Raw genomic sequence first — 57,671 nt, 5'->3', positions numbered from 1 at the left:
TCGAAGGCAACTCGCTGTGCTACCTGTAGGGCATGGGCGTAGTATGGAGTGCCGCGTGAGGCCTCTAGTAGTGCCGGTAGCCGCTGCGAAACTTGATCGTACTGCCGCTCCTCCAGTAGTACTCCTAGGGCAAGGAGCTGATTGCGGCTATCGGAGGGCGATAGTTGTATGTGCCTATCCAGCATGCGGAGCAGCTCGTCGGTCTCTCCTTTGCTAGCGAGGGTATAGCCGTATTGGAAGGTGTATTCATCGTGACTTGGGTCTGCTTCGAATGCTTTGCGGTACCATTCGGCCGCTTGTTCTACCGAGATGGGGCGCAATAAGTTCCCCAACGCAAAAGCCGAGGCTCCCGAGGGATCCAACTGATACGACGCAAGGATTTGATAGTAGGCAAGGAGTGGTTTTTCGGATAATAGAGAGGAAGCCCCCTCTGCAAAGAGCCTATCGGATAATGCCTTTTGCGCGCTGATCTCTTGGGCTGAGACTGCTCCCAAGGAGCAAAGGAGCAAAAGAAGGGTGTAGAGATGCTTCATAAACGGGGCGTCTGTAGGGCTTTACTTTGTTATTTGCATGCCGGTATGACCAAAACCGCCTTCGCCTCGTTCGCTCTCCGATAGGGTCTCTACTTCGTGCCAATCGGCTGTTTCGTAGCGAGCAATTACCATCTGGGCAATGCGGTCTCCCGAGGAGATTTGTACCGGCTCCTGTCCCAAATTGATCAAGATAACCCCGATTTCGCCGCGGTAATCGGCATCGATTGTACCGGGGCTATTGAGTGTCGTTACTCCCGATTTGAGGGCCCAACCGCTGCGAGGACGGATTTGCGCTTCGTAGCCTGCAGGCAGCTCTATGTGTAATCCCGTGGGGACAAGGCAACGTGCTCCCGGCTCCAATTGGATCGGTTGGGGCAGGTATGCACAGAGATCCATACCTGCAGATTGGGGAGTCGCGTAGCGAGGTAGGGGGTTATCGGATCGGTTGATTATGGCTATCTTCATACTCATATAGACATCTCAAAAAAGGGCGTGGCAAAACTCGCGTTCTGCTCCGCACTCGGCACGAAGTTACTTATTTTCTGCCATTTGCCGGTCCTTTCCCTGTTCGGGCTCCACCCAGTCTCCATTCTCTCGGATGAGGGCAATAAGGGCATCTACGGCGTCTTCCTCTGCAATTCCCCGCCGCATGCACTTTTGTCCTTTGTAGAGATCGATTTTGTGCGGCGCGCCTCCTACATAGCCATAATCAGCGTCGGCCATCTCTCCAGGGCCATTCACAATACATCCCATGATGCCTATTTTGAGGTTGGGAAGGTGGCTTGTCGCTTTTTTGATGCGGGCAATTGTTCCCTCCAAATTATAGAGCGTACGCCCACATCCCGGGCAGCTGATGTACTCGGTGTGGGAGAATCGAAGACGAGTCGCTTGTAGAATGCCTAGAGCCAGTGCCTGTAGAGAGGAAAGGGGAAGGTGTGGGGCTGTGAGCATAATGGCGGAGCCGGCTCCCTCTAGGAGGAGCGTTCCCAAGTCTGTTGCAGCTGCAATCTGCACTTTTTCTAGGGATTCGTGCGGCGCAAATTGGGCTTCTAGGGCGATGGGCGCAGTTACCCCCATTTCGGCAAGGAGGGCAATCGTTCTACGCCATAGCCCAACGCGATTGGTTCCGTTTGCCCTCAATATCAAGAGCCTATTGGGCTGGTGTGTGAGATTGAGAGCTTCTGCTTTCTCTCGAGAGAAACTATCTGTTTCGATCAAAATAGCAGGGAGAGAGGAGAGATCTAGTGCCTCTACCGAAGTGCCTAGCCTGTCGCCTCCTGCTAGGGGGAGCTGAGGAGTGCCATCATCTTTCCCTACAATAAGGACAGAGGGTAAGAGGTTGCCTCCGTAGAGTTCCCCGGCAATAGAAGAGGCATTGCGTGGGAGCATTTGTGCTCGGTAGGGCAGGGAGCATAGGGGGGATAGTTGGGGGGCAGCAGCTCGCTCGGCAATGTGCTCCACAAGGAGGCGTGCAACGGGGAGCTCTGCCTCGGGGGCTTCGCTGAGGGAGACACGCAGCGTATCTCCCAACCCATCGGTGAGAAGGGAGCCAATGCCTACGGCACTTTTGATTCGTCCATCTTCGCCCTCTCCGGCCTCGGTTACGCCAATATGCAAAGGATAATGCACCCCTATTTCGTCCATACGCTCTACCAAAAGGCGCACGGCCTGGGTCATTACCTGCACGTTGGAGCTCTTCATCGAGATAACAATATCCTCAAAGTCCAGACTACGAGCTACGCGGAGATACTCTAGACAACTCTCTACCATTCCCTCGGGAGTGTCGCCATAACGCCGGAGCATCCGCTCACTAAGGGAGCCATGATTCACTCCCAGTCGGATGGCTCTTTTCAGTCGTTTGGCTTCGCGTAAGAAGTCGCCAAAAAGTTGCTCTACACGCTCTTCGCCACGAGCAAAGTCTACCTCAGAGATACTCTCTCCACTCCATTCTCCTTTGCGATCGGCAAAGTTGCCGGGGTTGATACGCACTTTTTCTACATGCTTTAGAGCCTCATAAGCGGCCTGTGGATTGAAGTGAATATCGGCGATGAGTGGGATGGAGTATCCTTTCTTGTCGAGTGTTGCTCGGATGGTTTGTAGGCATTCGGCCTCGCGTACCCCCTGCGCCGTAAAACGCATATAGTCCGCTCCTGCCAGGGCTACTCGCTCTGTTTGGGCTATGCCGGCCTCGGTATCCGGAGTGGAGACGTTGGCCATGGTCTGAATGCGCAAAGGGTACTCAGAACCTAGGGGTACAGAGCCTATTGAGACGCTACACGTGCGACGCCTGCGATAATTGAGCGCATCAAGAGGGTCGTGAAGAGGGGGGGAACTGAGGGGGGGCATAGGGTTATAAATCTATCGTGTGTACCATATAGAGGTGCACTACGGACTGCTATTTATTTCGATTTCTCTCTAGGGCTTGTCTTGTATTATGTGCAGTATCAGGGGGCTTTTACCGCCATGGAGGCAATCCTTTAGTTGGTCTTGAAGCGGTACTTAACCTCCTTGAGGTCCGCATTGGCGCGCACTACCTTTTCCTTTAGCCCCTCTTTGAAGGCTTTGAGACGCTCCATAAGATCGGCGTCGCCCAGCGAGAGCATTTGTACTGCCAGAAGAGCCGCATTCTGAGCTCCATTGATTCCCACAGTGGCAACAGGTATCCCCGGAGGCATTTGTACGATAGCGAGGAGGGCATCCATACCATCGAGTGTCGCCTTGATGGGCACCCCGATAACAGGTAGGGGCGTCATGGAGGCAATTACGCCACAGAGATGAGCAGCCATCCCGGCTCCTGCGATAATAACGCGTACCCCTCTCGCCTCGGCTTCACGGGCAAATTGAGCCACCTCATCAGGGGTGCGGTGAGCCGATAGAGCCAAAATTTCAAAAGGAATCGCGAGTTCGTCTAATTGGCGTGCAGCCTTCTCCATTACGGGAAGATCGGAGGTGCTGCCCATGATGATACTTACAAGCGGAGTCATATGTGATACAATCGTATTGTGTGATAGATCCAAATATCGTTTTGTCTAGGACAATGCAAGCGAGGGCGAATCAAAAGAATCCTCTTGACGCGCCCTCTATGTTTTAGCCAAACATACAACCCGCCCCTCTTTTGTGTTGAGAGAGGTGGGGTGTATTAGCTTAGCTTTTGATTGTGCCTCTATTAGCCGAGGAATGAGCTGTAAGCAGCCGCATCCATAAGGGTTTCCACCTTAGCAGGGTCTGCCATCTTTACCTTAATAATCCAGCCTTCGCCGTAGGGATCGTTGTTTACAAGCTCGGGTTGATCTTCAAGGGCAGCGTTGAGTTCTACCACTTCTCCCTCTACGGGCATAAGTAGGTCAGCCACAGTCTTAACGGCTTCGATAGAACCGAAAACTTCGCCGGCAGCTACAGTTTCGCCTTCCGTAGGTACGTCTACATAAACGATTTCACCCAATTCGCCTTGAGCATAATCGGTAATACCGATAAACGCCATATCGCCTTCGATGCGTACCCACTCGTGGTCTGTCGTGTACTTAAGTTGTGCAGGAATATTCATACTTCCGTATCTCTATAATTAATGTATTACTATTGTCTTTTCTCTTTTGGGGCGGTGCCTTTAGCATTCTATGGCAATGGCTTTGCATTCTCCCCGAATACAAAGGTAATAGTTACCCCACAATATGCAGCATGTTTGTTGCTACAATCTCTATTCTTTCTTATTGTACGATAAAACAAAAAGAGCCCCGGCGCATTGCCGAGGCTCTCTCCGGAATTATTCATCTTAGGAAACAAAGTGCCCGGAGCCGGGATCGAACCGGCACGGGTGTTACCCCATTGGTGTTTGAGACCAACGCGTCTACCAATTCCGCCATCCGGGCTGTAGACATTTCGTTCCCCCGACAAACCGAGTACAAAGGTAATGAAAGACCTCGGAATGTACAATACTTAGATTACACATTTGTTCTAACTTGCTACTGGCTAGGATCCTATTTCTTTTTTTCGTTGCACTCCGATATGGAGAGCCCTCCGAGAGTTTTCTTTTCGGCTCAAAAGGGGAGGAGGAAAAAATGACTGACCAGTTTCTCACTTTTTCTCGGGCAGAAAGTACTCCCTCTTCTGCCCAGAACTTTTTTATTTTTCAGCCAAGAATAGAGACACATTCTAGGCAGGAACGAAATTTATTTCACCCTGTAAACTTCTGTCTTTTTTCTAGAGGAAACGGACTGATAGCCTCTCTCCAAAACAAAATCCCCCTATTCCTCTTCGAGGGTAGGGGGGTGATAAGGTGTGTACTCAGATTCTTGAGGGGGAGCTGTACACTAGTCCAGCATTAGGTCGATGTAGAAGGGGTTATCCGCAAATAGCTGCTCCAGCAGGAGCGAAGGGGTGAGAATATTTTTTTGTAGAGACCTCAGGGGAAGAAGCGTGAAGAGGCATTTCCCCTTCTCTAATCGGTACCGACCTGTATTGGGGCGGAGCATTGCATCGAAGAGATCGAACTGCCATTCTACATTCGGGTGCTTCTTGGCGTAGAGAGCGAGGAGCTGCGGAATTTTGACTAACCGCATCATACCGTGCGGTTCGAACCCTTCTCCGAGAGGGGGCATCACTACTTGATGGTAAGCTAATCCCTCCTTTATGGGGAGTTGTGTGGCTACGAATTGTGAGCATTCGCCCCCTTGTAGTAATCGGACTACCCCCTCTTGCGTGTAGCCGCCCCCACTGAGTAGGGCATCTTCTATTACACATTTCCACTGAGGGTAGGTGTGCTCTAGATGCCCCATAGGCCACCGCTGACGTTGCCGGATATAGTGTATATATCCTTCTGTGCTAGCTTGCCTGCAAAGTTGAGGTAGGGGAATGAGGTGAGGGGAGTTCGGTTGGGATACGCTACGATAACAGACTTTGGCGTAGCCGAATTTGCGTTGATAGTAGTCGTAGAGCCAGGGCTCGGCAGGGATAAGAAAGGCGAGCAGTTTGCCCGTTTGGTACATCCTAGTATGAGCAGAACGCAGCAGGGCTGGCATCAGTCCTCGCCCTCGCTCGGTGGAGAGGGTGGCGGCTCCGGATATATAGGCGGCCTCTATTCGCTCTCCCCACACTCTAAAGGCATAGGAGACTCGGCCTGTGTGTGCAATGGCTTTGGGGGTAGAGGCGTAGTCAACTAGGAGATCGGTCTCGCTGTCTTGGTACACGCGTCCAAAGTAAAGGTCGAGGAATCTGTCGTCATCTCCAAATACCTCTTGCCAAATCTCCCGAGAGAGCTGTCGCCTATTGAGGGGGTTCATACCTGTGCGTGCCGCCTTAGCAGGGCCGTTCCCTTGTAGAGCCGCAACTCCGGTTGATAGGATTCTTTGGCAAAACGTAGTCCGGCAATCCCCAAATCCTCTTCTCTATCGATATAGATATACTGCTCGGGGATTTGTTTGGCGAACTCGTTGTTGATCACTGTATAGGCACCCTCGATAGACGGATTAGCCTTCTCTACATGCACATCAAACGTGTTGTGGTTGATAGGCGAGCCCAGGGTCATGGCGACGATTTGCCCCTCAATCCAAAGGGCTCCTCCCTGCAACTCCAAGGATTCGCAAGCATCAAGGATGCGGTGTACCATCCTATTTTCCTCTTGGATGCCATCGCGCTGCGTGGTGTCATCAAGCCATTGATCGGCAAAATCTTTGTACAGCTCCTTCTGGTCGGGGGTAAAAGGTCGGTAGGTATAGTCCGGATAGAGCTTCTTGAATTTATTGATGTGGTTGCGTTTGGATTGTAGTTTCTTGCCCGACAGCGAGACGAGTCTCTCCCGCAGGTAGACGTAGTCGGCATAGTCTTCGTCCCAAAAGAACTGGAAGTCCTGCCCAAAGTCTTGCTCGAGACTCTTGGCACAACCCTCGGTTACGCCCATGCAAACGAGAGGGAATCCCTCCTTCTCCGCGTAATGGATAAGTTCGTTGATAGCCCCTTGCCAGAGAGCACGCTCTGTACAATAGGGGAGCAGAAAAACGGGATGAGAGCGCAGAGGGGAGCGAAATCGGATGATGAGCACCCGCTCTTGGTAGATAGTCCAGGAGGTTTCATAGCGTTCGCTCCATCCGTAAAGGTTGGTAAACGAGAGATCGCAGATCGCTTTGTCGTCTTTGTAAATAAGGGGAAAGATGGTGTCTCTATCCTCTAGCGAGATAGGGCGAAAGCGTAGTTGGCACATGTTTTATCGGGATAGATAGGTGCGTGCCGAACGATGGATTTGCTCAATCATGGCTACTAGTCCATTGCTACGTGTAGGAGATAAATGCTCACGAAGCCCCATTTGATCGATAAAGTATAGTTCATGCGACACAATATCTTCGGGTCGTTGCCCATCGTACACACGGAGCAGTAGAGCTGCAATCCCCTTGACAATGAGGGCGTCACTATCCCCTCGGAGGGCTAGAGTGCCGTCTTCGTTGGGGGTAATTACAATCCATACACGGCTTTGGCATCCCTCAATTATATGTTCAGGGGTCTTCTCAGAATCCTCGAGGGGAAGCAGTGTATTCCCCATGTCGATGAGGAGGGAGTATTTGTCCATCCAATCATCAAAGGGCTCGAATTCTTCTAGTATTTCGTCTTGTATCTCGTTGATTGACTTGCTGTTCATTGCCTTTTATTTACGTTCGTTTTCTCTCTCTTCGAGGTAAGCTATAAGGGTCTCGCCTACTGCTTTTAGAACCTCTTTGTCAATTACGTCCATATTATCTCCGTGTGTGTGCCAGTGCGCACCAAAGCCATTGCTCCGGGCAGGATCGTAGTTTACTATATCTATAGTGGGGATGGCAAGGTTGTCTATAATGGGTTTGTGGTCGTCTGTAAGAGCAGCCCCATCTGCCTGAATAAAATAGTGTCCATAACCAAGACTTGCAGCCTTATCCCATAGCGAGGAGACAATGCTTGGAGCGTGAACTTTGGAGAAATACTCCCATCGGAATTTGGCGTCGTGCGCCCCTACCATATCGAGGAGGATGCCAAACTCAGCACGATAGTGCTCTACATGGGGATGCTTACTCCAGTAGGTGGAGCCAAGGCACCAAGAGTCTTCCTGTTCGCTAACCCCCATGTCTTCTGCGTCGACAAAGAGGAAATCTACTCCCAACGTGCTGTTGTGGTCAGCTAGTTGGCGTGCCACCTCAAGCAATACTCCTACGCCACTTGCTGCGTCGTCAGCACCCAAGATCGGTTCGCTTTTGCGGCTAGGGTTGGGGTCGTTATCCGCTGTGGGGCGAGTATCCCAATGCGCTAAGAGCAGGATGCGATGCTCTGCCGAGGGGTTGAGGCGACCTATTATATTTGTAATAGGGAGGGAAGCGCCCTCGTGGGTTGATACGTTGGCTTGCTGCAATACGACCTCCAGACCAAACTCCTTAAGCTTGCCGGCAATCCACTCGCCACACTCTTGGTGAGTAGGAGTGTTGGGGACGCGCGTCCCGAAAGCTACCTGCTGAGCAATGTAACTATAGGCACTATCTGCATTGAATAGGTTGAGTGCCTCGTTGGGTTGTGCCGCTGTGGTATCATCAGTTGTGCTCTCTTTCTTACCTCCCTTACAGCCGGTGGCTGAGACGATGAGGAGGGAAATGGAGAGGGATACGAGTAGAGCCCTTACTAGGTTGGGGGTTGTCTTCATACTTTTATAGAGTAATGGATATAGTTATCTAGAGGAGGAGACTTGGGGGAAGGAGGGTAGTGGAGAACGCCCTAGAGGGGACGCGAAAAGGCCGCTGCGCACCCCAAAAAGGAACAACAGCGGCCCAACACACCAACACATGAAACATGAAAAGCCCTTTCACAAGGGGATAGGGCAAATTTCTCTATCCTAGGAGCAATTACGACTGTTGGAGGGCGGCAATTGCTCGATCGTAATCAGGTTCATGGGTAATGTCGTCTACAAGCTCTGTGTAAACTACCTTACCATCCTTGTCTATTACCACAACGGCGCGTGCGAGTAAGCCCTGAAGGGGACCATCCGTCATCAAAAGACCATAGCCTTTTTCGAAGGAATCTCCACGGAATGCCGAGAGTGTTTCTACATTTTCAAGCCCCTCTGCTCCACAGAAGCGAGCTTGAGCAAATGGAAGATCCTTGGATATACATAGAACGGCAGTGTCTGCCATCTCCGATGCAACCTTGTTGAAGCGACGCACACTTGCGGCACAAACCCCTGTGTCAATGCTTGGGAAGATATTGAGTACTACCTTTTTTCCTCTATACTCCTCGAGCTTTGCTTCTGCGAGAGAAGCCTTGACTGCTGTAAAATCGGGAGCTATAACTCCCACTTGAGGCATCTCTCCTAGGAGGTTAATCGTAAGATCGCCTTTGAGTTTAGTCGTTGCCATATTTACAAATCCTACGCGAATCTTCTAAATTCGCGGCTAAGTTACATATTAATTTTTATACTACAAACTCTCGTGGAGTTATTCTTTGCTTTTTGAGATTATTTCTTGTATGTACTCATTGATTGTACCCTCGGGGATATTGCCCAACGTTTGTATGGGCATCCCTTTTGTGGGGACAAAGAGTACCATTGGGATGCTTTTTACACCAAAGTGCGCAGCCAATACTTCGTCCTTATCTACATTGACTTTATAGAGGAGAACTTTGCCTTCGCTCTCTGCCACAATGCGCTCTAGCTTGGGAGCGAGCTGACGGCAGGGACCGCACCAATCGGCGTAAAAATCGATGATAGCAGGCTTATCGCCTTTATAAACGAACTCTGTGGGATTTTTTTCAAAGTCGTAGATATGTTCCTTCATGTACTTGGCATCAATCACCATTACATGGAGGTGGGAAGCCTCTTGAGTTATCTGTTTCTTGCTTTTTGATTGGCAGGAGGCCTGAGTGGCAACGCCTACAAACATGGTTGCTGATAGGAGTAGCACTCGGAATAAAGAGTGGCGGAGAAGTTTCATAGTCTTCGTCTATTTGTTTTCTTTCTTATAGGTGAGAGGAGTCTTGGCTATCCTCTACTCTCCAAGAATAGTGAGAATGGGCAAAGAGTTCACTCCGGATCAATTTTTTTCTGTGTTACGATAGGATGGCGCACCCCTCGCAACGATCCCGAATCTGCTGGAAGAAGTCGTTGCCTTTGTCATCTACGAGTATAAAGGCGGGGAAGTCTTCTACTTCGATTTTCCAAATGGCTTCCATGCCCAACTCCGGGTATTCGAGGCACTCCACTTTCTTGATACTGTTTTGTGCCAAGATGGCGGCCGGCCCTCCGATGCTGCCCAGATAGAAGCCCCCGTGTGCCTTGCACGAAGCCGTGACTTCTGCGCTTCGGTTGCCTTTGGCGATCATGATAAGGCTTGCTCCATGCTCCTGGAAGAGCTGTACATAACTATCCATACGCCCTGCCGTTGTGGGACCAAAACTGCCACTTGGTAGGCCTTCGGGAGTTTTGGCAGGGCCTGCATAGTATATGGGATGTTGCTTGATGTAGTCGGGGAGATTCTCGCCACGGTCGAGACGCTCTTTGAGCTTGGCATGGGCAATATCTCGCCCTACTACGATGGTTCCCGAGAGGGAAAGGCGCGTAGATACGGGGTATTTGGATAGCTCCGCACGGATCTCGTCCATGGGGCGATTGAGGTCGATTTTTACAGACTCTCCCTCTGTCTTCCCCCTCAAGGCCGGCGGAATGAGCCGTGCCGGATGGGTCTCGAGCTTCTCGAGCCAGATGCCTTCACGATTGATTTTTGCCTTTATGTTGCGGTCTGCAGAGCAGCTTACACCCATGCCAATGGGGCAGGAGGCTCCATGCCGTGGCAAGCGAATAACCCGAATGTCGTGGGCGTAGTATTTCCCCCCAAATTGCGCTCCAAAGCCTATCTTATAGGCCTCTTCGAGGAGTTGCGCTTCTAGCTCTGTATCACGGAAAGCATGCCCGAGTTCGTTCCCTTGGGTGGGGAGGTTGTCGTAGTACTTTGCGGAGGCTAGCTTTACGGTTTTGAGGTTCATCTCGGCAGAAGTTCCCCCAATTACAAAAGCAATATGGTAGGGAGGGCATGCCGCGGTGCCTAGAGTGCGCATCTTCTCTACCAGATAGGGGAGAAGTTTTTCGGGCGTAATGAGAGCCTTTGTCTCTTGGTAGAGGTAGGTCTTGTTGGCGGAACCTCCTCCCTTGGCAATGCAGAGGAATTTGTACTCATCGCCATCTACGGCCATCAAATCGATCTGAGCCGGCAGATTGCAACCCGTATTAACCTCCCGATACATGTCGAGGGGGGCATTTTGCGAGTAGCGCAGGTTTTCTTGTGTATAGGTGTCGTACACTCCGTGGGAGAGAGCCTCTTCGTCCCCTCCGCCTGTGTATACATTTTGTCCCTTCTTGCCTAGGATGATGGCCGTACCCGTATCTTGACAAAAGGGGAGCTGCCCCAAGGCTGCCACTTCTGCATTCCTCAAAAACGTGAGGGCGACGAAGCGGTCGTTGTCGCTTGCCTCCGGATCGGAGAGTATCTTAGCCACCTGCTCCTGATGCTCGGGGCGTAGGTAAAAGGCTATATCGTGGAAGGCTTGGCGTGCCAGTGTGCGTAGGGCTTCCGGCTCTACGACGAGCATTTTGCGCCCGCCAAAGTCTTCTTCGTGTACATATTCACTTGTTAGGTGGTAGTATTCTGTGGTATCTTCCCTTAGGGGGAACATCTCTTGGTATTTGAATTCTTTCGTTGCCATTATTCTCTCTTTCCTTTTCTAAACTGCCCTCTAAGATACAAAAAGCAGATGAGCTTACACTTATGCTACATCTATAATAGAGGGTAGGGGAGAGAGCCTAGCTGGAGTAGTCTTTGATTTTTCCTCTCTGTACTTCTTTGCCGGAGAGGGAGAGCTCTAAGAATGAGAAGGGCTGACTCCATCATGTGAAGCCAGCCCTTTACTCGAAAATCAGAGCGAAACGAAACGCTTTTAAAAGTGTTTGCGTTCCCTTTTTCCTAGGAGGATCGTATTACTACTGTACCCCACAGGATATAGATATGTAGTGAAAAAGCTATTTAGCGCATGTCTCGAAGAGCCTTTTGTAGCTCTTTGCGGGCAAAGAAAATTCGACTTTTAACCGTGCCCTCAGGGATTCCCATCTTTTCGGCAATCTCACTATACTTGTATCCACTCAAGAACATCTTGAAGGGGGTACGTGTATGCTCGCTGAGTTTTTCGATTTCGGAGTAGATCTCGCGAATATTCATGGCGCCATCGGGGGTGCTATACCCACCCTCTGTCACTAGGGGAATATTCAGTATATCCACGGTTGTATCGAATATTTTACGACGACGCTCTACCCGATCTTGATTGTTGAGGAAGATGTTGTACATGATGGTCATCATCCATCCTTTGAAGTTGATGTCGCTTACAAACTTGTCTCTGTGGGTTAGAGCGCGAAGCGAAGTATCTTGTACGAGATCGTCTGCATCGTTGGTATCTTGCGTTAGTTTGAGAGCATAACGACGGAGATTCTCCTGCACCTCTTGGAGGTTACTCTGGAATTGCGTTCTGGTCATACTGTCACTCCTATTATTTTGATCCTTACTATCTTTATTTTATACTAGGGGAGGTTGCTAAAGCGGTCTCTCCCTTTTTCTTGTAAGCAAAGATAGCCTATACTTGATTTCTTCTTGATAGATGAAATCATCTAGCATTATTGATATTTTCTATATAGACCTGTTTCGGATAGGATTCTGCCTAGAAACAAATAATTTGTAGGACAAGATTTTTTCAAAAACCAGCTGATTCCCAAGTGCATTTCTAGCTAGATTCTTTTTTTATTTCAGCTGCAGTTTCTGACGCATGGGACCACATAAAAAAACTTCGCCCACCAACACCCCAAAAGAGGAGAGCTGCGAGCGAAGTTGTAGGGCGAGGGGATAAGAGGGGAGACCTTAGCGGAAGCTCCACTTGAGAGCCAGCGTAGGAGTTACGATCCATTGAGGAGCATCTACATTGCGTGAGATGCGGATCTCGGAGCCGATGCTAAGGTTAATATCGTTGGGTATAGCCTCCAATTTATTGAGGTTGCACCAAAACTGGGGTTGCATCATTAGCTTAAAGCGAGTGTTCCATCCGGGTCTTTTGTCGGCTTGTTGCCAAAAGCTGATGAATCCAGTAGCCGAGAAAAGCCCATCCCCGGGAGCATACTTCCATACCGTACAAAGTTCGAAATTGTGGGGCTGAGGCGTGAGGCGGATATACTTATAGAGTAGGGCGGCACTGAGCATTAGGCGTCGGTCGCCTCTGAGGTAGGTGTACGAGCCTCCGGTCATAAAGGCGTCGTTCATGGAGATGGCTGCATTACTTTGGTTGGCATTGACGAAGCGGAGCCCCCCATCGTAGCGTACGTGCCAAGCAACAGGGGCCTGCCAAAAGCGAAGGTTGCGCATGAACTTCCAATTGGCACTTACAGCACCCTGCTGCAAAAAACTCATGTCGACAAAGTAAAAGGTATCGCCAAAGCGATCTATACTTTGTTGCTCAATAGTCGCCGTAATGGTGGGGCGAGCCATTTGCGTCTCGGGGTATAGATACCGCCCGAGGTCGTAGTGGAATTGTAGGTTTTGAGCATTTACAAGCCCGGTACTGCACCAAGCAAGTATTGCGAGAAGACTATATAGTAGATGTCTTTTCATCGGAATGATTGTAAGTTGTGCGTAATAGAAGTTTGTGATACGGATAAAAAAAAAGGTACATCCCTCCCTCTCGGGAGAGATGTATCTTTCTCTCTTAAAGGCCTTGTGAGGCTTATTGCATGAATTCGAAGCTACCCGTAATGTTGATTTTTACATTCACCATGGTGCCTTGTGCTGCCATAGTACCTGATAGAGGGAGGGTGAGAAGTCCATAGATGGGAGCTCCGGTAGCTTTGTGAATCTCGTAGTTGAAGAGACCGCTACCCGAGAGGGTTATGCCCTGCATAGACTGCTCAGCTTCGAGCTTCGAGTCAATTACGTAGGAGTTATCGCCTATAAGGGTAAGCGTAGATTTGGCTTTATTGTCACCGAATACCGTATCCTCCCAAGTGTCGCCTTGGGCTACGGCTTGTTTGGGATATAAGCCGGAGAGTGTGCTCGAAACAGCTTCGAATACTTTCTTTGCTGTCTCAGGAGATACGCTCTCGTCTAGAGCTTTAGGCTCCCCTACAAGCTCGAAGTAAGGGGTTACTTCTGCTCGTACTACCTTACCGGTAACGGCCTTCAGCTCTTTGTTATACTGGGTATCTGTGTCATCGGAAGAGCTTGCAGTAATATTGCCTTGATCGCCTTTTACCTCTAGATCTGAGCGGTTGACGATCGCATCAATGATAAGGTTTTCGCCATTGAGGGATACGACAGAGAAAGCAAATTCGGAGCGAATCGTTGTTTTCGATTTCATGGTTTGTCCACCAAATGCCACCTCTTGATCCATTACTTGTTGGTAGCGGAGGGGGATCTTTTGTCCGGGTTGAAGCTTCAGACGAATATCCTCCTTCTGAGCATGCAACATGGCAATTGCTGCTACCATTGTAGCGAGAGTGATAATTAGTTTGCGCATAACGTTGATATTTTAATCAGTATTTATAGAGTTGTCTTTGCTTACTTTATGTTGTGCAATTTATGCCCCATTCGCTCTTTTTTGGTGCGAAGATAGGTCGTATTGTAGGGGTTGGGTTCGATTTCGATAGGAACATTCTCTACCACCTCTAGCCCATAGCTTTCGATCCCCACACGCTTAACGGGGTTGTTGGTGATAAGCCGCATTTTACCCACCCCTAGCTCGCGCAAGATCTGTGCTCCCACGCCATAGTCGCGCTCGTCGGCAGCGTGCCCGAGGTGTAGATTGGCATCAACCGTATCCATCCCATTCTCTTGTAGTTTGTAGGCTTTCATCTTCTCCATGAGGCCAATGCCACGCCCCTCTTGGTTGAGGTATACGACCATACCTTTCCCCTCTTTCTCTATGAGTTGCATGGCACGATGGAGCTGCTCTCCACAGTCGCAACGCTTAGAACCAAATATATCGCCCGTAGCGCACGAGGAGTGCATACGTACAAGTATCGGTTCGTCTTTGCTCCACTCGCCTTTGAATAGGGCAACGTGTTCCATGCCATTAGACTTCTGACGGAATGGGATGAGACGGAAGTCCCCATACTCCGTAGGCATATGTACTTCCACTCCACGCTCCACGAGCGACTCCTTTTGTAGTCGGTAGGCAATGAGATCTTTGATGGTGATGATCTTCATATCCCATTGCTTGGCTACCTCCACGAGCTGAGGGAGACGAGCCATTGTACCATCTTCGTTGATGATTTCTATGAGGGCTGCTACAGGTTGCATGCCCGAGAGGCGAGCGAGGTCTATGGCAGCCTCGGTATGCCCGGCACGGCGAAGTACCCCACGAGAGCGCGCACGAAGAGGATTCACATGCCCGGGGCGAGCCAAATCTGTAGGTTGAGTCTTGGGGTCGGCTAGAGCTAGGATGGTTTGTGCTCTGTCGTACATCGAAACCCCCGTAGTGCAGCCATGCCCGATAAGATCTACTGTAACGGTAAAGGGTGTCTCGTGTAGGCTTGTATTGTCGTGTACCTGCATATCAAGCTCAAGGTGCGAAGCTACCTCTTCGCTGATGGGTGTGCAGAGTACTCCCCGTCCGTAACGCATCATAAAGTTTACCTTTTCGGGGGTTATGGTTTCGGCTGCAGTGATGAAGTCGCCTTCGTTTTCACGATCTTCGTCATCCACTACAATCACAAACTTTCCTTCCTTAAAGTCTGCGAGAGCCTCCTCAATTGTGTTCAATTTATAGCTATCCATAGATGTGGTTTATTATTCTTCTTTATTTGTGGTTTCGTATATATTGGCAAGTTCGTCTAGGGTACGCCTGCATAGCTCCCATTGCTCCAAAAGCACTTTGCGTCGCCTTAATAAATACCAAACGTAAGGCAAAGATAAGGGTAAGATGCCCAATAAAACAATATATATTGCTTTTTTCTTGGGGAGTAGAGGGGCGAAAAGGCGAGGCAATTGCGGTAGATCCATTAGTTTGGCCAAGACCAATCTATTGTCTGTGTCTACGAGACGATCTACCAAGCGATCGAGGCTTCGTGAGGTCTGACCATAGTCTCTATTGAGTTGAGACAAGGTCGAAAACCCAATACGGCGATGGGTAAAGAACGGATTCTTTGCCACCTCTTGCATTTTGTCTTGAGCCGTTGAGATCAGTTTTTTTGCCTCCTCGGTGGAGACGTAGTTGAGGATAAGTTCTTTGGGAATGATATTGCGGATACGCTCCGGACGCAGAAACTTTTTGAGTCGGAACATCAGCTCGTCAAGGTTGAGAGCCACGGAGTCTCGGGAGGCTTCGTAGGTGAGGAAGGCTCCGATGGGTAGGAGTATAAAGGTAGAAAACCACATCCCCAACCAAGTGGGCCAAGTGCCGTTGTAGCTCAGGTTGAAGCCCAGAGTGTCTATCATATAATAGACAACAAAGAGCAAGATGCTAGCTACCATAGGCATTCCAATGCCCCCTTTGCGAATGAGTGCTCCTAGGGGAACTCCAATGAAAAAGAACACAATACACGCCACAGGGAACGTGAACTTGCGGTGGCGCTCTTGGCTGTGTGAACGGAAGTTGTACGCCTCGGCTTGATAGGCACCATCCCAGAAGGTGGCAAGTTCTGTCATGTTGTGCAGCTTTTCGGAGGCGTTTTTGAGAGCCGTCTCTAGCTGCTCGGGGCTTGCCATGCGGTAGAGACTATCGAGCGTTATTTGCTGCCGCTTTGCTCCTTGCTCCAAGGCTTGCAAATGTTGCTTCGCCTCCGGAGAGGGATCTAAGGGGCGGATACTTGTTTGGGTGTACCTATCGGCCAACGAACCGGAGAGTGCCTCTCGGGCATTGCTGCGGCCTACACTATCGAGGTTGTATATGGCAGTATCTCGGATATAGCGATTGAGTTGCAAAAGGTTTTTCCCTACGAATTGACTGCGCAGCCCTTCATCGTCAATCATTTTGAAGTTGGTATCAAACCAAATAACAATGCGTTTATGCGAAAAATGCTCCTTGAGGTAGGAGGCGGGCAGGTCTCTGTCGAAAGAGGAGGCGCTACCAGAGCCTTCGAAGAATGAGCCTTGAGAAAGTTGCTCAAAGCTCTCTCCCTGGTAGAGATCAAGGGTAAGGAAGGTTTTGGAGGCGTCCATTTGCAATTTCCCTGAGTCTGCCAGTACGATCCGTGGTTGGCTGCTCCCTCTGGAGAAATCATAGATCATGAGTTCGTGTAGAGTGCGATTTTCATGATCTTTTTTCTTGACAAATAGACTATATCCGGGTATCTGATTGTAGAAAACTCCTTGGGGAATTTCCAAATCGGGGCGTGATTGTTGTGCCGAAAAGATGATCTGGAAGAACTTTACTTGGGCGTCCATCATGGCCGTATTGAGGTAGACAAAAAGAGCTAACCCAATAGTAATACCCACAACAAAGAGGGGAGACATGATGCGATATAGGGGGACGCCTGCGCTTTTCATAGCAAGCAGTTCGAGACGCTCGCCCAAGCCTCCAAAAGTCATCACGGAGGCGAGCAAAATCCCTAGCGGAGTTGCCGTGGGGAGTGCCATTACGGCAGCATGGAAAAGCAACTGGATAAGAACCCAAGTATCGAGCCCTCGCCCTACGATTTCGTCGGCACGAGACCAAAGCATTTGCATCAGTACGACAAACCAGCAGATTACAAAAGTCATAACCAGCAAGGGCATGAACTGCTGGATTATGTACGTGTACATCCGCTTGGGGGGGGCTATCTTCATCTTGTTCTAATTCCAATACGTCCTACAAAAGTACAACAAATGCTGACCACCTCTTACTATCGTATGTCTCTAAAAACCATAGTCTTGAGGTGTGGTATGGGGATTAGATATTCATCTCAAACCCAAAACTCAAGAGCTGATTAACCTGTATGCGCGACATTAAATCCGCTCCGTGAGATGCAGCATCATCGAAGCGAAGATGTAGATTCACTCGTGTTGAGAAAAATTTGGAGAAGGCAAAGATGAGGGCATTCTCCCATTCTGTTTCTACACGCTTGTAACTTGTATTGTAGTAGAAGCGAGACTGCCAACGGAAGCTCTGCGAGATGTCCCAGGTGAGGTCGGCTCGGAGCATTGAACCAATGGCGGAGTAGAGCGTCTTTCCGTCCTTAAAACCGTGGCGAGCTAGGTCTATATCACGGCGTTGTGTCCAGCGGAAGTCGTAGGCAATAGGGGCTAGATTAACTTCGAAGCGAGCCTTACGGCCATAGTGAGTGCTCGACTTATGGTCGTAGACATACTTGAGACCAAGCCCCACTGTTGCAACGATGGGAGAGAGGGGGCCGCTTAGAGCCAGTGTTTTATTCTCCTCTCGCATGTTAAATGCTTGCGTACGTATTTCGGCATCTAGGGTATAGAAGAGATTCTTTACGGCTTGGATACCAAGGTTGCTATGGAGGCGGACAAGATCGTCTGCTATGCGGTAGCGTCCCACTGTATCCGAGGGACTCGTGAAAATACTCAGCCGCCACTCCAGTTCATTATTCCAAGAGAGTTTTTCCTTCTTGTAGTCGAGTTTGAAGAATTGACGACTATAGAGGTTGAGATTGCTGCTCCCCCCTTTATGCCAATTGCTGGAGATATAGTTTTGAGAGAACTGAATAACACTATTCCATCCCGGGGTCCAATACTTGCGCGGAGCCATAAAACGTCTCAGACCGGATAGGGGATCTTTGTCTAATACTCCTACGCTAGGGGTTTCTCCAATGGCTACACTTGCTACCGCAATCTTCTCTGCTGTTATGCGGTGTGACTCCAAGTCTGTATGCGTCTCGCGGAAAATTCGAGGGTAGCGAGATTGGATCTGTTGAAAGAGTTCTTCATCAAGATTATGCCCTTCGACCATAGACTCTATCCCTCTAGGTTGTTTTAGGGGATTGGCTACAGAGAGATGGGTAAAAGGGATGGGCTGTAGGCGTGTCGTGTACTCATGCCGGAGCTGAGCCGGACGTGTGGAGGGAGACATGGAAAACCAGCCTGCAAGCCAGGATCGGTAGGGCGGTTTCGGAATGGGAATGACCCTACTTTCTTCCGTATCTTCCTCTATTTGGGGCGATTGCTCCGGTCGTTGGTAGAGAGAATCTGATGTTACAGGCTCTTGTGCATAAGCAAGGGAGGGAGTGGTGAAGGTCAGTATCGTTGTTCCAAAAAATGCAGTACAAAGGAGCAACGAGCGCAATATATTTCGTTTCATTGGGTGAGAAAATTTTCCTTTCTAGAGTAGTCTGAATAAGTAAGAAACCTTGGCAACGCCTGCCGTTTCGCTTGCTTTGCTGTAGGGGTCGGATACGGTGGTATTGAAAATATCGTTGAATCCGTAGTAAAAACGTCCCTCTAGTTCGATGCGGTGCTGACCAATAGTAAGAGCGACAAGAGGCCCTCCTATCACCCCCCAAGCAAAGCGGTGGGAGGTTGCTATAGAGTGTCGTAATGTTTCGCCTTCGGTGAATGAGTCTCCTTGGGCATGACTTTTCTCCCCCAGCATATACCCGATTTGTGGCCCCACTTTAAGCCCTAGACGTACCCTGCCTATGGGGTAAAAAAGTTGGCATAGGAGAGGCATCTCGACAAAGTGTAACCGGCGTGTATAGGCAGTGCCTGCACGTGATGCGGAGTAACGTTCTGTCCAACCTCTTTGTGCGTAGTTAAGCTCAAGAGATAGGGCTGTATAGGGACTATTCTCTACTGAAACAGAGGCCCCAATTGTTGGTCCCATGCAGATGCCTTGGAGCACATTAGGCATAAAAGCGACCTGAGAGAAGGTCATACCCAAAGAGCCGCCAAGGTGTAAGGAGGGATCTACAATGCTCGGGGTTTGAGTTTGAGCTGAGAGAGAAAAAAACGTACCTAGGGCAAAGACCCCGATGCGAATTGTGCGAAATAGAGACATATCTCGGCTCTTGGGCTGGGGCTAGAATATAACCTTATGGCGTGTACCTACGCCATTGGCAGAGTAATTGATAAAGAAAAGTCCCACGCTCGTGAAGTGATTTTCTCCATCGGCTTTGCGGAATACAAAGTCACTCTGCAAGCCATCATGAGGGATTTCTCCGAAGGCTTGAGGTATCTGTATGCCGTGCCAAGTCCAAGCTTGTACAAAGTATCGTGCTACATCATAGCCCAAAACGGCATACTTGGGGTAGCCGTCGAGGCGAGTCCCATTGAACCATTTTCCATACTCTTTGGCAAACTGCATGTTTTCTGTTTGGGTCTCGTCGAAGTAGAAAGAGGAGTAAATAGAGCTCTCTAGGGCTCCTATTTTTTTCAGGAAGTCAGATCCGTACGATTGCCACTCTGGGTAACCGAAAAGATGAATATGAGAAGAGCCCCCAAAGGTTTTTTCAATGGATTTGATCACCATCTGAGTCGGCTCTAGACGCCCATCATTGAGCATAATGATGGTTTCTTTATTGTCTTTTTCAAAGTTCCAATTGCCTGATTTGGCATCATAGAAGCTACATACTTTGTAGGGGACATTCTCTTTGTCTAGACGTCGTTTGAGGGCGTTGATAACGGGGATGTGGTTGCCCGATGGGTGCTCCACAAATACAATCCTACGGCCATGCGCCTTGTCGGCAAAGGCAAGGGATAGGTAGGGGTAGAGATCTTTCTGGTCGGGATTGAGTTGATATACCGTATTGGGGTATTGGTTAGAATGGCTTTGGGCAATAAAGGGGGAGATGTAAATGGCATTCCGTCCTCCTACATAGCGACCTAGAAGTCGGGTAGTGCCGTCTGTGTGCCCCCCTATGATGATGTTGCAGGGATCGAGCTTCCCTTCATCAATAAGCTGCTGTATGGCTTGCTCGTTTTCGGCATGATACGTATCAACGCGAGCGGAGAGCCCTCCCTCTTTGAGTTTCAGAAGCCCCATCAAAAAGCCTTCGTAGAAGTGGATATAGCGTGCCGGACCATTCTTGCCAATAGGTAGCAATAGGGCAATGTGAGCCTTGTTAGTTTGGGTTTGCTCCTGGGTTTTTGTAGGAGTAGTTTGCTTTTGAATTGTTTTATTTCCGGAGGTGGAAGGGGCAATATTGATTACTCTACCCACGGCAATTTGATCCGCTTCCAATCCCGGATTTAGTTTTAGGAGGGCAGGTACTGTAGTGCCATACCGGCGAGCAATAGCGTAAAGAGTGTCCCCACTCTGCACTACATGTTGGTTTGCTTGTGCGCCGGAGGTGGTAGAAGGTTGCTTTTGTGTTTTCTCCGATTCGGTCTTTTGTGGAGAAGGTATTTGTAAGCGTTCTCCGATACGAATACCATACTCAGAACCGGGGTTGAGTCTATATATATCCTCTTCGGAGACTTTATATCGGCGAGAGATAGAGTATACCGTCTCTTTTTCTTGTACTATATGGACGTATGTTTTTGCTGTTTGGGCAGAAAGCCACGTGCACGAGAAAGAAAGTGTCACAAAGAAGGTTAGGAGGAAAAGTGACTGCCTGACACCTCTCAGTAGGGTTGTTTTCATATCTAGTTTACTCTAGTTACCTATACGATTTGGCAAAGATACTAATCACTGAGCAAAGAGCCTTCTTTTCCCCTTTTAGTTGAGTCTGTTCCCGCTTTTTGATTCTTTGTTGATATTTCTCTAGTCCGCTGATGGATAGGGATTTATCCATGCTGTGTGGGCGAGGTGGTTAGAGGAATAGAAAAATGTAGGGAGAAATGAAAAATAAATAGGGCAGAAATAAAAAGGTTTCTGCCCTAGAATTATTTCTTTTTTGGCTGAAAATGGAGCGCGTTTCTGCCCTGTACTTTTTGAGAAATTAGGCAATACTTTTGTGTTGCTGAGAGAGAAGAATATCTCAGGTCGCGCGGGCTCCCTCCTTTCACTTCCCCTTTATCTCCTCTTGTCTCTTGGGGTGGTGGATAAAAGGGGAGGTGTCGAAAACAATCGTCTACAGACTAGAATTCACATCCTTTTTGTAGTCGGAGGGAGTAATACCACAGACATTCTTGAAAGCCCGTACAAAGTTAGAATAGTTGTTGAAGCCACATTGATCTGCCACTTCCGAAAAACTTATGTTCGGATCTCCGTCTAGTAGGATCTTCGCTTTTTTGATCTTGATACGTTGGATATAAGCGGCGGGTGTATAGCCTGTAAGAGCTACCAGTTTACGATAGAACTGACTGCTACTCATGCACATGTTTGAGGCGATGAGCGAAACATTGACCTCCTTGTGGCGGTTGAGTTGCAGGTAGACAGTATCTGTTATCTTGGTAAGGAATCGGAGGTCGGATTCATCGGGTTGGGTAGTCTTCTCCTCTCTATTTTCCTTAGATTCTATCACAGTTTGCATGAATTTCTCCTGCAAGAGACGTCGTCCCTCGAGTAGTTTTTCCACTCGGGTGCGTAGCTCGTCGCTGTTGAATGGCTTGGCGAGGTAGGCATCTGCTCCGGCTTCTATCCCTTTGATACGCTCCTCTTCTGATATCTTAGCCGTTACTACAATGATAGGTATGTGGCTAATAATTTCATTTTTGCGCACTTGCCGGCATAGCTCCAGCCCATCCATTTCGGGCATCATTAGGTCGGTAATGATTAGGTCGGGCACCAGTTCTTGTGCCTTTTCTAAGCCTTCTAACCCATTGGCGGCATAGGATATGGCATAATGGTTTGCAAGCTGAGAGCCGATGTAGGCAGCGATATCGCGGTTGTCTTCAACGATGAGTAGATGGCAGCGGCTGTCCTCTGGAGCGCTATCCTCAAGGGGTTCTGTGCCTTCGGGCAGAAAGGGCCGATTGTATTCCATCTCGTCAGATAGATGCTGCTGGCAATAGTTGTGAATGGGCACACTGATATAGAAAGTAGTACCCTTCCCCTGTGCGCTTTCTACCGTTATCTTGCCATCTATGGCATCCATTATTTGCTTGACAAGGGCTAATCCTACGCCTGTACCTATATGGTGTACGTCGCTTTCTGCTTGATAAAATGGCTCGAAGATGTAAGCCAATGCCTCTGGGTCAATTCCTTTTCCTGTATCCGATACTTCGATTTGCAACAGATCTCCTTCGCGCCATACGACCACACTCACCTTCCCATATTCGGGGGTGAATTTGAAGGCATTGGACAGAAGATTGTTCATAACCTTCACCACATAGTCGGGGACAAAGTCCATCTCTACATCGTCGTCTTTCGAGAAAAATTGTAGATCAATGTTGCGGCTGAGGGCGAAGTCGTGATAGCTTTCCGCAATCATACTGAGGAAGGCCGAGATATTGCCACAGCGCCAGTCGGGGTTGCCTACCGACGATTTGATCTTGGAGATGTCGAGGAGTTGGTTGATGAGTGTGAGCAATCCGTTGCCTTGTCGCTCAATAACTTTTGCCTTTTCAGTAATCTCTGTGGGAGAATCTGCACACTCTTGGAGATCGTGGCTTAGCCCAAGTATGACGGTGAGTGGAGTACGAAACTCATGGGTGATATTAGTGAAGAACACCTCACGCAATGCGGATATTCTTTTCAAAGTCAGGTGGTTGCGACGGCGTAGTCGGTTGGTGTAAAGTAGCATCGCCAGCAGTCCTGCTAAGATAAGTAGTATAAGCCCCAGGATGGCGAAGCCAACGTAACGCATGGTGCGTTCCTGCTCCAACTTCTGCCGTGCCTCGCCCATCTGCCTCGTTTGGCGGTTGCGCTCAATCTTTAGACTTGTGTTTTGGATTCGGTTCATCTTCTCCATATCCAACACGCTGTCTTGCATAGCAACGGCCTGTTCGTAGGATGCCAACGCCGATCGGTAGTCTCCGACATGTTTGTAGTGCTTATAGTATAGGGTATGTATCCTTGCTTGATGCTCCGGAGACTTGATGCGATCGGCCATTGCCTTAGCTTTGCTGAGGAACTCCATCTCTTTTTCTTCCTTGCCGGTGGCATAACAAAGTCCGGCAAGGGCTATGAGGGAGTTGATTGCATGCCATTCGTCCTTCGAGTCTTTCATCAGTTCGTAGGCAGCTTCGTACTCTTTCATGGCCTCGTCGTACTGCTGTGTTTTTTCGTAAAGTGATCCGAAGTAGGTATGGCAGAGCGATATACCGAGTTCGTTGTTCACCTCTTTGTTGAGAGCCATTGACTTTTGGTAGTAGAGTAAGGCAGAGTCAGTCTCTCCGCGGCGCTCGAAGATGGAGCCGAGATTGGAGTAGTTAATGGCTTGCCCCACCGCACTCTGTAATGCTCGTTCCCCCGCTAATGCCAGGCGTAGTACACTATCGGCACGATCGTAATTGCCTAAGGTCATGTAGATATTGCCCAGCCCATTGAGGGATACTACTTGGTTTTTTTTAGCAACAGAGGAGGTGTCTGAGCTCTCCTTGCTCAGTATCCATGCGCTGTAATGGTATTCTTGTGCTACGTCAAGTACTCCCATTCTACGATAGTCTGTAGCGGTATTGTTCAGAGCTTGTATCCACTCTAGTGTGTCCCCGATAGCCTCCGCTTGGCGTAGTCCCTCGCTATGGGCACTTAGAGCCTCGTCAAAACGACTTTCCCTACGTAGAGCCTTGCCCAACTCCCTAAGGGCAACGATGCTGCCGAGCCGGTTGCCTTCGTTTTGTAGTTTCTTCTGTAGAAGGATGAGCGAATCAACACTATGTGTAGAGAGAACGAGCTTGTCTACCTCCTCTCGTTCCTCGGGAGTAAAAGATATAGCTTCCTTTTTACAGGAGACAATGGAGAAAGAAATGAGAATAAGTAACCCGAGTATGTTTGTTGCTAATTGGTTGATTTTCTTCTGTTTCTTTATGAATGTGAGTGGCTTGTGAAGGGGGATTTGTATTTTTTCATAGCCGAGCTCATCAAGTCTTTCTCTTTCCATAGATGCCTCTGTGGGATTAAAATCTTCTGCAAAGATGCATGTTTAATATCGAATAGCAAAACGTTTTCTGGATTTTTCTTAGTCTGAAGACGATGTTTTATACGTCCTTTTCTTTCTCATTTTTCGGCGAAAGGATTGTGCTTTTTAGGTCGAAAGGGTGGAGGTTCGTTCTCTTTCTTCTCTTCTACCAAGAGGAAAATCATCCTACGAAACTCTCGAAAAAGAACGATTGTCAAGAGGAGTAAATCTGTCACTGCTAACTCTCTTGTATATAGATGTTTGAGGTGTACGTTATGCACGATTTTGTAAGATCTTTTACATGAAGAATGCACGATATCGCAAGATTTTTGATTGATTTTGCAATGTTTCTTCTTTGTCAAATATGTAACTTTGTGGGCAGAGATATGATGATAAAACACGAGTCGGTCGGCAGCTTTCTTTTCTTTGAGCGTCGGTTGACGTAAGTAAGAGAAAAGAAAAATGAAGCAGCAATCAGATGACAACCTTAGTCGGCGACAACAAGAGGGCTTGCAGCATATGGAAGATCGTATGCAGTTGCTTGATATGGTGCGTGAGATGATAGATGCCGAATTCGACCGCCGTAATCAGTGCCAGAGAAATTGTCTTCGTCCTGAGATCCAGGCTCCCAAATCATTGCGAAAGCCCACATTATGGCAGCGCATTCGTACGTTTTTCCATCGTTCAGGGGGAGGACGAAAGAAGGCATAGAGTATAAGACATTAATTTATCACCCCCAACGCCCAAGCCTCTGATACGGCGTTCCCCTTAATTTAGGAGTAAAGGAGAGGTACCATGACAAGATGAAGAAAAACAGAATCATTGCACTTTCGGCATCCATTGCATTGGCATGTGCTTTCGGCGTGCCAGCTGAGGCACAAATCGGAGGCATTCTTAAGAATGCTAAGAAGAACGTGGAGCAGAAAGTGAAGAACAAAGTGGAGTCTACAGCTAATGATGCGGTGGATAAAGCAGAAGAAAAGGGTAAAAAGAAGGCCGAGGAGAAGGTGGAAGAAAAAACAGGAATCTCCACATCGAAATCCTCAAGTAATAGCGGAGGTAGTAGCCTTGAGACCCTTTATAAGCAAAATTATAAGCCTTCGGAAGAGGCTCTTGCCGCCGACCCCGACGCTTCGAATGATGAAGTGTGGCGTCGTTCTACCCGCTCTTTTGCACAGATACACGCTGCCTATGAGCATCTTGACCCGAAGTACTTCCCGTTGCAGCCCTACTATAAATATCCGATGATGTATGGGCTAGGCAACGATGTGCTCATTGGATATAACGTCAATCTTGACATGATACGTAAGGTTCTTAGCAAGAGACCGGGGGCCAGCGTCGATTTCTCGCCTTTTATTTATGACGAGAAAGAGAACGCCGAGCTCCTTACTCCCGCGGGCGAGAAGATGGGTATCTACTGCGATGATGCTTTCCGCTATCCCTTTGCGGCAGCCTTCTTTGCAGATCCCAATAGCGACATTGCCGTGGATAAACTTGCTCTACTACTAGCTTATTTAAGTCCGATAATGAGGGCGAGTGTGGGGGTAAAGCCCGAAACTTGCGATGACTATAAAGGTATACTTGATGCCAAGCTTGGTATCGTGCTCCCAGCAATGGAGTACGAAAAGCTGCGCTTCGAGCGTGAGCGAATCATGTTTAACATGGCTTGCAATGTGGTGGACTTCGATCTCATTGCCGACCGTGTTATTGATTGCTTCAACAAGGTAGAGGAGAACGATGCCTTCTGTCAGAAAGATCCCGCTCTTCGTGCCCAGTACTATCTGATGGGTACGGAGCTCTATAATCAGATCCTTACTCAGCACAAGGATTGGGATAAGAAGGAATCCTCCGATCCTAAGGCACGCAAAGCAACTATGCTCTACACGCGCTGGACGGCAGACGGAGAGGTTGGCAAGATAATGGGTGCTGTACGCATGGGCAATGTACCGGCTGTGTCTATGCCTAAGGGCGTGAGCGTCTCTGCAGAGATCAAGAATGGGGGCGATGCTGCTGGGCGTGAACTGGCCGGGCACCGAGGTGATGAGTTTGTAAAAGTAATCTACCATAGTAATAAATGGGAGGAAGTAAAGGAAAAGGCATGGCCTTATAAGACCATCAAGTTTGTCATCAAAGCCGACCTTATTACTAAGGTTGGAGGTAAGACTATGCTCACCCACTGCTACCTTCAAAAGAGTGCTAACGGGCAGAAGTATGTCATGGTTGTAGGTAGCGACCCAGAGCGCCACCCTGTGAAGTAAAATAGGCTCCTCCCTCTCCACTTTAGGCAGGAGAGGGGGGATTCCTCTAATGAGGGAGGCGAAATCCTATTCACTCACCTCTCTTGATCGTGTATACATTGTGGATAGAGAGAGGGTGCTGAAGAGGTGATCAGCCCCCAGATAGAAAAGTATCATAAAGCCACCGAAGCCGAAAAACCAAATGCCGGTTGATCAAGGTTTCGGTGGCTTTTGGCATGGTCGAGGGCAACGCATAAGCTGGAGGAGACCGACCCACGGAGCGACGGCTCTTGCCTAGGTCGGAAAATCAGCCTAATTTTGTACTTATGAATTGGCAACGAATCATTACCATTTTGGCATTTGCTCTTGCCTTGATTGTAGGTGGGAGCGCCTCGCTTGCTCAGCGTGTAGCCTATTCTCCTTCGCTATTATCCAACGTCGCACAAGGGGGCGGAGAGCGGGAAGTAGAGGAGAGGATGCGTAGCATGAGCCTAGAAGAGCAAATCGGGCAACTTATTATCCCCATTATATATCCCTCTAGTGGAGCTTCACAGATGGCGGAGGCTACGCGCGTTGTAGCTCGGTGCCACGCCGGGGGGATACTCTTCCAAAAGGGCGAAGTGTACGACCAATGGTTAATGACTCAGCACCTCAACAAGACCTCTAAGCTCCCTTTGCTTATCACCGCAGACGCTGAGTGGGGACTTGCCATGCGCCTATCCAATACCATTCGTTACCCACGCAATCGCGCTCTTGCCAATGTACGAGATCTCGGTCTCATCACAGAGTGGGGGCGGAGTATGGCAGAGCAATGCAAAACTGTAGGTATACACGTAAGCTTTGCTCCCGTGGTGGATGTCAATAACAATCCTAGGAATCCCGTTATTGGCACTCGAAGTTTTGGAGAAAAGACTCAAGATGTAATTGACTATAGCCTCGCCTACTCTCGTGGGCTGGAGGAGGGGAGGGTGCTCTCCGTGGCAAAGCACTTCCCGGGGCACGGCAATACGGCTCTTGACTCCCATAAGACGCTCCCCACGATCAAAGGCTCTCGCTCGGAGCTTGAGAAGACTGAGCTAGCCCCCTTTGCTGCTTACTTTCGTGCCGGTTTGGGCGGAGTAATGGTGGGGCATCTCAATGTCCCTGCCCTCGATAAGTCGGGTACTCCGGCTTCTCTTAGCTATGCCATTACAACCCAACTCTTGCAGCAAGAAATGGGCTTCTCGGGGCTTATCTTTACTGACGGAATGCAGATGCAGGGGATGCAGCAACGTGGGGCAACCCCGATTAGTGTACGCGCCCTACTTGCCGGCAATGACCTCCTATTGGGTCCCACCGACCCCGTAAAGGCTCATGCGGAAATACTGGCAGCCGTGCAGCAAGGTGTGCTCTCTCGCAAGCAAATAGAGCAGCATTGCCGCAAAGTACTCCTTTATAAGTGGGCACTGATGGGGCAGTCTCTACAGCAACCTCAGCTTCCTAACCTATCCCGAGACGCCTTTTATGCCTCCCTCAATACCCCAAAAGCCCTCCATCTTGCTAATGAATTATGGTATCAATCCATATCTATTGAGCGAGATGATGAGCAGCTAATCCCACAGAGTCGTAAAGGTGATATTTCCATAGGGGTGCTGGATCTTAACAGCTCCTCCAAACCGGCATTTGTTTCAGCACTCCACAAGATGGGCATCACCCCGAAGGCTCACTATACGCTGGCAGATAAGAACGGAAAAACGTACTCTGAGGCTCTGGATGCTCTCTCCAAGTGCTCTTTGGTCTATGTCAATTGCTATACAAAACATAGTAGCACGTTGGCTCAACTTGTGGAGCAACTCTCCGCAAAGACGCGCGTCGTTTTTACTCTTTTTGCTTCTCCCTATCAGCTCCCCTCTTGGCACTCCGCTCTCAAAAAAGCCAAGGTGGTAGCCGTAGCCTATGAGTCGAACGACGAAGCTCTGCGCGCCGTGGTGGCTCGGTACTATAATATAGAGCCCGATGATTTGGAGATTTGTCGCCCTCCTAGAGGAAAGAAAGAGGGGCAGACCGCTTCAAATGCGGAGGTCGTAAAGCCCATTCGTACCTTTGCGTCGCTCGATAGTATTGTAGAGGATGCCCTTAGGCGAAAAGCCTTCCCCGGTTGCCAAGTTGTGGTGCTTCATAAGGGAGAGACAGTCTACAATCGCGCTTTTGGTACCCTAGACGGGTCGGCTCGTTCCCCTCGTGTTACCGAGAATACACTCTTTGATATAGCCTCCGTAACCAAGGCTTTTGGTACTACGCCGCTGATTATGGATCTCGTGGGCAAAGGAAAAATAAAGCTGACAGATAGGGTAGACAAGCATCTCCCGGAGATGGCAGATTCTCGTGTCGGTTCCATTTCCATCAAAGATCTACTGCTCCACCAAGCTGGGCTGACCCCTACCATCAACTTTTATCTCCAGCTCATCGAGCCAAGTAGCCTCACCACGGGTTCCTATTTCTCTTACGCTTATAGCCCGGATTGGGTGCAGATTGACGAAAATATATGGGTAGATCCAAATGCCAAATGGCGTGATAACCTTGTACGTGATGAGAAGGGGAATGGATTTACCCTGCGCTTTGGGCGTCAGTTTATACATCAATCATTTCGTGATACGGTACTGCAAAAAGTCGCTCAAACACCCCTCAAGACGCCCGGGGTATATCGCTACTCCGATGTGAGTTTTATTCTCCTTGGGATGATTGCAGAGAGAGTATCGGGCTCTTCGCTCGATAGTTACCTCTCCCAATTGATAGCGAAGCCGATGCACCTAGAGCACTACACCTACGATCCTCTTGCGCATGGGGTGGATATACAAGAGATTGCTCCCACACAAGCCAAATGCCCCCTTAGAGGCGTTGTGCGCGGTAGTGTAGACGACGAGTCCGCAGCCGTATTAGGGGGGATTGCGGGCAATGCCGGGGTATTCGCCACCGCCACAGACCTTGCTCAAGTGGCAGAGATGATTCGCTGCAATGGCTCCTATCGGGGTAAAGAGATACTTCCTCACAAAGTAGTACGGCAGTTTGTAACCACTCTAGGGCGGCAGGGGAGACGATCTCTCGGCTTCGACCACAATACAAAAAATAACGCACAAATCCCCTCCAATGCCTCTGCCGGTACCTATGGTCATACCGGCTTTACGGGTTGCTCTGTATGGATAGATCCCAAACGAGAGATGGTGTGTGTATTCCTATCCAACCGCACCTATCCCACTCGGCTCAATAAGAAGTTAATTTCGCTCAAGGTGCGCCCTCGTTTACTGGAGGCTGCCATCAACGCCATCGATGCCCAAAGCATCCCTACAACATAGCATAGTAGATACCTATTTTCCCCTTTTAGATCGAGAAATAAGATGATCAACGGACACGGAGACGAACGCCTAAACGACGGCAAAAAGCCCTTCCTCAACTTTAGCAACACCGTATGGTACGGTGCGGATCACACACTGCTTGGCGAGCATCTATCCCGCTCGTTGGTAGATTGTATGAGACATTACCCCGAGCCGGATGCGGCTACGCTGCGTAAAATGATCGCTCGGCGCCATGGGCTTAATGAGGAATCCATCATCGTAACCAACGGCCCCACTCAAGCTATCTATTTGCTTGCAGAAGCTTTTGCCGAGAAGCGCATCTTGATTCCCTCTCCGGCCTTCGCCGAGTATGAGGATGCAGCTCGTCTATACCGCTCGGAGGTGCGACTGATTGCCGGTAATACGCCTATCTCCGAATGGCCTTTGGACGAGGTGGATGTCTGCTATATAGCCACTCCTAATAACCCCGATGGGCATATTATATCGCATGCCGAGCTTATGCTCATCATTGATAAGTACCCCAAGGTCACCTTTATACTTGACCAGTGCTATGCCAATTACACAACGGTAAACAAGATAAAACCAAGTGATAGTAAGTCGCATCCCAATTTGATCTCCTTCTGGAGTTTCAGTCATGCCTACGGTATTCCGGGGTTGCGTATTGGCTATATTGTAGCTCCCAGTCAGTACTCGGAGGTGATTCGTAGATTGGTCGTTCCCTGGTCTGTCAATAGCATTGCCATAGAGGCTGCCAAGTACATCCTCATTCATCCGGCGCAATTCACGCTCCCCATCCGTAAGTGGCAACGCTCTGCCCAAGAGCTTATGACCAAACTCAGCGCCTTCAATGAGATTGATGTCCTCCCCAGCACTACTACATTCTTCCTCATTAAACTGAAGAAAGGCACAGCGGCTGCACTCAAGGAGTATCTAGCCACGGAACACAATATGCTCATACGGGATGCGAGTAATTTTGCAGGACTAGACGCTAGCTACGCTCGTATCACCTCACTAGACGAGGCGAGCAACAATCAACTAGTCAACGCTATTGCCCTCTGGTTGGAGCAACAAGCCTAAGGAATCCTTCTGGTGTGAGTCGCTTTCATGCTCATATCCACTCGCGCTATCGTACTTACCACAAGGGCGTACAACGATAAGTTTGCCATCGCACACCTCCTCACAGAAGAGGAGGGGATGGTAGCTTATAAGATACCCAAACCCTCTCCCTCTAATCGTCGATCTTCGGCTACGGCTCGGCTACAGCGGATGGTACACCCGCTTTCCGAACTTTCCATTGTGGCAGATCATCGCCTCCAAAGAGGCCTGCAACAGATAGACGACGCCGAGTACTACCGGCTGAGTCTGAACCTCATGCTGTATGACCAAATTAAGGTAAATATTGCGTACTTCTTAGCTGAGGCTCTCTATCATATTTTGCGCAGCGCTCCTCCCGATCCCGAGGTGTATCGTTACATAAGTCGTAGTATAGAGGCCCTAGAGGAGAGCGAGAAGAGTTGTGCCAACTTCCCCATTACCTTCTTATTTGGACTATTGGAACCCCTGGGAGTTCTCCCCCCTGATGTACTGGAGCAGGAGCCTAAAGGTTACTTCGATCTAGTAGAGGCCTCCTATACAATGCACCCCTTGCGTAGTAGTCACGTCATTCCGATTCATGAGACAAAGGCGCTGCGTTACTTCCGCCGCATTAACTATCAAAATATGCACCTCTTCCGCTTCCATCGGGAGGAGAGGCAGCGAATCCTAACCTATCTTCTCGATTACCTTCGTCTGCATTATGCCCCTATCGGAGAACTAAGCTCCCCCACCATCCTCTCCCTCCTTCACTCGTAAGCCTCTGCCTCCTGCCACGAAACCTCGAGGGAATACCGCCTCGGCTCGTTGTTGCTAAGGCTCGTTATCTCCTACTAGAGGTGAGATTGAGGAACGCCCTTGTAGGAGAGGTCCCCTCTTGAATTATCGCCCTTAAAACTAACCTAAGGCCAAGCCCTTTTAGCCTCTTAGCAAAGGCCGAAAAAGGTGCAGGCCTATTTTCGTTTCTTCTCTGCCTAATTTCTGTTGGGGTTACTGCCCTAAAAATTTTTTGCTCCTGCCCATGAAACTTTATTTTTCTACCCTATAAGGAAAAAACTCTAGGGCAGGGTTTTTCCGACGTTTCACAGCGAGGCCTTCTCAGCTTTAGAACAATATTGTTTTTTACAAGCCTCTATTGCTCAGAAAAAGGGCTCTTAGTCCTGCATTACTTTATTATAGAGAGTTTCGTAGTTTGTGACTACATCGAACTTAAGAGTGCAGTCGGAGATAGAGGAGAAGTGACGGCGAGCACACTCGATCTTTGCCTGTTCCACGGTTCGGAGCTGAGTGATCTCTTCAGAGCCTTTCGTTTCTGCAACGAAGTAGATGTGCTTGACTTCGCCTTCTCGGAACACAATCGCCCAGTCCGGATTGTACTTGCCTACGGGTGTATTGATGTAGAAGCCGCGAGGAAGTTTGGTGTAGACTTCCACGGCCTCTTGCTGCTCTAGCTGTTCGGCAAAACCCTTTTCTACCCCTTGGCTATCGACTACCACGAGGTCGTAAAGCGACTTCTCACTCCGTATGGCGTCAATGCCGATACGCCCACGAAGTGCCTGTTTGGAGAAGATATCCACCTCGTGGCATTGCTCCATTTTATGGTACGTGATATGCTCTATCACCGCAACAGCCTTTTGCTCATTGATGATATTGCCTGCACGGATGATGAATTCTTCGGGATTCTTGCGGTACATCCCAAAAGTCTCCTGCTTGATACCGGTGAGTATGTTGGCAATGGTACTACGCTTCAATCCTGTGCGTTGTACAAGTTCTCCGATGAGGTCGTAGCGCACTCCACTTGCCACTACTTCGTTTACTTTGATGTTGTGACTCTTACTGACCTGCATTGCCTGCCCGGCTTCGAGTTCCTCTTTCGAGTTTACGTTTGCCAGAGTACCGGCTGTGATGGCAATGTGTATTTCTGTGACATGGAGCGACTTGTCCAGACTGAAGATGGCTTCTCGAATTAGCTCCTCTGTCTCAAAGTCCACCTCGTAGTAGCTCTTGCTATTGATGCGTTTCCATAGGGCTTGAAACTCCTTTTTGGCAAATCGATCAGCTTGGAATTTGGCAGTATCTTTCCCTCTCCCATTCGCAGCTTTGAGCACCTCTGGGTCGAATACCTTATCCAGTTCTTTGATGATAGCGTCTTGTTCTCCTTGCCATTCGTCAAGCTCCAACTTGCCCGCCTTTTTGTCTTCAAAGTATTTCTCCGTGAGCTTCCGTTTCTTTACGTAGCCAGCTGCGATAAGCTCCTCTATGATGATGGCTGCTTGCGGCTCGCTGAGTGTTTGCTTTTCGCCATTGGCTTTGAGGATGGTTTTGCCTGTAAACAACGCTGCTGTGACCAGCACTGCACGAGAGGTGATGCTTTCGGCAAGCTCCTTTTGTAGAGCCTCAGAGAAATCTTTATAACTCTCGCTGGCTACAATAGTGAGGATATTTGTGTCATACACACTATCTCCTAAGAGGTCGCTATCTTGGCGCTCTCCCTCTTGATTGACGCATAGACGCATGCCACGCCCTACCTCTTGACGCTTCTTTACCTCGCTATCGCTCTGCTTGAGTACACAAATTTGAAAGACATTAGGGTTATCCCATCCCTCCTTGAGGGCAGAGTGAGAGAAGATAAAGCGTGTAGGCTCATCAAACGAGAGTAACCGCTCTTTATCGCGCATAATTAGTTGATAGGCATTGGGGTCGTTAGCTGTTGTCTCACCTCGCTTCACTTTCGAGTCTATCATCTTGCCCTTTTTATCTTGGGAGAAGTAGCCTGCGTGGGTACTCTCGGTCTGTATCTTCTGGAGGTATTGTTTGTAATTTTCGTCTATAAAGAGGTCTAAAAGCTTGTTACGAAGAGCCTGATTATACTCTTCCTCAAAGATCTGCGCCCAGAGGCCCTTCTGGGTCTCGCCTTTGTCTCCGTAGATGCGGTACTTCTCTACCGAATCAATAAAGAATAGGCTCAGTACCTTGATACCTTGCTTGTAGAGTAGACTCTCACGCTCGAAGTGCTTTTCTATTGTGGTGCGGATCTGTATGCGACGAATAATGTCTTCGGTAATTGCTCCAATGGCTTGCCCCTCATAAACTTCTTGTCCACTACTGAGGCGAATACACCCTTTGACTCCATCGATGCGCTCAATGATATAGCCATTGTGGTAGGCTTCGAGTTCTCCACTCTCTGCGTAGAGGTCAAAGCCCTCATCAACCAAACGCATAGCCGTGCGCAGACCTACTCTGCTGGTAGCATCGAAGCTGATACGAGCTCGGGGGGCTTCGCCTTTCTTTTTTGAGAGTACAATAGCATCGAGGTAGAGATAACCATTAGTACCCGTTGTGCCTATCTGCTCTACGCCCATTACCTCAATCTTTTTGACGAGGCGTTTATTGAAGGCATCAATTGCATCTAAGCGATACACTTGGTTGTAAATGTCGTCTTTGCGGTGTGTGGCACTATAAAGAAGGGAAAATAGAGGCTTGAACTGCTGTAGACCTAGGCGGGTTTTATTCTGTTTGTCCGCCCCCAGCACGCTTTGAGGTTCGTCGATAATCAGAATAGGACGTGTCTCACTAATCACATCGATAGGGCGACGCCAAGCAAAATCCTCCAACTTCATGGTTATGCGTCGGGCATCTGCCCCTGTGGCGTTGAAGGCTTGCGTATTGATGACCATGACCTGTATCTTAGAGTCAGAGGCAAACTGATCAATTGCTGTAAGTCGGGCACTGTCGTAGACAAAGTGCTGCATACGCTCGCCGTACTCCTCGGCAAAATGGTCGGCCATCGTCTCAAGGCTCTTGATGACCCCCTCGCGAATAGCCACACTGGGCACCACGATGATAAACTTTGTCCATCCGTAGTGCTTGTATAGCTCATACATCGTCTTGATGTAGGTGTAGGTTTTGCCCGTACCTGTCTCCATCTCGATGCTCAGAGCCAGCGTGCCGTTGGTGTCACGAAGCACTCGATTGACGGGTTGCAAGTCTTGATTGATTTGGATTTCACGGATATTCCGAGTCAGCTCTTCGTCGTTGAGTACAATGTCATGGTTTCGGAAGCCCTGAATTGTTACGTCCAACTTATTCGTACCTATGTCCATACGATAAGCGGAGCCTTCTTGCAAGGGCTGCCCACGAAAAACCTCCACAACGGCTTGTGCGGCTTCTTGTTGGAAGCCCTGGTGTTTGAATTGCAGGTTCATATACTGCCCCTCTTATCAAATAACATGGATACGCTTGTAGGCTTCGTCGTCACTCCAGCCACAGAGCTGTTTGAGTTGTTCGTAGATATTGAGTTTGTCGGCATCGGTGGCGAAGCAGGACTCTCGGAAGATTGTGCGCTGCGGTTTCATGGAGGCGATATAGCGAATAGCCTCAAGATTGATATCCTTGTCGAAGCAAGCTACGAGGGATCCCTCGTTTACGATGTGCAGAAGCTTGCCTACCACCTCCTCTTTGCGAAGGGGATAGCTCAGCTTTACGCCCCAGTCAACCATACAACCAAAGAGCAAGTCAAGCTCGGTGCGATCGTACTTCACACTCTCCTCCTGCGTCAACAGGTCTTGCTGCATCAATTCTACTGGTTCAAAGTAGACTTCCTCCATGTTGGACGAGTCCACACGAAGCACACGGAAACCTGTGTCCAAGTCTTTATTCTTGTTCTCAGGATCTTCTTTGATTTTCTTTCCAGCTCTACGGATACGCTCTTTGCCTATCTCGCAAATCGTGTTGTAACCCGCCTTGCGGGCTTCGCCACCCTCGGGCGTCTCCTCAGGCAACTGCACCATAATGTACTTACGCTTACCGCCATCCTCTGCATTCAGCTGCATCACTGCGTGGGCGGTAGTGGCAGACCCAGAGAAAAAGTCGAGGATAATGGAGTCGTCAGGAGTAGGGCAACCCAAACTAAGAAGATTGTTTATTAATTTGATTGGCTTTGAAAAATCAAAGACCCTTTTCCCAAAAAACAACGCCTTAATTTCATCCGCAGAGTTTTTGTTGTTTCCGTACTCACTTCCCCAAAAGTCACAAGCTATTTGTCCTGATTTGAAAGCATCTACTAAATACATCTTCTGCATTGGATTACCACCATTCTGAGGCCAATGTATAAGTCCCTCCTTATCTAGAGCCTCAAATTTCGCTTGGGTAATAGTCCAGTTGTCCTTCAAAATAGAACCATTAGGCAAGAGAACCTCAAAACTATGACAGCCCCTTACGCTGTCGATACAAGGTCGCCTAGCATAAACTCCGCGTTCATCTCGGTATTGATATTCTTTTTTAGCTTTTTCCGTCAAAGGTATTCTTCCAAACCTAACATCCTTAATACTCCGTGCATATATGAATATGGTATCCTTCACTTTAGCGAAGATTCCAACGTTAGCTTGAGAGTTGAATCTCCTCCAAGCAATTGCCCCGATGAAATTCTCAGCCCCGAATACCTCATCACAGATCTTGCGAAGGTGATGCACTTCGTTATCGTCAATGGAAATAAAGATCACGCCATCATTAGAGAGGAGGGTGCGGGCCACGAGCAGACGGCTATACATCATAGAGCACCAGTCGGAGTGATAACGGGGGTTGGTGTCAAGGTTGCGACGCAGGCGGTTGCCCTCTTCGTCAAGGTTACCCATCGCTTCGTCCATTTCTTCGCCACTCATCGCAAAGTCGTCTTGATAGACAAAGTCGTTGCCCGTGTTGTAAGGAGGGTCAATGTAAATCATCTTCACCTTGCCGAGGTAGGCACGCTGTAGGAGCTTCAAGACCTCGAGGTTGTCGCCTTCTATGTAGAGATTCTCCGTCGTGTCCCAGTCCACACTATCCTCAACAATGGGGCGTAGCGTCTGGCGTGTAGGCTCAGCAGCCGCCCGCTTTGCCGCCTGCTTTCCCACCCAGTGGAAGCCGAAGCACTCTTCGTTCGCATCGAGAATGGCATCGCCCAGCAATTCGCGCAGTACATCGAAGTCCACTTTGTGCGTCAGTTCTCCGTCTGTCCCACGCACTTCCGTAAAGGCAGAGGGGGCTATTTGTCTCAGAGCCTCGAGCGTAAAGTCGCTATGGGATGCCGAGGTCAATGCTTGTTTCTTTAGTTCCATTATCTCGTTGTTTGCGGTCTCTCTTTAATATCTAATCGTTGTAAAATACACTTCTCATAGGAACCTATTCTCGATTTAGAAGTGGGAGTTGTCGCCGTTCTTTATTTGTCTTATTAGCAATAAATAAAGGGAGATGTAAGGCAAAATATAACCCCTTAATAGATTCAAATTCTTCCTCTATATCGGTGTAAAGGTACTGCTTTTAGGGTGAAAAATGGGAAATGTCGGGAAGGAATTAGTTTGTAAGATTGTGTCTTTCTCTTTATTTTCTTAGCCCCTTGAGTTGGGGATTAGTCAAGTTTTAGGGGGCGATATAAACTTTTTACCTTAACTTCGTGTCCTGTTAGTAGCATGAAAGTAGATAAAAGACTATGAAAACCATATTAACGAGTGTATTCTCCGTCATGGCCATGTGTACGCTTGTCGCATGCAGTGCGGGAAAGAACAAAGAGAATAATCAGGAGAAGGATTCTCTTGAAGTGGGAGCACCATCGTATAATTATACTAATTTCACTTCCTCGAATGTGATTGCTTATCAGGATAGTCTCCTCTTCTTCTATAATGTAGATGAGGATATGACCATCCCATTCCATCTACTGGAGCCGGATGAGATTTTTAATTTTGTTTTTGATCCCGATGGCAAGACCCTATACTATATCGTGCTGCGTGATGGGATACTTTGGTTGCGTCAAGCGACCTTTGGAGGAGAGGAACCCCAACTTGAGGATTTGGTCAATCTCTATGTTACCGAGTCGCCTTCTATTGGAGAACCGGATATGAATCGTAGTTGCTTAGTCTACAAGGATGGCGAGCTATTCTTCTATAGTGGCTTTGGTTGGGGTTCTTTCTTCTACAATACCCGCCATATCTATACGATTGAAAGCCGTAAGCTCCAGATGGAGACTGTAGATTGGTATAACGACTTTTCGTTTCCGGATCCGGCTAAAGAGCAACAACCACAGATGGTCTCGCTATTTAGCACCAAGTCTGATCAATTGTATTACCGCAATGGGGGTCAGCTCGTGTGTGTGACCGATCAACTCAATCTCTGGGAAAAGTGTGATAGGGAATCAATCGAATATATCCAATGCAGCATTAGTCCAGACCATAGTAAGGTGGCTTTTCTGGCTTTGCTAACGCTTTACGGTCATATGCTTCATGGCCCGCTCTGTATTTCCAATGCCGATGGTTCGCAGCAAGAGTCCCTTACAGAGCTGAGTGTCGAAGATGGGCAACCGCCACTTTGGATTGGCAATCGCTTGTTCTTTATCGATGTGGATGATGAACTTACTTCTGAGAACGATAACGGCTGTATAACTTCTTTATTCACCATCGATCCCTCGACCAATAAACGCACGCGTATGTTCGATAGAGTTAGACGCTTTGCTATCAAGCAACCTGCTAAGTAATCAAAAGCCTATTTCCTCTTTAGCCTTTTGAGAATGTATTTATCAAGTTTTGAGGGGGATAATATGAACTTTTTACCTTAACTTCGTGCCCTGTTAGTAGCATGAAAGTAGATAAAAGACTATGAAAACCATATTAACGAGTGTATTCTCCGTCATGGCCATGTGTACGCTTGTCGCATGCAGTGCGGGAAAGAACAAAGAGAATAATCAGGAGAAGGATTCTCTTGAAGTGGGAGCACCATCGTATAATTATACTAATTTCACTTCCTCGAATGTGATTGCTTATCAGGATAGTCTCCTCTTCTTTTACAATGTAGATGAGGATATGACCATCCCATTCCATCTATTGGAGCCGGATGAGATCTTCAATTTTGTCTTTGCTCCCGATGGTAAGACTATGTACTATACTGTGGTGCGTGATGGGATGCTCTGGTTACGCCAAGCTACCTTTGGAGGTGAGGAGCCCCAACTTGAGGATCTGGTCAATCTCAATATTCCCAAGGAGTCCTCTATCTCAGAAACCAGTGTGGAGCATAGCCGCCTCATGTACAAGGATGGCAAGCTACTCATCCCTAATGGCTTCAGTTGGGAGGCCTATTGTTTCACCTCCTTCCGTGTCTATACCATTGCAAGTCGCAAGCTCCAGGATGCAGATTGGGATAAGTACGTCTCTCTTATGGGGCTAGGGGAAGAACCGAACTCCCACCTCTTTAGTACAAAGTCGGATCAATTGTATTACCGCAATGGGGGTAAACTCGTGTGTGTGACTAATAAACTCAATCTTGAGGAGCAGAAGGAAGAGGAATCAATCGAATATATGCAATACAGCATTAGTCCCGACCGTAGTAAGGTGGCTTTTGGAGCTATGCTAATGTTTGGCGACGTTGCCCATGGTCCGCTCTGCATTGCCAATGCCGATGGTTCACAGCAACAGATCCTTGTTGAAGACGGCGTCTCGGACGAGCAGCCGCCACTTTGGATTGGCAATCGCTTGTTCTTCATCGATGTGGATCATGAACTTACTTCTGAAAACGATGGAGACTGTGGATTTTCTCTATTCACCATCGATCCCTCGACCAATAAACGCACGCGTATGTTCGATAGAGTTAGACGCTTCGACATCAAGCAACCTGCTAAGTAATCAAGATTTTATAATCATATAACGCAAATGAATTCATACTTCAATTCTATGAAACCAATCTTTTCTCTATTGCTGTTTGGAGTTGTACTATTGACAGCCTGCCAATCCTCAAAACAATCTGAAGGAGCAGCCCCCAACATCGATAGCTTGGAACAAGCTCTTGCCCAATCGACCGATCCCCTAGAACGTATTTACCTCAAACGGCAGATCCTAGACCTCACGATGGAAGCTGCAACGCCGGAAGAGCGATGCCGAATATTTGAGGAGTTCGCTACTCTAGTGGAAGAAGAGGTGGGTATGCTCAATCAGCGTGAGAGCGACTATCTAGAGCATTACTACGAGTATCGTTACGATGATGAAGGTAATCCGATAGAGCCTCATGATTCCATCAAACAGAAAGAACAGGGCTACATACAGCGAGGACTACAGTTTGATGAGGTAGGAGAGGGGATTGTTCTGCTAGCCCCAGCCCCTACGTTGTTTGCCAAATACCTCAGCCAGCTACCCACCTACTATCAAGAGTACTGGCAGCTTTTAAGGGATAGTGAAAACATCGCTCCGGATGCTTGCCTCGTGCTAACTTGGCGCGAACTGGGGGATTTAATCGCTCGATACGAGGCCTATGCCGAGTCCAACCCCGAGCAGAAAGAGCTATTCGTTAGACTTAGTGATAACTACCAATACCTGCAGATGGTCTATATGACCGGTACGGACAATACACCTATTGCCAACGAATCTGGGACGATAGATCCCGAGCTCAAGAGCGAGTGGCAGCGGTTTATGAAGGCTTATCCCAATAGTCTAACCTCAGAGCTTATCAAGGATTTTCTCCAACTGAAGAACTATGGGGATACACTCCCTCTGCAAGAGCGAGTAGAAAGGGTTCAGAAGGCCTCAAACCATCCCTTGCTCTCAGCATCCTCATCCCTATAATTAAGATTACCATTGATTACTGTACATATTATGAAATATAAGACTTTAAGCCTAGGCGTTGCCCTAGCATTCTCTCTCCTATGCACAGCATGCGGAGGAAAGAAAAACGACCAAACGACCTCAAACGATAGCGCGCAAATAGAGGCTATTCCTCTTCCTGAACTTGCAGAAGGGGAGGAAGTGGTTTTCGAGAATGACGATGTGCGTATTGTCGAGAGAGACATCTCCACAGACGATATTCCCATGTACAATAACTTTGAGATCCAACCTAAGCACACCGGTATCGAAGGCTTCGAGATTTCGGGTAGTGTGCTGGATTTTGAGGGGGTAGCCGGTAACGTTTTAATTACTAGTGAAGGTACGGGCGTGGTGAGTACTCTTTGGTTACACGATATGACTACGGGGGAGGTTCTAGTACCGGTAGATATGCCATTCTTGTCCGGTACTCTAGAGATACAAGGAGAGGATGCTGTTTTCTTTTATTCCCCAGAGGATAATCTCCCCAGAGTGCAATGGAATGAGAAAAAAGGGGCATGGGTGGATGCTAATGAAGTCCCCGACTTCCTACGCAATGAGCAGCTAAAGGAGGCTCAGCAAGAGGTTAAAGACTCGCTCTTTGAGGGCCTCACTCTAATGGCTTTGCAGAAAGTAAAGATCGACCTTAAGGGGCGTAAAGTCACTCCTCTCCAAGAGTTCCAGTGGAGCTATATTGAGTAAATACGTACATCACTTTATGTATGCGATGAAATCTAAGACACTAAGCCTAGGCATTGCCCTAGCATTTACTCTCCTATGCACAGCGTGCGGAGGACAGAAAAACGACCAAGCAGGCTCAAGCGATAGTACTCAAATGGGGGCTATTGCCCTGCCTGAGTTGGCAGAAGGGGATGAAGTGGTTTTCGAAAACGAAGACATGCGCATCGTCAAGGGCGAGACCATCGAGACAGAGGGTGGAGTCTACAATATCATTGAGGTACAACCCAAGCGTTCGGATATCAAGAACTTTAAGGTCGAAGGGACTGTGCTCGACTTTGAGGGAGTAGTGGGGCATACATTGCTCACGAGTGAAGGTACAGATGTAGTGGGGGCACTCTATCTACACGACTTGACTACGGGCAAAGAGGTGATGCCTATTGACCTGCCTTTCGACTCTAGCTTAGGGGTTGAGGTTGCAGACGACAATATGTTTTTCTTCTACACCAACGACTCCGAGTTCCCTACGATGAGTTGGAATGAGCGAAAAGGTGTGTGGGTAGATCAGAACGATGTCCACGACTTCCTCCGCAACAATCAGCTTAAGGAGATGCAAGAGAAGGTCAAGGAGTACATTTTTGACGGCTTCACTTTGAGAGCTCTACAGATGGTAGAGGTCAAGATCGATGAGCGCTTGGTCAATCCTCTTTCGGAGTATAAATGGAGCCCTATTGAGTAGCTCCCAAAAGTATAACTTAAGTACATCAATCCTATGAGAAGACTTATTCTTATCATGCTATGTTCCCTCTCGCTTTTTAGTCTAGAGGCACAGAAGAATAACCAAGGGGCCAAGAAGATCAATATACGAGATATCTTCTTGATGCTCCCCGAGAAGGCTGTAGATAATCGCTGGTCCGTAGAGGAGCGCAAAAAACTTCTCACACATGTTGGGCTACCCGCCGAAGGGCAGGAGTGGATAGAGCCCTATGTGGAGGTCTGCGACGAGCGCAATGGCTATCTACGAGCTTATCTTTCCTATCCGGATCCTACGCTAGAGGTTTGCTATTGGAACCTCAAAGATGGGCGTAAGTTGGTCGGTGTCAATAATGCATTTGGGTATAGTGATCTCAAATTTTACATCTACGACCGAGGTCGCTTGCGTGAAGATCGATCGTTGGCACCGAAGGTCTCTGAGGTGAAGGTCGAGGATTTCTACGAAACTTCGCAGCTCTCTCCTAAGCAACGAGCCAATCTGACTGATGCTTTTAAGCACCGTCTTGTCTTTCTTTTCAAATTGCCACAAAAGGGTACTTCAATAGAGATGTATGTTGGCGCAAGAGAGCAGGATGCGGAGTACGATACGATGTTTGACGATCTTGGTCTAGGGGATCTTGTTGATACCAAGTATGTTGTTTTCCGTTGGGTCAATGAGCGATGGGTCAAAGAGGTCAAGCGTATTCCCCGAGAGGACTAGACTAAACACTTCTAGGATGATACAATAAGTTGGATACACAATAAGCATTAATAATCTCCATGAAACTAAAGCGAATTTTATTGGCACTACTGTGCCTATTTTCCGGTGTATCTACCGGGTTTGCACAAGACCTACCCGCAGTTTGCTATGTCTATCGGATTGGGGAAATCAATGTTGTCTTGTACTATGATGCAGAACATCGTGAGCCTTTTGATGTGCATCTCGAGTATCCCGAAAACTTCACAGATACATTATTCTGTACCACTTTTGATAAGCAACGAGCTCGGTATGAATTCAAGAGTAAACAGACCGATAGCTTTGCCACTCTCCCGGCTAGCTCTGAGAAGGATCCTCAGCAGCTAGAGCTCACCCTCACGATCAAGGGTAAGACCCGTAAGCTCCTGCTCGATAACTTTGAGAATACTCTCTTTGTTTATGTCTACGATGAGACAAAAGGGGATACCAACATCCGTAATGCGCCCAAGGGTACTGTGGTGCATAAGCTAGATAAGGATGGCTCGCATATGCTCAATCTCGGCAATAATAAGGATGGGTGGTGGCGTATCTGTGGCAATTTTGTTGCTTCCTATGGCGAAGTTTACGAGGGCGAATTGCCTATTCGTCAAGACGGAGAGAGTTGGATACACTACTCAGTCGTGGCCGTAGGTACACGCAACTATGGGGGGCAAACTCTCAAGCTTAGAGAGCAACCCTCCGGGCAGGCTCGAGCCGTCTACACTTTCTCAAAAGAGATCGCTTTGCGCCCTCTAGACAAGCGGGGGAAGTGGGTCAAAGTGCAGACTCTTGACAAAAAGCATCAGGGTTGGATAGAGGAAGAGTGGCTTTGCGGCAATGCTCTTACAACCTGTCCATGAGCCTATTCGTGTAATAACACAAACTACTGAAGAAGTCAAATATGAAGAACATCTATTATCTTTCTATCGTGCTAGGGCTAAGTGCATGGCTACCGGCACAGGCTCGGCAACTTAATGGCTCCACCCAAAACGCCCTCAGCCGAATGATCTACGAGGGAACAAACGACTCTGAGCACACCTCCGACAGAGAGGGAAAAACGGCGGCTAACCCTACCTCTGCGGCTAAAACCTACTATGTGAGTGCCAACGGCAAGACGCGTGCCGATGGCTTGAGCAAAGAATCTCCCCTAAAGGATTTGCAAAAAGCTATCGATCTCGCAGAGGATGGTTCGACCATCCTCGTGGCAGAAGGTAACTATCTGGGCAATATGGACCGAGGCTATATCGAGTGCGGACGCTTCGGCAATGGTGCAGACAACGGCAAGTTCCTCAAGTTCTATGGCGGCTACTCGTCCGACTTCTCAGAGCGTAACCCTCTTAAGTACATCACCAAGATCCAACCCAATGAGAAGTCGCCCCGCGTTCTCGGTTCGGCACTCTTTCACATTACGGCACGCCGTGCTTACGGGGATAAAACCCCTGCCGGTGAAGTAGTGGTGGATGGCTTTACTTTCGATGGAGGGGAGCTTATCATCTACAACAAAGCCGACGTGAAAGACCCACGCACGGGTACGCCTAATACGGAGCTACTCACGGGTATGTTGGTACATCCCGATGGCAGCCCCATACAGCCCTCTGGCTACTCCAAGGCCGATTGGCGTGCACTGCACCTAACGGTTGAGGGGAAAGTGCGTGTCTCCAACTGTGTTTTCGTCAATTGTCGCTTCTTTGGATTGCAGGCGGCCATGGGTGCCGGGCATATTGAGGTCAGCAACAATGTATTCGTGGCCAATCGTTATGCCGCTTGTGAGATTTGGGGCACTCTAGCCGCAGGGCGTGAGGGCGAAATTTCATTAGACTTCCACCATAATACCGTGCTATTCACTTGGCCTATCACCAAGGAGTTTGAGTCGATGGGGCAGGGCTTCCGCTTTATGAATGGTATCCGCACCATCAATGTTTACAAGAATATATTCGGCTTCAATTCACGCTGTGGTGTAGAGCGTTGTCGCTATGAGGCAAGGCAAGAGTATGAGAAGTTAAAGCAAAGCAATCTCTATGATAATTATTTCATTGGTAATAAGTACGACCTAGAGATCTGTACCAAGTCTAATCCCCTTAACGTACCCGCCTCTCGCATTGAAGAAGCCGAAGAGATCGGGCCCAAGTACGAAGGAAATAAGGAGATGCCCCTTGATAAACGATTTATCGGAGCCATTGATGCGGCCTACCTTAAGGGCTTCATGAGTCTCAAGATTGTATCTTCGGAGGACTACGACCGTAACTCAACGGCGAATCAGGTCAACCGCTACCTCGGACAGAATCAGCAGGCTACGCAGACTACCCGCGTGACCATGTTTGCCAATAAATACCCCTGGGAGAAAGCGCGCAAACTCTTTGGCGCAGTACCCGGGTATGGTGCCCAGATCCCCAAGAAATAACGCGATATAACACCCACGAAAAAGGCAGTGCAGAGGAAACTTCTACACTGCCTTTCTTTTTCTTTGAGGGGGTGGATTAGAGCTTAAACTCCGCCCATAGGGGATAGTGGTCAGATAGCATAAAGGAGAGTTTTTGCTTTGTCAGGCCTCTGTTTTTGAGCGCAGTAGCAACAAAGTTGTAGCTGCCTCCACGTACAAACTCCAGGGAGAGTTTGGGCTGGCCATTCAAGCCGTTGAACCACGCAATCTGATCGTAGAACTTTGTATCGTTGAAGATGGAGCGACTCACTTCTTTGCTTTGCAAACCCTCAGGAATGTATAGCCCCTCAGAGAGGAAGGTCTCAGCCAGTAGGTCTCCTCGTGCCTCAATGTTGAAGTCGCCAAGGATAATCAGATTTTGGTGATAGGCGTTGATGTCTTTCGCCCAAGACGATAGCCATTGGGCAATCCCCTTGAGCTCTTTGATGCGGTCGCTCGACTTCTTGCCGTAGAGTACGTGTAGTGTGACAAGAATAAAGGTCTGATGCTTAGAGCGGAAGCTCACGGCATAAGGTGAGCGAACGAATTGTTCTTGCATTACGTTCTTGGATACTCCGCTGCGCCATTCGTCCGGCACGACTAGCTCCCCCGCTAGCCCCGAGAGATTAACTCGGCGCGTATCGAATAGATAGGCCATGCGTTCGCCATTGCCGGCACTTCCTTGGTTTACGTCGGTTAGAATCATAGACCATTCGTCTCCTAGTATCTTGAGTGTGTCTCTCAAGGCCCTGATGTTGGATTTGACTTCTTGTATAGCGATAACGTCGAATCGCCTTAGAATCTCGGCAATACAATGCACTGAGTGGAGGTCGCGTCGGGGGCTGTCGCCCTCTTTACTCATCCAGCTGCGTGTAAGGTCGCCAAAGCCTCGGATATTCCATGTGGCGATAAGGAGGTTGCGGTCGAGTTGTTTGGGAGGCACCTTTTCGTCCAAATCCCTAAGTAGCTCCCCAAGGTTCTCTTTTACTTCTTGAGGTTGTGGGTCTAATGTTTTCATAATCCTTTTATTTTGAGGTTGGTAGATGATTGCTCTTGTATACCCTTACTATATCTAACGCAAATGTAAGGGATTGCGACTAATAAACAATCCATAGAGCTTTTGTGGCTGTGTAGACCCATGCTCAAAATGGGCGCTGCGGTTGTCTCTTGCTTCGGAGGGCTTATGCGATGATTTAAGAGGTTATCCTAAGCCTTGCATTCCAACCGAAAAAAGGGATAAAGCCCGAGTCCTTTTCCCCTCTTGGCTGATTTCCTCCCAGAATCGAGGCTGGATTTTTTTATTTTTAGGCTGATAATGGGGAAACATTCTGCCTGAATTCCTTTCGAATTTAGGCCTAAATCCTACGAAATCTTAGGCACCATATTTTGCCCTCCCTCTAGAGAGCCCCCCTTCGCATGCCCCTTGCTGCAGAATACGCCCTCCTCAAAGCCTCGCATTTTACTTTTAGATTTCCTAACTTTGCTGCCGAACCAAGCGGATTAGATGGCAGTGTCCATAACATCGTGGTGCAATGTATGAGAACCTCGAGAGCGTTTCTTATCACTTCTAAATATCAAGATGCAGATCAAAAAAGAGATGAAATATTCTTGTATTTTTACTTTTCTCGCATTCCTTTTTACTATACAAATGTCAGCGCAAGAGGGGCGCTATGAATTGAAGGGCTCCATTTCTACTAAAGATCAAATTGCTGTACTAGCGGCAACTATTACATTACAGCGAGATACTACAGATCGTGCTTTTACAGGAGCTGTCAGCCAAGCCGACGGGAGTTATGCCTTAGAAGTGGCAACTCCAGGAACCTATTTCGTAGAAATCCGTTGTATAGGTTACAAAACTTTGCGTCGAACTCTCATAATAGACCAGCCTGCTACTCAGTACAATTTTGAGCTGTCGGAGAATCCTGAGGAGCTTTCGGAGCTTGAGGTTATGGCCAAGTATACTAGATTGAGTCCCGGTGGTGCTACTCGAATTGAGTTTAAGGGAAATCCAATTACTCGTGGGAAATCAATGGCAGAGGCGCTTCGCTTTGTGCGAGGAGTAGAAGTTTTTGGAGACAACTTGCTTATAAATGGGGACGAGGAGAGTCTGATCGTACTAAACGGGGAGCCCATTACATTACAACAGCTGAATGCAATTCTCCCTTCTATGATTGACCATATTGATGTTATCCCAAGTCGAGTAGTGCCAATGGCATGTAAGATAAAAGGGGGTGCAATTCTTGTAACGCTGCGATAGAGGAGGAGCGTCTATAAGTCTACCGGCGATAGAGACAATCGCGATAAGGGGGGCAGCGCTTTCAATGCCCTATATACTCGAGGGGTAAGTCCACGCCTCAAAAGCAATGCGGTATCCCTCTCAATAATGCCAATCTAGGAGAGATGTCGTTTATTCTAATTCTCTTTTTATTCGTACCTTTCGCCAAGAAAACAAATGTAAAACGCTGAAAATAAATATATGAAACGTATATTGTCAATCTTAATCTTGGGCATCACGCTCTTCTCGTGTAGTCAAAGTGCTCCCACGGGTGGTCAGAAAGAAGCTAACAAAGAGCAACAAGATCCAACCAAAAACAATGAAGGGGAGAACAATGGGAACACTGAAGTCCCTAACACTCCACCTTGTGATGAATATATCTGTTCAGGGCATCAGATAAACCGCTACTATAAGATTAGCGATCTCTCTATCAGAGAGGATGCTCTCAAAAAAGATAATCATGGAAACTATCTTATGACTGTGGAGTTTGTTACTAAGAACTTCTATGGCTATAGAAAGCCGGTAACAGAAGTGAGCAAATTTGTACAGTGTGCCAATAAGTTTGGAGACAACGCTTCTAAAATGACTTTCCCGGATGACATAGATGAAGGCTTTGCCCTATCAGCCTTTGTGAAGAATGTGACAATCACTACTTCTGAGGACTTTGATGCAACTCATCCGGCAGCCTCTTCTCTCTCAGACATTGTAGAGATTGAATATCTGACTGCCTATCCGAGCATCAAGCGTCACTATGACCCGACAAATTTAGACGGACTAATCGAACCAAATGTAGGCTACACTGATCCTCGATACGGCGTGCAGCGAATTAGCAAGATTCTTGATAAAGTATCACAAGAGGAGCTTGCGATGGTCTATTTAGAACCAGGCAATGCGGTGATAGAACCGAAAAATCCGCAAGACAAGAATACCCTCTATCGCATACGATTCTCTAAAGCTCCGTCCAATAGCGTCCAGACAGTGACTATAACCCTTACAACGGACGAAGGAGTCTACACCGCAACGAAGAAGGTAGCTTTCTTGTAAGCTTACCTACCGAATACTTTTATCATTCTAGTAGGTCATGTAGCCCTAAAATGAGATTGTCGACTAAATCTTCGTTTCGTCGAAATTTAGAGCTACAAGTCAGATTCTTCAAATGTAAAACGGAGATCTAAGTGTACTATTAGCTCTCCGTTTTGTCTCTTTTATTCTCTCCGGAAAGTCTTTAATCTCTCAGAGGAGTGCCTTGTTCCTGACCATGTTTGCCTATGATGTGGGGCTGGGAAGAGGAGCCTCCACAAAAGAGGATTTAGAAGGAAGACAGGGATAATGTGCAGAAAAGGCAAAAAGAAAGGCGCTCATTACGAACGCCTTTTTGATCGCCTATATTTATGGGTTGCAATCAAGAATTGCTTGCTGATGTAGATTCTCTAGAGGATTCTATCTGCAAAGCACTGAGAGAGGGATAGGGCAGGCTTATGCACTCAAGAGCAAGCTGAAAGCTCAAAAGAAATACAGTATCACTCCCGATAAAGCGAACTTAAGAGGGATAAGAATTCTTTCTCATTCTCTCCTTCTTCCTCAACGAGGCGTTGTATCATCCGTAGGTATGGACGCTTATGCCTTGTGCTGAGGGTAAGAAGTTGACTCCGTACCAGCAAATCTGGAGGCACAAGAACGAGAAAAAGAGCAACCAAAGTGCGGTCGATATCTTGCGAGGTCTACTCAGACGGTAGTGGATGTAGAGTAGATACGAAAGCATCGTTACCGCAGCCCACGTCTCTTTGGGGTCCCAACTCCAGTAGTGCCCCCAGGCGAGCTTTGCCCAAAAGGCCCCCAAGAGAAGTCCGATCATCAAGAAGGCAAGCCCCGTGTAAGCCAATCCGTCCGAAATAGACATAAGGTGGAGGGCCTGACCCTCATCTCCCTTTTTCTTTTGCAACCACAGGGCATAGAAAGCCATCAGTAGCCCTGCTCCCAACATCCCATACGAAAACATATAGGAGATTACATGCGGTACGAAAAAGGGGCTCTCGAGAGCCGGCATCATACTCTTATTGTGAATCTCGGGGCGGACAAGGTTGATGATGATAAAGACAGAGGCTAAGATAGTGGAGAAGCCCAATATCCACTTGTAGTGCCAGCGTAAGTAAACGATAACTCCGGCCACCAAGGCGAAGAAAGAGTACCACAATCGGGTTTCGCCCATGGTACGCATCGGAGGACGCTCAAGAGAGTGCCACATGAGCCCTATATAGGTGCCGAATACTACAAATGCGAGTAGGAAAAGGGCGAGAGCGATACTCCGCTTATCTCGGAAAGCCATCCACGCTCCACATCCCGAGAGGAGTATGGTGGGGACGGCGTAATAGATCATATCGTTCCAAGTAGTCATAGCTTTTTCTCTTCTGAGGGTGATGGAATGCGAGCGGGACGAGGCAAAACAAAAAGAGATATTGCCCCAAGTAACATAAGCAGGAGACCTACATAAACTGCAGGTAACCAAGGGTCGCGCACAATCTCGAACACAGAGACGGTACTCCACCTCCCCATCTCTTGATCGTAATTGAGCTGATAGATGTCCCAGCCGTCGAACTTAATGGGCTTATTTACCGTGATCTTGCCCTTTACAAACTTATCATTCGGGCTATAGATGGAGACGAACGAACGGAATTGCTTCGGCTCCGGATCGGGCATGACAATGCTTGTGCTGTCCGGCAGGGATAGAGCTCTGAAAGGGATAAGGTAGCTACCGGAGGTTACCCAGCCGTTCACTACTTGCCCCGTCTCTTGGTTGGTTGCACGTACTTCGATACCATGTACTGCTCCTGTACTGCCAAACTCTACAAAATGCATGCTATCCCGGGAGACTACCGGAGCACTCAGGGGCAAGTGTTGTAAGACCTCTATCTTCCATGCTTTGTAGGTGCCCATAATGGGTGTCTTCTCTACAGAGAGTTGCCAGGGATGCCCTGCGGGAAGGGTCTCTCCACTGCGGCTGTCTATAATCATCAGCTTAGGCGGGTACTCTTCTAGTTCGAAACGTTCCAATTCGATAGCGAGAGGGAGCTCATATAGTTCGGTAGAGAAATCTTTGGTTGCTCGCCACTCGGGACGGTTCTCGCTAGCATCTACCTGCATGCGGTATCTCTGCAAGTCGTGAGCCCCCAGTAGTCCCGCAAAGAGGGCAATGTAGAGCCCTAAGTGATTCAGAAGAAAGGCAATGTACCTACTCCAAGGCATGTTGCGTCGTCGCCCCCTTAGGATAAAGGTAAAGGTGGTGCCGCCCAGCACGACAAGGAGAAGGAGATAACTCATGAGGAAATACCACGTAGAGAGCATATAACTGAAGCCCACGGCATGTATCGGCTCTTGCAGATTGGATCCATGGGGTGCAGCGAGTTCTATTTGTCGGGTAAGGCCCATGATGATGGAGAGGCCCATAAGTATCGCCATAGCAGCGATAGACATTTTGTATCCGGCTAGAAAGGTAGCTATCCTATTGCCTCGCCGTGCAAGGATGGCGAGTAGGAGAGAAAGGAGTAGAATCCCAACCCCTCCGATAATATTTAGAGGATAGGCAAACCCATGAAAAGGAATGGGGCCGAGGGTGAAGTGCAGTAGGATTCCAACGACCAGAATAGCCGATGCAATGACAAATGCTTCAACGAAGCTCCAGGGGTCTCTCCACATTGTATTTGTATATCTGTAAGCTGTCTTTCTTCGAAAATCGGAGCTTATAAGTGAGCCGGAAAGCCTTATCCCACATACAAGCTCCGTTGATAAGCAAAAAGAGTGGCCCCATACCCGAAGTACGAGGCCACCTCTATGGTTAGTTTTAGATGCGCTGTTTCTGTTTGGCCTGCTCTACCCACTTAGGTACTACAACATCGAGGAATTTCTTCTTATTGGCCTGAAGCTCTTCCGGATTAAGCCCAATGTAACGCTGAGCTTTTTCCTTGGTAGAAATGTCCGGCATAGGTACATCGCCGGTAAAGCCAAGCTTGGCAAGCACTTTGGAGATGGCAAGTCTTGCTTGTAGGGCTCGCTCGAGACCATTGGAGAGAATCCGTGTAACCTCTTGGGGCGCGTGGAACGAGGCTCCGTGAGAGGCAACGCCATAGTCCCAACGCCACTGTGCCTGACGTATGTAGCGCAAGACTGGTTTCATGGCAGCTTCTGTGGCGCCCTTATCCCAGGCGAACTTAGCTTCTATGTGTGCTGCGGCAAGCTCTTTCTCAAGTTTGTTGCGAATCTCGTTGGCCATACGCTGGCGGTCGTAAACATTCTTACGGAGCACCTCTTCGCTTTCTCGGTGGCAAACCTGGCAAGTGCGATCAATATAGTTGAGCGGACTCTGTATGTGGTGATCGCTAAACTTCATGCCGCCCTGGCTCATATAAGGCATATGACAATCGGCACAAGCCACACCCCTCTGGGCATGTATACCCAGTTGTGCAATCTCAAAGTCGGGATGCTGAGCCTTGAGGATAGGCGTTTTGCTGATGGCATGGATGTAGTCGTAGTAGTCCATTTCGTCGTAGTACTTCTCTACATCTTCCATAGAAGTGCCCTTATCCCAAGGGAATGTGAGGTATTTATTCTCTTTACGGAAGTAGTATTCTACGTGGCACTGCGCACAGACCAAAGAGCGCATCTCCTGATGAGTTGCCTTGGTAATGTCTTTCCCCATTCTCCCAAAAGCCTCGATGAGAGCGGGGCGAGAGATACGGAGATCCATTGTTTCGGTATCATGGCAGTCTGCGCATCCGATGGGATTGACAATCTCGCTACCCATAGCACTCCACTTTTGGTTGTAGAAGGCTTCTACTCCCATTGCCTGCATCATTCTGGGCACATCGGGGCTCTTACAGGTCCAACAAGTAGCGGGTTGTATGTCGTCCATCCCATCTACACCGGGTGAGCCTGTGCGTAGCGTGTGCAGCATATCTTGTATGGCATAGTAGTGACCGCGAGGCGCACTATAGTCTTTCGAAAAGGCGTATCCGGCCCAGAATATTACCATCTCGGGGCGTTGCGCCAAGACATCTGCGGGTTTGTTGCCATTAAACTCCGAAGAAAAAGAGGTGTCCGCCGTCTGCAGCCAGGTCTCATATTCTTTGGGATAGTTGGATTGGAAAATCGCGTTTCGGGCCTCCTGTGGAGCGATCTCTACCTTTTTATTGGCAAAGATAGAGGCAACCTCTGCACGGCGTTGCATAATAGACGAGGCCAAAAGACCTAGACAAAAAACTACTACCATAGTAGCTACAAACAGCGCCCAGCCCTGCCATCTCTTCAGCTTTCTTTTTTCTTTCATAGGAGTCTCTTTTTTATTCTAACCATACTATCATTATCTCTTTTCTTTCCCCGCCTTTAGCTGGTCTCTAAGCCAATCCGGAACGGGAGACTTGGGATACGGGACAATCGCACCGGGAGTAGACGATAGACTATTCTTGCCACCATGGGGCACGTCTCTATGACAATCCCAGCAGGCTCGTCCCTCTCCGTGAGTAAGTTGCTTGTGTGTCATTTTTCCTGTCTTCACAAACTCCTGATTCAGTTGGGAGTGGCAGCGAACACAATTGTCGTATATCACCTCTTGGCTTGCCGCAATAGCCTGCATCGCCTGGGGCTCCTTTCTCATCGTGAATATATAGGAGTGCCTCAAGCCATCTTTGGCTTTGAAAAAGTATTTGTTTAGGATGTTATTGTGGGGTACATGGCAATCGTTGCACGTCGCCACCATCTTATGAGACGAGTGCTGCCACGTTGCATAGTAGGGACCCATCACGTGACAATTGACGCAGACCTTAGGATCATCCGAAAGGTAGCTGTAGGCTTTAGACACATATACGAGGTAGGCTCCCAACCCAAATATGATGCCGGTCAAGAGCACCGCCCCCACTTGAGCACCATAAGAGGGGAGCAAACGCCGCTTCAGAGAGCTTATGCGGGAAGAAAAAGAATGGAACCGTTTGTTGCCCATAAGCCATTATTTTTGAATCCTACAATATAGTGGTGACCTACGCTTTGGTTATCCTCCAAATAGGTTCACATCACTTAGCGCAACAAAGATACGCACTGATGATCTAATTTCCAACTAAAATTCCTCCGAGTAGACTGTGCAGATTACAGTATCAAGTGTAATGGTATTAAAAAGTAGAGGCCGATACCTGTCTCTACGTTGCGGTAAGCCTTCCTAATGGGTAGAGTTAGAATCGTATTATAAATGAGACGATAAGCAGTATTTGTGCCAATCTTTGGAGCGATATTGCAATTGGGGATCAACGACTCTCCCCAATGTGCAGATTTAAAATAACCGTTGAGTTTTGCTTGACGGATAGCGGTGGTTGTAAGTCCTATCGTTATAATCGTTTAGGCGGTACTTGACGATTATTGATAGGAAACGCTTGATGCTTCGGCTAAAGGCGTGAAGTGGACGCATTGGGAGTCTCGGGAGTTCCCTCTTTTCAATTCCATAGAACAGTCCCAATGTAGCAAACATGATGAGATTCTCTTTGTTTGCCACTCGCCATTGTGGCCGAAGTCCAGTTTAAATTTTGTGCGCGAATACATAGGTAAGAACATGTATCATACATGTTCTCACCTTGCTATATTACGGAGTCTATTGGTTATCCACGAATTCAATTTTTTTGTTCGATTCGTCGATCTTTTTTTGTAGCTTGGCAATTTTCTTTTCCATCTTAGCTAAAGTCTTTTGGCTCCTCTTTAACTTCTTATTGATGGACTTGACCTTCTTCAATTTTTTGATCGTACTATCCGCATCCTTTACTGTGTTTGACGCGTTTGCTGTATTGAATTCAGCGGTGGCAACATCAGCTTCTGAGTTGATATCAGCTACTTTCTTTTTAAGTTCAATATTGGTGCTTTTCTCCTTTTCGTACTCCAATTGTAGCTTATTCAGTTCTGTTGTAAGCTTGAGAAGCTTTTGCTGTTCCTTTAGTTTGTCTATTTTAGTATTATTCTGTGCAAGGCCTGCAACTGCAGACAGGAGCATTATAGCTATTAAAAATAATCTCTTCATATATAACTAACTTACTTTCTTACGACAAAGATATGCAATAGAATACTTATTGCTAAGACTTGCCCCGTGAATTAGATTTGTTTATACTTGGTTTATTTCTATAAAGAAACGGGAGGTGTTATTCTAGATTGACCAGGATTATCTTGTTCGGAGTCGTTTGAAGGTGTGATTTTGAAAGCAAATCAAGTTGTCTGTATAATACATTTCTTCAAATCTCTCCAGAGACTTGTACTAGTCGCTACTCTAATAGCTTATGCAATGAATAAGACTTGCCTTGCTTCAGAGAAACCGATCAATTGTGTGTTTTTCCTTCGGCTCAGATGGAGTGTGTTTTTTATAGCACTATGTCGAGCAGAATATGCCCGAAAGACGATTGTCAAACCTTATTCGAAGAACTATGGATCTTAAAGAAGAAATTTTAGCTCGCACCAATAGAGGATTGGAAGTTTTCTACTTCTATATGCCGATTGCCTTTGTTCCGAAACGCAATTTCCGCAATCCTTTGTATAATGGCACAATATTATTTAGGACAGCATTGGATAAAACCAGTAAAACTCGGCATAAAACCTAAGAAGTAAGTATTTGTTGTCTTTGATTTGGTTTAAAAGAGAGACTATCTATAAGCTAGATAGTCTCTCTTTTCGGGTTGTTGGTATCACTCGTCTTTTTTCAAACGTTTGATAGTGTCTGTAAATAAGATAGTTGTATGAAATCAGGATACTACCTCAGGGGTTAGGTTTGCCTTCGAGCTATGAAGAGTCTCGGTTTAGGCCTTGAACGACTCCAGAATGCGCTCTACGGCTAGCTCCGCACTGATAATCGCCATAGGAAGCCCTGCTCCTGGGATCGTAGAAGCGCCGACGTAGAAGAGGTTTTCTAATTTTTCGTCGAAGTTTGCCGGTCTGAATCCTCCGATCTGCATCATCTTGTGTGATAGCCCCAGTCCACTCCCCTTGTAGAGGTTAAACTGTGCCTCCCACTCCTGTGGCGTATATATGGTTCGGGAGAGTATCTTGGGGCGTATATCTACCCCAATACGCTCGGAGAAGTCGGCTAGGATACTATCAACGATCTCATCCCTATCACTCCAGTCGGTTTTATACTGTAGGTTTGGAACGGGGCATACGAAGAATAGGCTCTCACATCCCTCGGGGGCGCAACTGGGGTTGCATTTGGAGAGGGCATTGACGTAGTAGTAGGGCTTCTGTAGCGTGTCGGGACTCTTGAGCACATTGAGGGCATACTCCTCGTAGTTTGTACCTAGGTAGTAGTTGTGCAGGTTCAGCTGAGGGAGCTTCTCGCCGACCCCGATATAGCAGGTGAGGTATCCCATGGTCCATTCCATGCGATTGAGATGCTCCTCATCGTACTTCTTTCTTCGCAGGACGCGTCCTCTGAATAGTGCTGCATCGGCATTTGAGAGGAAGATCTCCCCTGCATATTTCCGTCCTTGTCGGTCAATTACTGCTGAGATTTTTTGTCCCTCTCGCACTACGTCTACGATCTCGGCATTGTAGTGAAATTTTGCTCCACATCGCACAAGCTCCTCTACGATACTCTCGACGATGGTGTACATCCCTCCTGCTACATTGTGGTAACCATCGTGTTGGAACTCTGTGTACGAGAGCAGGCTATACACAGCCATCGTATCGAAGGGTGTGCGACCAAGGAAGAAGGCCACTAGAGAGATGATCTGCCGCACCTCGGAGGAGGAGAAGTAACCATGCACATGCTCCCAAAAGGTTTTGAAGAGGACGGGCAGATGCCTAGGATTGACCCGAATAAGAGCAGAGATATAGTCAAAGAGGTTGTCGAAATTGTTTCTAATCACAATGTCGAAGGTATCCTCGAAGAGTCTTTTGGACTTGGCCAGATACACCTTCATCTTGCGTTCAAAGTCAGGCTCTAAGTCTCGAAATTGCTCGGCGAGACGCCCGAGATCCTTATACAGGTGGTAGGTCTTGGTGCTACCCTTGAAGTTTACGGAGTAGAGAGGGTCGAGGGGGACGAATTCGAATGGTAGCTCGATGCCACAGCGTTGCATGAATTCCTCAAAGACATAGGACATGCTGAAAAAGCTAGGCCCTGTATCGAAGGTAAAGCCATCTTTTTTGATCTGATTGAGCCTCCCTCCTGGTCGATCATTTTTTTCGATGAACTCGACTTCATACCCCTTCTTGATGAGGAGTAGTCCACTGGCTAGGCCTCCGAGGCCTGTACCGATGATCGTTACTTTCTTTTTCATCGTAGCTTCTTTTTCTTGAGGTTCGTATATAATTCATCTCTTACCCATTTGAACTGTGGTTCGGCATTCAGGGCTTTTCGATAATAGAGCTCAGCTTTTTGTGGGTTATCGAGTTCTTCATAGGTTAGCCCGATCTGCGCCCAGAGCGATAGGAGATTCCAATCTCGGTCTATCCCATTTTTGAGCAAGAATTGCTCAGCCTTGAGGTAGTACTTGAGGGCTTCTTCTTTTGAACCTCCAAATATAGGTGGCTTATAGAACTCGATATTGCCCAGCTGTAAATAGCCCAACCAGCCTTTAGGGTTCGCTTCGACAGATTGCTCTGCCTCTCTAGTGCTCTTGGGACCAAGGAACGGCGCTTTGACCTTGTTGAGTCCGATTTCGAAGCCATAGTACGCTGAGCGGTATGCCGAGCGTATGCCTCGCGCCTGTTCGCTTGTGAGCCTTGAGAGTCGAGCATCGTATCGCTCCAGGTACGTTCTTGCCTCCTGTTTCTTCTTCTGGCTAAGACACCAGCCGATGTAGCCGTACTCGTAGTTGAGGAGCTCAAGCTCTTGTTCTAGAGTCTTATTCGCCTTGGCATGTAGGTTGTCTATGACCGTACGCCAAAGTTGCATGTCTGCACTGATATAGGCCTTATAAATAATTTCCTTGGGGGACATGGCCCAAGACGAGAAGCCCGTTAGGAGCAGGCTTACTAAAAGGATTGTTCGTTTGATTTTAAACATATCGTTGCATTATTTTTAGATTGATCGCCCCTTCCATGTAAAACCCAGCTTGCGCCGACTATTCACCCAAGACTTGATGATGAATAGCCCGAGGAGGAGT

The 57,671-nt window shown here is 48.2% G+C and carries 46 protein-coding genes, 1 tRNA gene and 1 pseudogene (1 of these 48 running past the window's edge); 16 read left to right on the top strand and 32 right to left on the bottom strand.

Features of this window, described 5'->3' with window-relative positions:
• The 22 genes from ACTTHR_RS02210 to ACTTHR_RS02105 all read right to left on the bottom strand — a co-directional run.
• Positions 1-533, bottom strand: partial view of a tetratricopeptide repeat protein gene (locus ACTTHR_RS02210; RefSeq protein WP_442605030.1) — the 5' portion only. Its footprint begins 1,219 nt before the window's first position; the window shows 533 of its 1,752 coding nt (coding positions 1-533); its start codon is at positions 531-533; its stop codon lies off the left edge, out of view.
• A 21-nt stretch (positions 534-554) separates the two neighbouring features.
• A complete protein-coding gene (gene dut / locus ACTTHR_RS02205) occupies positions 555-998 on the bottom strand; it encodes a dUTP diphosphatase (protein ID WP_442605029.1) in 444 nt (147 codons plus the stop codon).
• 66 nt (positions 999-1,064) lie between these two features.
• Positions 1,065-2,879, bottom strand: coding sequence for a (E)-4-hydroxy-3-methylbut-2-enyl-diphosphate synthase (gene ispG, locus ACTTHR_RS02200; protein ID WP_442605028.1), 1,815 nt, complete (start codon positions 2,877-2,879; stop codon positions 1,065-1,067).
• A gap of 131 nt (positions 2,880-3,010) precedes the next feature.
• Positions 3,011-3,517 carry a 5-(carboxyamino)imidazole ribonucleotide mutase gene (gene purE / locus ACTTHR_RS02195; RefSeq protein WP_442605027.1) on the bottom strand — a complete coding sequence of 169 codons (507 nt, stop codon included), beginning with the start codon at positions 3,515-3,517 and terminating at the stop codon, positions 3,011-3,013.
• A 182-nt stretch (positions 3,518-3,699) separates the two neighbouring features.
• Positions 3,700-4,077, bottom strand: a complete 378-nt coding sequence (gcvH, locus tag ACTTHR_RS02190; protein WP_004332891.1) for a glycine cleavage system protein GcvH — start codon at positions 4,075-4,077, stop codon at positions 3,700-3,702.
• A gap of 238 nt (positions 4,078-4,315) precedes the next feature.
• A tRNA-Leu gene (locus ACTTHR_RS02185) sits at positions 4,316-4,399 on the bottom strand.
• A gap of 441 nt (positions 4,400-4,840) precedes the next feature.
• Positions 4,841-5,809: a GNAT family N-acetyltransferase gene (locus tag ACTTHR_RS02180; RefSeq protein ID WP_442605026.1), complete on the bottom strand. Its 969-nt coding sequence runs from the start codon at positions 5,807-5,809 to the stop codon at positions 4,841-4,843.
• Positions 5,806-6,726, bottom strand: a complete 921-nt coding sequence (locus ACTTHR_RS02175; protein ID WP_442605025.1) for a DUF2156 domain-containing protein — start codon at positions 6,724-6,726, stop codon at positions 5,806-5,808. Before ACTTHR_RS02175 ends, ACTTHR_RS02180 begins: the two co-directional genes overlap by 4 nt.
• A 3-nt stretch (positions 6,727-6,729) precedes the next feature.
• Positions 6,730-7,158: a SufE family protein gene (locus tag ACTTHR_RS02170; protein WP_442605024.1), complete on the bottom strand. Its 429-nt coding sequence runs from the start codon at positions 7,156-7,158 to the stop codon at positions 6,730-6,732.
• Between the two features lie 6 nt (positions 7,159-7,164).
• Complete coding sequence (locus ACTTHR_RS02165; protein ID WP_442605023.1) at positions 7,165-8,181, bottom strand: M28 family peptidase; 1,017 nt, start codon at positions 8,179-8,181, stop codon at positions 7,165-7,167.
• Between the two features lie 199 nt (positions 8,182-8,380).
• Positions 8,381-8,890, bottom strand: coding sequence for a thiol peroxidase (gene tpx / locus ACTTHR_RS02160; protein WP_304285798.1), 510 nt, complete (start codon positions 8,888-8,890; stop codon positions 8,381-8,383).
• A 78-nt stretch (positions 8,891-8,968) separates the two neighbouring features.
• Positions 8,969-9,463 carry a thioredoxin family protein gene (locus tag ACTTHR_RS02155; protein ID WP_442605022.1) on the bottom strand — a complete coding sequence of 165 codons (495 nt, stop codon included), beginning with the start codon at positions 9,461-9,463 and terminating at the stop codon, positions 8,969-8,971.
• A gap of 115 nt (positions 9,464-9,578) precedes the next feature.
• Positions 9,579-11,228 carry a fumarate hydratase gene (locus ACTTHR_RS02150; protein WP_442605021.1) on the bottom strand — a complete coding sequence of 550 codons (1,650 nt, stop codon included), beginning with the start codon at positions 11,226-11,228 and terminating at the stop codon, positions 9,579-9,581.
• Positions 11,229-11,545: 317 nt separating this feature from the next.
• A complete protein-coding gene (locus tag ACTTHR_RS02145) occupies positions 11,546-12,049 on the bottom strand; it encodes an RNA polymerase sigma factor (RefSeq protein ID WP_442605020.1) in 504 nt (167 codons plus the stop codon).
• 378 nt (positions 12,050-12,427) lie between these two features.
• A complete protein-coding gene (locus ACTTHR_RS02140; protein WP_442605019.1) occupies positions 12,428-13,171 on the bottom strand; it encodes a DUF5020 family protein in 744 nt (247 codons plus the stop codon).
• A gap of 112 nt (positions 13,172-13,283) precedes the next feature.
• Positions 13,284-14,072: a hypothetical protein gene (locus ACTTHR_RS02135; RefSeq protein ID WP_442605018.1), complete on the bottom strand. Its 789-nt coding sequence runs from the start codon at positions 14,070-14,072 to the stop codon at positions 13,284-13,286.
• Between the two features lie 41 nt (positions 14,073-14,113).
• A complete protein-coding gene (locus ACTTHR_RS02130) occupies positions 14,114-15,331 on the bottom strand; it encodes a bifunctional 3,4-dihydroxy-2-butanone-4-phosphate synthase/GTP cyclohydrolase II (protein WP_442605017.1) in 1,218 nt (405 codons plus the stop codon).
• A 12-nt stretch (positions 15,332-15,343) separates the two neighbouring features.
• A complete protein-coding gene (locus tag ACTTHR_RS02125; protein ID WP_442605016.1) occupies positions 15,344-17,320 on the bottom strand; it encodes an LptF/LptG family permease in 1,977 nt (658 codons plus the stop codon).
• 103 nt (positions 17,321-17,423) lie between these two features.
• Positions 17,424-18,794 (bottom strand): DUF3078 domain-containing protein, encoded by a 1,371-nt coding sequence (locus ACTTHR_RS02120; RefSeq protein WP_442605015.1) that lies wholly within the window; start codon positions 18,792-18,794, stop codon positions 17,424-17,426.
• Positions 18,795-18,815: 21 nt separating this feature from the next.
• Entirely contained in the window at positions 18,816-19,490 is a 675-nt protein-coding gene (locus tag ACTTHR_RS02115) for a porin family protein (RefSeq protein ID WP_424777127.1), read from the bottom strand.
• Positions 19,491-19,511: 21 nt separating this feature from the next.
• Positions 19,512-21,074, bottom strand: coding sequence for a LysM peptidoglycan-binding domain-containing protein (locus ACTTHR_RS02110; RefSeq protein ID WP_424777128.1), 1,563 nt, complete (start codon positions 21,072-21,074; stop codon positions 19,512-19,514).
• Between the two features lie 430 nt (positions 21,075-21,504).
• Entirely contained in the window at positions 21,505-24,417 is a 2,913-nt protein-coding gene (locus ACTTHR_RS02105; RefSeq protein WP_442605014.1) for a hybrid sensor histidine kinase/response regulator transcription factor, read from the bottom strand.
• A 480-nt stretch (positions 24,418-24,897) separates the two neighbouring features.
• On the opposite strand from ACTTHR_RS02105, the gene ACTTHR_RS02100 reads away from it, so the two are divergent.
• The 5 genes from ACTTHR_RS02100 (at position 24,898) to recO (ending at position 31,855) form a co-directional block, all read left to right on the top strand.
• A complete protein-coding gene (locus ACTTHR_RS02100; protein ID WP_442605013.1) occupies positions 24,898-25,146 on the top strand; it encodes a hypothetical protein in 249 nt (82 codons plus the stop codon).
• A 92-nt stretch (positions 25,147-25,238) separates the two neighbouring features.
• Positions 25,239-26,693 (top strand): hypothetical protein, encoded by a 1,455-nt coding sequence (locus ACTTHR_RS02095; protein ID WP_442605012.1) that lies wholly within the window; start codon positions 25,239-25,241, stop codon positions 26,691-26,693.
• 305 nt (positions 26,694-26,998) lie between these two features.
• Positions 26,999-30,004: a glycoside hydrolase family 3 N-terminal domain-containing protein gene (locus ACTTHR_RS02090; RefSeq protein WP_442605011.1), complete on the top strand. Its 3,006-nt coding sequence runs from the start codon at positions 26,999-27,001 to the stop codon at positions 30,002-30,004.
• Between the two features lie 42 nt (positions 30,005-30,046).
• Positions 30,047-31,081 carry a pyridoxal phosphate-dependent aminotransferase gene (locus ACTTHR_RS02085; protein ID WP_314942481.1) on the top strand — a complete coding sequence of 345 codons (1,035 nt, stop codon included), beginning with the start codon at positions 30,047-30,049 and terminating at the stop codon, positions 31,079-31,081.
• A gap of 27 nt (positions 31,082-31,108) precedes the next feature.
• The gene (recO, locus tag ACTTHR_RS02080) at positions 31,109-31,855 is read left to right on the top strand and encodes a DNA repair protein RecO (RefSeq protein WP_311141107.1); all 747 of its coding nucleotides are present in this window, start codon (positions 31,109-31,111) and stop codon (positions 31,853-31,855) included.
• A gap of 395 nt (positions 31,856-32,250) precedes the next feature.
• Here recO and ACTTHR_RS02075 read toward each other — a convergent pair whose 3' ends face one another.
• Positions 32,251-35,301 carry a restriction endonuclease gene (locus ACTTHR_RS02075; RefSeq protein ID WP_442605010.1) on the bottom strand — a complete coding sequence of 1,017 codons (3,051 nt, stop codon included), beginning with the start codon at positions 35,299-35,301 and terminating at the stop codon, positions 32,251-32,253.
• 15 nt (positions 35,302-35,316) lie between these two features.
• Positions 35,317-37,191: a site-specific DNA-methyltransferase gene (locus ACTTHR_RS02070; protein ID WP_442605009.1), complete on the bottom strand. Its 1,875-nt coding sequence runs from the start codon at positions 37,189-37,191 to the stop codon at positions 35,317-35,319.
• A 371-nt stretch (positions 37,192-37,562) separates the two neighbouring features.
• Here ACTTHR_RS02070 and ACTTHR_RS02065 point away from each other — a divergent pair, with 371 nt between their 5' ends.
• The 8 genes from ACTTHR_RS02065 to ACTTHR_RS02030 all read left to right on the top strand — a co-directional run bounded on the left by ACTTHR_RS02065 (position 37,563) and on the right by ACTTHR_RS02030 (position 45,257).
• A complete protein-coding gene (locus ACTTHR_RS02065; RefSeq protein WP_442605008.1) occupies positions 37,563-38,600 on the top strand; it encodes a hypothetical protein in 1,038 nt (345 codons plus the stop codon).
• Between the two features lie 121 nt (positions 38,601-38,721).
• Complete coding sequence (locus tag ACTTHR_RS02060) at positions 38,722-39,741, top strand: hypothetical protein (protein WP_442605007.1); 1,020 nt, start codon at positions 38,722-38,724, stop codon at positions 39,739-39,741.
• 48 nt (positions 39,742-39,789) lie between these two features.
• On the top strand, positions 39,790-40,674 hold the full coding sequence (locus ACTTHR_RS02055; RefSeq protein WP_442605006.1) for a hypothetical protein: 885 nt from the start codon (positions 39,790-39,792) through the stop codon (positions 40,672-40,674).
• A gap of 30 nt (positions 40,675-40,704) precedes the next feature.
• Positions 40,705-41,391 carry a hypothetical protein gene (locus ACTTHR_RS02050; RefSeq protein WP_304285544.1) on the top strand — a complete coding sequence of 229 codons (687 nt, stop codon included), beginning with the start codon at positions 40,705-40,707 and terminating at the stop codon, positions 41,389-41,391.
• 25 nt (positions 41,392-41,416) lie between these two features.
• Positions 41,417-42,106, top strand: coding sequence for a hypothetical protein (locus ACTTHR_RS02045; protein WP_442605005.1), 690 nt, complete (start codon positions 41,417-41,419; stop codon positions 42,104-42,106).
• A gap of 33 nt (positions 42,107-42,139) precedes the next feature.
• Positions 42,140-42,841, top strand: a complete 702-nt coding sequence (locus tag ACTTHR_RS02040) for a hypothetical protein (protein WP_442605004.1) — start codon at positions 42,140-42,142, stop codon at positions 42,839-42,841.
• Between the two features lie 59 nt (positions 42,842-42,900).
• Complete coding sequence (locus ACTTHR_RS02035) at positions 42,901-43,716, top strand: SH3 domain-containing protein (RefSeq protein WP_442605003.1); 816 nt, start codon at positions 42,901-42,903, stop codon at positions 43,714-43,716.
• A gap of 41 nt (positions 43,717-43,757) precedes the next feature.
• Entirely contained in the window at positions 43,758-45,257 is a 1,500-nt protein-coding gene (locus ACTTHR_RS02030; protein WP_442605002.1) for a right-handed parallel beta-helix repeat-containing protein, read from the top strand.
• 76 nt (positions 45,258-45,333) lie between these two features.
• Here the strand turns inward: ACTTHR_RS02030 and ACTTHR_RS02025 are convergent, their stop codons facing one another.
• Entirely contained in the window at positions 45,334-46,293 is a 960-nt protein-coding gene (locus tag ACTTHR_RS02025) for an endonuclease/exonuclease/phosphatase family protein (protein ID WP_442605001.1), read from the bottom strand.
• 630 nt (positions 46,294-46,923) lie between these two features.
• On the opposite strand from ACTTHR_RS02025, the gene ACTTHR_RS02020 reads away from it, so the two are divergent.
• Both ACTTHR_RS02020 and ACTTHR_RS02015 read left to right on the top strand, forming a co-directional pair.
• Positions 46,924-47,532, top strand: coding sequence for a carboxypeptidase regulatory-like domain-containing protein (locus ACTTHR_RS02020; protein WP_442605000.1), 609 nt, complete (start codon positions 46,924-46,926; stop codon positions 47,530-47,532).
• Between the two features lie 219 nt (positions 47,533-47,751).
• Complete coding sequence (locus ACTTHR_RS02015) at positions 47,752-48,594, top strand: hypothetical protein (protein WP_442604999.1); 843 nt, start codon at positions 47,752-47,754, stop codon at positions 48,592-48,594.
• A 553-nt stretch (positions 48,595-49,147) separates the two neighbouring features.
• Here the strand turns inward: ACTTHR_RS02015 and ACTTHR_RS02010 are convergent.
• The 5 genes from ACTTHR_RS02010 to ACTTHR_RS01990 form a co-directional block, all read right to left on the bottom strand.
• Positions 49,148-49,945, bottom strand: a complete 798-nt coding sequence (locus tag ACTTHR_RS02010) for a cytochrome c biogenesis protein (RefSeq protein WP_442604998.1) — start codon at positions 49,943-49,945, stop codon at positions 49,148-49,150.
• A complete protein-coding gene (locus tag ACTTHR_RS02005) occupies positions 49,942-51,243 on the bottom strand; it encodes a cytochrome c biogenesis protein ResB (protein WP_304285910.1) in 1,302 nt (433 codons plus the stop codon). The genes ACTTHR_RS02010 and ACTTHR_RS02005 overlap by 4 nt, the downstream gene beginning before the upstream one ends.
• A 145-nt stretch (positions 51,244-51,388) precedes the next feature.
• On the bottom strand, positions 51,389-52,870 hold the full coding sequence (gene nrfA / locus ACTTHR_RS02000) for an ammonia-forming cytochrome c nitrite reductase (protein WP_442604997.1): 1,482 nt from the start codon (positions 52,868-52,870) through the stop codon (positions 51,389-51,391).
• Between the two features lie 33 nt (positions 52,871-52,903).
• Positions 52,904-53,539, bottom strand: coding sequence for a cytochrome c nitrite reductase small subunit (nrfH, locus tag ACTTHR_RS01995; protein WP_442604996.1), 636 nt, complete (start codon positions 53,537-53,539; stop codon positions 52,904-52,906).
• Between the two features lie 639 nt (positions 53,540-54,178).
• Positions 54,179-54,598 carry a hypothetical protein gene (locus tag ACTTHR_RS01990; RefSeq protein ID WP_311552889.1) on the bottom strand — a complete coding sequence of 140 codons (420 nt, stop codon included), beginning with the start codon at positions 54,596-54,598 and terminating at the stop codon, positions 54,179-54,181.
• 397 nt (positions 54,599-54,995) lie between these two features.
• Between ACTTHR_RS01990 and ACTTHR_RS01985 the strand changes: the two are divergent.
• Positions 54,996-55,109, top strand: a pseudogene (locus ACTTHR_RS01985) (toprim domain protein); the annotation flags it as partial.
• A gap of 255 nt (positions 55,110-55,364) precedes the next feature.
• Here ACTTHR_RS01985 and ACTTHR_RS01980 read toward each other — a convergent pair.
• On the bottom strand, positions 55,365-56,843 hold the full coding sequence (locus tag ACTTHR_RS01980; protein ID WP_442604995.1) for a phytoene desaturase family protein: 1,479 nt from the start codon (positions 56,841-56,843) through the stop codon (positions 55,365-55,367).
• Positions 56,840-57,571: a hypothetical protein gene (locus tag ACTTHR_RS01975; protein ID WP_442604994.1), complete on the bottom strand. Its 732-nt coding sequence runs from the start codon at positions 57,569-57,571 to the stop codon at positions 56,840-56,842. The genes ACTTHR_RS01980 and ACTTHR_RS01975 overlap by 4 nt, the downstream gene beginning before the upstream one ends.
• Between the last annotated feature and the right edge of the window lie 100 nt (positions 57,572-57,671).

This window comes from Porphyromonas endodontalis, from assembly GCF_052173515.1.
In the GTDB taxonomy this organism is placed as follows: Bacteria; Bacteroidota; Bacteroidia; order Bacteroidales; family Porphyromonadaceae; genus Porphyromonas; species Porphyromonas endodontalis_A.
This window is presented reverse-complemented; position numbering and strand designations above follow the sequence as displayed.

Coding starts and splice junctions, on each gene's coding strand:
- dut (WP_442605029.1), bottom strand. CDS start 998: ATGAAGATAGCCATAATCAACCGATCCGATAACCCCCTACCTCGCTAC.
- ispG (WP_442605028.1), bottom strand. CDS start 2,879: ATGCCCCCCCTCAGTTCCCCCCCTCTTCACGACCCTCTTGATGCGCTC.
- purE (WP_442605027.1), bottom strand. CDS start 3,517: ATGACTCCGCTTGTAAGTATCATCATGGGCAGCACCTCCGATCTTCCC.
- gcvH (WP_004332891.1), bottom strand. CDS start 4,077: ATGAATATTCCTGCACAACTTAAGTACACGACAGACCACGAGTGGGTA.
- ACTTHR_RS02180 (WP_442605026.1), bottom strand. CDS start 5,809: ATGAACCCCCTCAATAGGCGACAGCTCTCTCGGGAGATTTGGCAAGAG.
- ACTTHR_RS02175 (WP_442605025.1), bottom strand. CDS start 6,726: ATGTGCCAACTACGCTTTCGCCCTATCTCGCTAGAGGATAGAGACACC.
- ACTTHR_RS02170 (WP_442605024.1), bottom strand. CDS start 7,158: ATGAACAGCAAGTCAATCAACGAGATACAAGACGAAATACTAGAAGAA.
- ACTTHR_RS02165 (WP_442605023.1), bottom strand. CDS start 8,181: ATGAAGACAACCCCCAACCTAGTAAGGGCTCTACTCGTATCCCTCTCC.
- tpx (WP_304285798.1), bottom strand. CDS start 8,890: ATGGCAACGACTAAACTCAAAGGCGATCTTACGATTAACCTCCTAGGA.
- ACTTHR_RS02155 (WP_442605022.1), bottom strand. CDS start 9,463: ATGAAACTTCTCCGCCACTCTTTATTCCGAGTGCTACTCCTATCAGCA.
- ACTTHR_RS02150 (WP_442605021.1), bottom strand. CDS start 11,228: ATGGCAACGAAAGAATTCAAATACCAAGAGATGTTCCCCCTAAGGGAA.
- ACTTHR_RS02145 (WP_442605020.1), bottom strand. CDS start 12,049: ATGACCAGAACGCAATTCCAGAGTAACCTCCAAGAGGTGCAGGAGAAT.
- ACTTHR_RS02140 (WP_442605019.1), bottom strand. CDS start 13,171: ATGAAAAGACATCTACTATATAGTCTTCTCGCAATACTTGCTTGGTGC.
- ACTTHR_RS02135 (WP_442605018.1), bottom strand. CDS start 14,072: ATGCGCAAACTAATTATCACTCTCGCTACAATGGTAGCAGCAATTGCC.
- ACTTHR_RS02130 (WP_442605017.1), bottom strand. CDS start 15,331: ATGGATAGCTATAAATTGAACACAATTGAGGAGGCTCTCGCAGACTTT.
- ACTTHR_RS02125 (WP_442605016.1), bottom strand. CDS start 17,320: ATGAAGATAGCCCCCCCCAAGCGGATGTACACGTACATAATCCAGCAG.
- ACTTHR_RS02120 (WP_442605015.1), bottom strand. CDS start 18,794: ATGAAACGAAATATATTGCGCTCGTTGCTCCTTTGTACTGCATTTTTT.
- ACTTHR_RS02115 (WP_424777127.1), bottom strand. CDS start 19,490: ATGTCTCTATTTCGCACAATTCGCATCGGGGTCTTTGCCCTAGGTACG.
- ACTTHR_RS02110 (WP_424777128.1), bottom strand. CDS start 21,074: ATGAAAACAACCCTACTGAGAGGTGTCAGGCAGTCACTTTTCCTCCTA.
- ACTTHR_RS02105 (WP_442605014.1), bottom strand. CDS start 24,417: ATGGAAAGAGAAAGACTTGATGAGCTCGGCTATGAAAAAATACAAATC.
- ACTTHR_RS02100 (WP_442605013.1), top strand. CDS start 24,898: ATGAAGCAGCAATCAGATGACAACCTTAGTCGGCGACAACAAGAGGGC.
- ACTTHR_RS02095 (WP_442605012.1), top strand. CDS start 25,239: ATGAAGAAAAACAGAATCATTGCACTTTCGGCATCCATTGCATTGGCA.
- ACTTHR_RS02090 (WP_442605011.1), top strand. CDS start 26,999: ATGAATTGGCAACGAATCATTACCATTTTGGCATTTGCTCTTGCCTTG.
- ACTTHR_RS02085 (WP_314942481.1), top strand. CDS start 30,047: ATGATCAACGGACACGGAGACGAACGCCTAAACGACGGCAAAAAGCCC.
- recO (WP_311141107.1), top strand. CDS start 31,109: ATGCTCATATCCACTCGCGCTATCGTACTTACCACAAGGGCGTACAAC.
- ACTTHR_RS02075 (WP_442605010.1), bottom strand. CDS start 35,301: ATGAACCTGCAATTCAAACACCAGGGCTTCCAACAAGAAGCCGCACAA.
- ACTTHR_RS02070 (WP_442605009.1), bottom strand. CDS start 37,191: ATGGAACTAAAGAAACAAGCATTGACCTCGGCATCCCATAGCGACTTT.
- ACTTHR_RS02065 (WP_442605008.1), top strand. CDS start 37,563: ATGAAAACCATATTAACGAGTGTATTCTCCGTCATGGCCATGTGTACG.
- ACTTHR_RS02060 (WP_442605007.1), top strand. CDS start 38,722: ATGAAAACCATATTAACGAGTGTATTCTCCGTCATGGCCATGTGTACG.
- ACTTHR_RS02055 (WP_442605006.1), top strand. CDS start 39,790: ATGAAACCAATCTTTTCTCTATTGCTGTTTGGAGTTGTACTATTGACA.
- ACTTHR_RS02050 (WP_304285544.1), top strand. CDS start 40,705: ATGAAATATAAGACTTTAAGCCTAGGCGTTGCCCTAGCATTCTCTCTC.
- ACTTHR_RS02045 (WP_442605005.1), top strand. CDS start 41,417: ATGAAATCTAAGACACTAAGCCTAGGCATTGCCCTAGCATTTACTCTC.
- ACTTHR_RS02040 (WP_442605004.1), top strand. CDS start 42,140: ATGAGAAGACTTATTCTTATCATGCTATGTTCCCTCTCGCTTTTTAGT.
- ACTTHR_RS02035 (WP_442605003.1), top strand. CDS start 42,901: ATGAAACTAAAGCGAATTTTATTGGCACTACTGTGCCTATTTTCCGGT.
- ACTTHR_RS02030 (WP_442605002.1), top strand. CDS start 43,758: ATGAAGAACATCTATTATCTTTCTATCGTGCTAGGGCTAAGTGCATGG.
- ACTTHR_RS02025 (WP_442605001.1), bottom strand. CDS start 46,293: ATGAAAACATTAGACCCACAACCTCAAGAAGTAAAAGAGAACCTTGGG.
- ACTTHR_RS02020 (WP_442605000.1), top strand. CDS start 46,924: ATGTCAGCGCAAGAGGGGCGCTATGAATTGAAGGGCTCCATTTCTACT.
- ACTTHR_RS02015 (WP_442604999.1), top strand. CDS start 47,752: ATGAAACGTATATTGTCAATCTTAATCTTGGGCATCACGCTCTTCTCG.
- ACTTHR_RS02010 (WP_442604998.1), bottom strand. CDS start 49,945: ATGACTACTTGGAACGATATGATCTATTACGCCGTCCCCACCATACTC.
- ACTTHR_RS02005 (WP_304285910.1), bottom strand. CDS start 51,243: ATGTGGAGAGACCCCTGGAGCTTCGTTGAAGCATTTGTCATTGCATCG.
- nrfA (WP_442604997.1), bottom strand. CDS start 52,870: ATGAAAGAAAAAAGAAAGCTGAAGAGATGGCAGGGCTGGGCGCTGTTT.
- nrfH (WP_442604996.1), bottom strand. CDS start 53,539: ATGGGCAACAAACGGTTCCATTCTTTTTCTTCCCGCATAAGCTCTCTG.
- ACTTHR_RS01990 (WP_311552889.1), bottom strand. CDS start 54,598: ATGAAGAGATTATTTTTAATAGCTATAATGCTCCTGTCTGCAGTTGCA.
- ACTTHR_RS01980 (WP_442604995.1), bottom strand. CDS start 56,843: ATGAAAAAGAAAGTAACGATCATCGGTACAGGCCTCGGAGGCCTAGCC.
- ACTTHR_RS01975 (WP_442604994.1), bottom strand. CDS start 57,571: ATGTTTAAAATCAAACGAACAATCCTTTTAGTAAGCCTGCTCCTAACG.